Source organism: Nostoc sp. LEGE 12454 (assembly GCF_056620565.1).
The window spans coordinates 1-57,671 of record NZ_JBWQXL010000023.1 but is presented as its reverse complement, the minus strand read 5'-3'; the positions used below and the strand labels follow the sequence as shown (position 1 = coordinate 57,671).

Below are 57,671 nucleotides of genomic sequence, written 5' to 3'. Positions count from 1 at the left end.
TGCTGGCGATCGCAGAAATCGCTATGAGATTATTGATGGAGAACTATTTGTAACTAAAGCGCCTAACTGGGATCATCAGACGAGCTGCGTCAATATTGCTACAGTTCTTAAGATTTGGTCAGATGAAACTGGTCTGGGTAAAGCTGCGATCGCACCTGGAATTATTTTCTCAGATTCTGACAATGTGATTCCTGATGTAGTGTGGGCAAGTCATGAACGCTTACAAAACTTGCTAGATGAGGCTGGACATCTCACGGGCGCACCAGAGTTAGTAGTAGAAGTTTTATCACCCGGCGAAAAAAACGAAAAACGCGACAAAGAAACAAAGCTAAAGCTGTACTCGGTGCAAGGAGTTCAAGAATATTGGATTTGCGATTCTGTACAAAAGAAAGTTGAGGTTTATCGACGCGAACAGGCTGCATTAAAGTTAGCAGCTACCTTATTCAATCAAGATGAACTGAAAAGTCCTTTGTTACCTGGTTTTAATTGCTTAGTAAGTAAACTTTTTTAGCTGGGCATGGGCATGGAGACGATCTAAATTCCCTATGTCCTATGCCTAATTTGCAATTAGCTAAACTTGTGCTAATACTGGCTGATTCGCGGATGCATTCACTGAATCAGATTCAGACTCTGTACAGTAGATTTCGCAGGAGTTATTCGGACTTTCAATCAGTTTTACTTTGTAAAGTTTAGCTCCCAATTCTTGAATAGGCGATCGCAGTAAATTACTAATGTAAAGTGCGATATTTTCAGCAGTCGGCACAACTTCGGCAAAGTAGGGAATATCTTTGTTTAAAAAGGTGTGATCGAATGGCTCTAACACATAATCTTCTACCACTTGATTCAGGGCACCTAAATCAATAATCATGCCAGTACGCGGGTCAATTTTTCCTTTGACAGTGACTTCTAGATGGTAGTTGTGTCCGTGACCGTTGGGACGAGCGCACTTACCATAAACAAGCGTGTTTTGTTCGTTACTGAGTTTAGGATGAGCTAGCCGATGGGCGGCGCTAAAGTGAGTACTGATGGTGAGGTAGGCTTCCATTGCGTTTCCCATATAATCTGCCCAAAGTTCAGGATGTTCAAATAACTGCACGCGGACTAGAGGTAAATGAGGTGCTAGCCGCTGCCAGATAATCCGTGCAATATTCTCAGTGGTAGGCAGAGTTTGTTGAAATTCTGCCCAGACATCATTGAGATAAGAGAAGTCCAATTGACTGGTAACTTCCCGTTTAATTACGTGTTTCACATCAGACAAGTTCAAAACCATGCCATATTCATCCAATTCCCCGGCTAGGGAGATGAATAAGACATAGTTATGCCCGTGTCCTGGAAATCTAGAACCAGCACCAAATTTCTCAATATTCTCGGCTTCACTCAGTTCTGGCAACCAATAACGATGACTTGCTGCAAACTGGGCGCGGCGATTAACAATGCATTGCATGAGTACACTATGAGCAGAATTTAAAATTTCTTAATCTTTTTCTGTTTACAGCATAAACTAATTCCTAAGTTATGTGTCATTAGTCATGAGTCATTTGTCATTTGTCCTTTGACATCCAGCAATATTGACCCATACTCAATAACTATGTAACAGACGCTTGTGCTTCACAGTGCAATCTCGTAGCTATGCGGAATAGTTCATGACCTGTGTGTAAATAACGCTCATCGTAGTTCAAAGGAAAGTAACCTAATTCATCGAGTCCATCTCCTACTTGATCGAGGCTGTAGTAGAGGTGAGCCGCCGTTCTTGCGAGACTGGGGGGATTTGGCAGGGAGCGAAAAGTAGTTTGTGCCTGCTTGAGGTCATCTCGACAGGTTTTTAAGTATTCCTGAAATTCATCTAATAACTCATCATCAAAGGGATCGGCGGCTAATTGCTCCATTTGTTCTTCTAAAGAATAAAGGATCGTACAAAGCAAGCGATTTACTGGTTGGTAAACTTGGCGCAGCCATTCTTCAACTTGCTCGTCAACATCCCGTCCAGTTTTTCGTCTTGTCTGGTAATGATTTTGCGCTGATGCTGTACGCTGTTGGCGATCGCTATTTAATTTTTGGGAGTCATCTTGCAGTTCTTGGTCATAATTGCGGCGATTTTGGTTGTCGCCTAAAACTTCATAAGCTGCATTGATGCGAATAATTTGCTCGCGATCGGCTGTTTCCTGATTACTGTCAGGATGAAACAACTTAACCAAGCGGCGATAAGCTTGCTTAATCTCCGCAAGGCTTGCACTTGGACTAACTTTGAGAGTTTCGTAATGGTTAGAAACGTGCTTAGAATTGACCATTAATTCAATGTATCGTTAACTGACGCTAGCGGCTAACCTTGCCTCTAAGTCTTGGAACAACGGTGTACTCAAATACCTCTCACCAAAACTGGGCTGAATCATTACAATTAAACGTCCCTGATTTTCTTGACGTTGGGCAACGCGAATTGCTGCACATAAAGCTGCTCCACTGGAAATGCCAGATAGTAGCCCTTCTTCTTTTGCCAAACGCCGACTATAAGCGATCGCTTCTTCATCAGTGACGGTAATCACCTCATCAATCAATTTTATCTTGAGAACTTGGGGAATAAACCCAGCACCAATTCCCTGGATTTTGTGGGGCCCTGGTCGTCCCCCAGATAAAACTGGGCTATTGGCTGGTTCAACTGCGATCGCCTTGGAATTAGGCTTGCGTGCTTTAATCACTTCTGCTACACCAGTGATCGTACCACCTGTACCCACTCCTGCCACAATAATATCGACTTGTCCATCGGTATCTTCCCAGATTTCAAGCGCTGTAGTTTCCCGATGCACTTTTGCATTAGCTGGATTGCGGAACTGCTGCAACATATAGGTATTTGGTGTAGTATTAACTATTTGCTGCGCTCGTTGAATTGCCCCACTCATACCTTCCATTCCTGGTGTTAGTTCCAGTTCTGCTCCGTAAGCTCGCAACATTGCCCGACGCTCTCCACTCATCGTCTCTGGCATTGTCAAAATTAATCGATAACCCTTTGCTGCTGCTGCCATTGCTAGGGCAATACCAGTGTTTCCAGAAGTGGGTTCTACCAATACTGTCTTCCCAGGAGTAATTAGCCCCTCGTCTTCAGCAGCGTTAATCATACTTACCCCAATCCGATCTTTAACTGATGCCGATGGGTTCATACTTTCCAGTTTCACTACAATTTCTGCAACACATCCTTCTGTTTGCGGAATGCGGTTCAACTGCACTAGGGGTGTACGACCGACAAGTTCTGTAATGTTACGAGCTATGTGCATAAATTAGTCCTTAATTATTAATTATTTGTTATTGGTCATTAGTCATCAACAAATGACAAATGACAAATGACAAATGATTCTTGACTAAATGTAGTACATGATATCCAATTGCCGCCGCGAATCTCGTTTTTCACAAAGATCCTGGAGCGTATATTTTTGGAAGACGGAATTTGCCGCGCGACTTGCTTCTTGCCAAATTTCTTCTATAACTGAACTGTCTATGCTTTTGGAATTAACGTTTTCTTCACCAGCCCGCGCCTCTAGGCCTTCTAAACATTCCAAAATCTCAAAAAGGATGATTTTTCGGGGTTCTCGCGTTAACAGATAGCCACCTTTTGACCCCCGCTGACTTTTAACTATACCGCCACGCCTCAAGGTTGCTAGTAGCTGTTCCAGATAGCGATCGGGTATGTTTTGTTGTGCTGCAATTTGTCGAATTTGCAGCGGTTCGCCACTTTCGTAATGAGCGGCCATCTCTAACAAGGCGAGAATTGCGTATTCCGATTTACAGGATAGTTCCACAAGCAGCAATAAGTTAGGGGTAAAAATTAGAAGTTAGAAGTTAGGAGTCATTAAATTTGGATTTGAAACTTTCCTACGGAACGCTACGCGTAGCTTGCTTCCCCGGAGGGGTACGGCGTGAGCGCTCAGTTGAACGCTTTTTCCTTCAATCTCAAATCAAAAATTCAAAATCTCAAATTGGTAGGTTAAAATCCTACGCAATATGTAGTTTTATACCGCCAACTTCTACTAAAAAAGCTCACTCAGAAAAAGCTGCTCGCGGCGTAAGTTACTTGCAGAGTGGGCATTACTCTGGTTTCTTCATATCAAACCCGCCATAACTCATAACTTCTAACTCCTAACTTTTCTATTATACTCCGGCTAACTACTGGGGTTTATCCATTATTATTACCGAAAACAAAAAACCCCACCTAATGGCGGGGAGAAATAAAATTCAAATTTTTCAGCAAATAATCAACACTCTAGAAGGTGAAAGTAGTTCTGAGCGTACCGATAATAGCATCATCGTTATCGCTATTTTGACCGGGAGAGGTCAACCAGATTACACCAGGGGTTACAGAGATGTTATCCGACACACGATACTTGTAGAAGCCTTCAAAGTGGTAGGGTATATCATTGTTGCCACCAAAACCTGGGCGGTTAAAGGAATAGGGTTCTGCACCAGCAAAAACACCTAAAACGTTACCTTTCTTACCGAAATCAGGTAAGGCTACCCCTAAACCGTAGCTCCAAGCTTGATAATCATCATCTGCACCTGCACCTGTAACATCGTGGTAAGAGACGAATCCACTAACGGACAGTTTGTCGCTAGGTCTAAACGCAGCCGACACACCGTAGGAGTTGCTGTTAGATCGGGTTACACCTGCTGCATTACCTAAAAAGTTAGCTTGTCCAGTACCTACATCAAAAGCTCCAGTTGCTCCGTCTGTACCAGAGTCAAATAAAGCACCACTGGCACTATATCCGTGGACGTACGTAGCAGCTAAAGCCAAGCGATCGCCAACACTAAAGTTCAACTGCCCTAAAGCAGCATAATCACCGTTGGTCAAACCTTGACTAAGACCAGGATTATTAGCTTGTGATGCTAAGTAACCCGCAGTGATTGAGCTATTTCCCAAGATGCCGCCACCTTTGCCAAGGGGTACATTGAGTGCTATACCAGCACCGCCACCAATCCGATAGATGGGACTTTCAGAAGCAAAGGTAGATAAAGCGCCGTTACCACCGTCGTCAGTGTTGTCAAAAAAGTAAGGATTGTTGACAGCAGCATACTGACTATGCCGTCCGCCACTAGCTGCGAGGTAAACTTGAGCTGGTCCGATGGGAGCTTCATAAGTCAAGCGGTCAATTCTGACACTGTTATTACCATTGCCTATACCAACTTGATATGTTTGTGTGCCTTCAGCAGTACCGATCGGATTATTAACGTCATCCCTTATTGAAAAGGCTTGTGCATTACCTGCTGCCAGACGTGTATGCAAAACATCTCTACCAGTGAAGCTGGTTTGCAAGTCTAAACGTACCCGATCTTGGAAGACAGTATTGTTAGCGTCACCAGTGTTACCTCCAAATACATCACTAACGGCGAAAACGGCTTCACCGACTAGTTTTGTGGTAGTAGAGAACTGATTCGCTTCCAATTCAGCAGTCCGCGCTTCTAAAGAATCTACACGACCGCGTAGGGTTGCCAATTCTGCGGAAAATTCTTCTTGTAGCCGCTGCAAGGTAGCTAAATCTTGTTTTGTCACCAAGTCAGCTGTTGCTGTGGCAATCAATTCGTTAACCCGATCCAAACAGGCATTCAAACCTGCGGCAAATTCATAACGGGTCAAAGCACGATTACCGCGATATGTGGAATTCGGATAACCTGCAATACAACCATAGCGCTCAACCAAGGACTGCAATGCTTGGAATGCCCAGTCAGTAGGTTGTACATCGGAAAATTGAGAAACCGATGTTACTTGAGACTGAGAATTACCTTGGTTGCCTTCGTTGCTGTAGCGATTAACTTGATCTATGGTTGTTTGAGCCAATATTTCTGGCTGTTGGGCAACTTCAATTACACCTAGTTGTTTCGCTGGTGATACTTTAGTGGTTGTGCTTGGGGCCGCCATTGCTGTTGCCGAAACTAACAATGTTGCTCCCAAAACTGCTGGGCTAACCACTAAGGATTTCCATAATAGATTAGACATTTTTCCTTTACTCCTCACACCTTGTTTAGATAATTGGTTTCGTTACACCTAATTCTCGAAAATGCGACATCTCATTGAAACCTATGGATGAGGCATAATTGTCTCTACTACAATTCTAGTTTTTGCAAAGCTAATAAACGATTAACTTTGGGTTAAAAACTGATGTGATTAACTTATGCAAAAACATATCTTTATATCATAACATTATAAAACATCCGATCTAGATGGCAATATTGGAGCGATCGCCTTAATAACTGTCACACATACTTATCTAAATATCTAAGCAGGGAGTAGAGTTTGGGTCATTCGCTCTTTACGCAGGTGAAATTGCTGAAAGCTTTAGACACTTAGAAGTTTGTGAGCAAAAATCGCTTCTTCCACTTACCCCTAATATAAATCTCACGCCAGTTAGAACACATTGACTCGGCTATACAAACCGTATATCGCAGTGACTTCCTGTCGTCTGTTGCAAGATATTAGAAGAAATCACTTAGTTGATCTGGGAAATCACCCGTGCTACATCAAAGTCTGGCTGCGTCAATCCGCCTGCATCATGTGTTGTAAGTGTAATCTTCACTATATTGTAGGAAATCTCTATATTTGGATGATGTCCGGCTGACTCAGCCGGCTCAACCAGCTTATTAACAAACTTAATTGCTTCAATAAAATCTTTAAATGTACGGGTAATCTCCAACTTGGAGTCTTTAACAGTCCAATCTGACAAAACCTTTGCCTGTTTTTGAATTTCCGCTTCGGTGAGTAGTTGTGTCATATCAGTCAAGAAATTCCTACTTAATATGTTTGTTACAACATTTTGCATCTGACAAAGGCAAACCCCTTTTATTCTCCACACAGAAAATATAAGAGCATAAATTAAGCCACAATGCGTATGTCTAGATTTCAATCAGACTTAGTAGATAGACACGATTTCTCACATTTGCTCATACTTCAAGCTTTAATACAAGAGATTTATTCTTTTTAATAAAACTTAAATAGCTTGCCTTTATCGCGACAGCCATCGCTATCTATCTTTTAAAAGCAACCATTGATAAAACAAAAATCACCCCTAAAAAACTATCCGCCCTGATTTAGATCGGACGATCTAAGTCAGGGCGGTCTAGCGGGTCTTCAGGTTGCAACCAGACTGCCGGAAGGAACTCCGAGCTTGCCTAGCTAATTGAGCTAACTTAGTATCTCAGAGATAACTAAGGCTAACTTTTAGAGAACAGCCCCGGCGCGCAGCCGGCTAACTGCAACCTGATGACCCATGCATTTACTACTTTCTATCATGGGCATCACCTCCTTATTGCCTAAGCGGTCTTAGTTTTAAAAGGGCAGAGTATTTACTCTGGGTTCTTAACCTTCATCTAACATAACACATAAATTTAGAGATATTAACCAATATATAAAAAATCTCCCATCAAAAAGGTGGGAGATTACTTGAGATAATGAAAATTGACACTTTATTGGCTGATTACAAGGAGATTATTTTATCTGGGTGTGTCAATTTTCGCCAACCACAACCTTAATTCAGGTCATGGTCAAATTTGAATTCTTAGAGAGCGTTACCGCGAGGTAGAACTTCTTCAGGGAATACAAATTGTTCGTGGGGTTGATCTTGAGGAGCCATCCAAGCGCGGATACCCTCGTTCAGCAAAATGTTTTTGGTATAGAAGGTTTCAAACTCAGGGTCTTCCGCCGCCCGCAATTCTTGGGAGACGAAATCATAAGCCCGCAGGTTGAGTGCTAAACCGACGATGCCGACGGCACTCATCCACAAGCCTGTGACTGGCACGAACAACATAAAGAAGTGCAACCAGCGCTTGTTAGAGAAAGCAATCCCGAAAATCTGTGACCAGAAACGGTTTGCTGTCACCATTGAGTAGGTTTCTTCCGACTGGGTTGGATTGAAGGCGCGGAAGGTGTTAGCACCATCACCGTCTTCAAACAAGGTATTTTCGACTGTGGCACCGTGAATGGCGCACAATAAAGCACCACCCAATACACCCGCAACACCCATCATGTGGAAGGGGTTGAGTGTCCAGTTGTGGAACCCTTGCAGGAATAGCAGGAATCGGAAAATTGCTGCGACGCCAAAGCTGGGTGCAAAGAACCAGCTTGATTGTCCCAAGGGGTACATCAGAAATACGCTGACGAATACTGCAATGGGAGCGGAGAAGGCGAGGGCGTTGTAAGGACGAATACCTACTAGACGGGCAATTTCAAATTGGCGCAACATGAAGCCAATCAAACCGAAGGCTCCGTGTAGGGCAACGAATGGCCACAAACCACCCAGTTGGAACCAACGGGTGAGGTCGCCTTGGGCTTCTGGTCCCCACAACAGCAATAGGGAATGTCCCATGCTGTCGGCGGGGGTGGATACTGCCACTGTCAGGAAGTTACACCCTTCTAAGTAGGAGGAGGCTAATCCGTGGGTGTACCAAGAGGTTACGAAGGTGGTGCCGGTCAGCCAACCGCCTAGTGCTAGGAAGGCGCAGGGGAATAGTAATATCCCTGACCAACCTACGAATACGAAGCGATCGCGCTTGAGCCAGTCGTCTAGAACGTCAAACCACCCTCTACTGGGGGCGCGTCCAACTGCGATGGTCATTAAAGCAAATCTCCAAATGTTTATAAGTACAGGTTGTATCTGTATTATAGATGGCGATATAAAAGCCTTCCATAAGCAGAAAGTTAACCAGGTTGTTAACCAAGTTTACAATTTTTTACACACCTTTAATTATATTAGGTGTAAATTGCTAATTTTTCTAGGGGTTTTCTCATAAAATTTATTTTTTGATTCAGACGAGGTGATAAATGGGGAGTAGGGAATCAGGAGTAGAGAGGCAGAGGAACAGAGAGGCAGCACTTCGGCTACGCTCAGTGACCGAGGGCAGAGGAGCAGAGAGGCAGAGGAGCAATGGATGGAAGAAATAACTAATGCCCAATGCCCACTTGCCCTGAGCGGAGTCGTTCGCGTAGCGTCTGGCAGAGAAGCGATGCCCAATCCTCATTTCCCTAGAATCACTCAGCTGACGCTAAAATGAGTCCACAGTTAAATTTGATTATTGCTAAATGTTTACCATCGATTTAAGCATCAGAAACACTGCTTTCCCAATCTCAGTACAACGTAAGTCAGCAGAGGATGCTGAAGCTGTCTATCAGCTAATTTTGGCAGCAATCCGTTCTGGGAACCCTGACATTGTAGAACTCAAGTGCGAAGGCAAGACAGAGAAAAAAATTGCTGTCCGCGCTAGTGAAATTTCTGGGGTGCAGATTGTTCAGAAAGATGGTACAACCCCTGGTGGCGGCAGACCACCTGGCTTTTTCGCTGTAGCTGCTGAGTAACCAAGGTTGACAAATGGCTCAAGTGGGCATTGAGGTCAAGGATTTAAATTTCAGTTGGCCTAATGGAGAGAAAGTTATCAAATCTTGCTCTTTAGAAGTGCCCAAGGGTGAGTTTTGGATGCTCTTGGGTACAAATGGCAGCGGAAAATCTACTTTACTGAGACTGCTGGCGGGGTTATTAGCTCCTGAATCTGGCGAAATTCGGGTTTTGCAACCCGTTGGCTTTGTCTTCCAAAATCCAGATCATCAACTGGTTATGCCAACTGTTGGTGCTGATGTGGCTTTTGGATTGGTGGAAGAAAAGTTGCCACCTGCTGCTACCAGAGCCAGGGTTGAGGAGGCATTAGGGGCGGTGAATTTGCTTACATTGCAACGACGCCCTATTTATGCACTCTCTGGGGGACAAAAACAGCGAGTCGCGATCGCAGGTGCGATCGCCCGTCGCTGTGAAGTCTTATTATTAGATGAACCCACTGCCTTACTAGATCCAGATAGCCAATTGGATTTAGTTGCTGGTGTCCGCCGCCTTGTCAAAAGTCGAGGTATTACAGCCCTTTGGGTGACACATCGATTAGATGAGCTAAATTATTGTGACGGCGCTTTCTTGCTAGAAAAAGGCTCTTTGGTTGATAGTGGTGAAGCCGAACGTCTCAAACAACGTCTGATGGAGGTACACAGCGAAGCCTCTTAATTCAGTGCTGTTAGCGATAGCGGGGCGTTTAGCCCGTGCTGAGTGATGAGTTAATAAGTAAAATTCATTGTACTTAGCACTCCTGAATACTACTAAAAAAGAACTGTAACGCGCCTTTTAAACAAGGGCGCGTTTTAAGTTGGTGCGTCTATCTGAAGTTTGAGTTTTGTGAGGCTGCCGTATTTTTTATTCTGTGTAACATAGTGTTACAGACTATGCATCAATTATTATAAAACTTATGAATGAATTTTGTTAACTCTAGAAAATTGTGATTAAAAACCATGCCCCGTTCCTTACTCCAAGCCGTTTTGTTAGTGGACGGCTACAATATCATAGGCGCTTGGCCTTGCCTTAAAAAAACGCGTGATAGCGTTGGATTAGAGGCCGCACGGGGCGAACTTGTGGAAGCAATGACTGGTTATAGTGCGTTTCAAGGTTACACAACTCAGATAGTTTTTGATGCCCAATATCAAAACACCTCTAGTAATAAAGAAATTATTACTGAGCTTTTATCTGTTTATTACACTGATTTTGGGCAAACCGCAGATACTTATATTGAAAAATCCTGCGCTTCTTTTCGCCACCAAATAGCCCAATCTTTGATTTCTCGTGTGATTGTTGCTACATCAGATCGGGCACAGCAGTTGATGATACAAGGATATGGGGCTGAATGGTTGTCAGCACAACAACTTTGTGGGGAAGTGGAAGCCACTGTCTGCCGGATGCGACAAAAGTATCATACGCGCAAACAATCTAAGAGTCGGTTTTTAGCTAATGCCATTGATGCTAAAGCGCGGCAGCGTCTGGCTGAATTACGAATGGGATTGTAATAGATATTTAGTATCTAAGAGTCTCTGCTTAAGTTCCTGAATAGATTTTGGCTGAAAAATTTCTATAAATTAACTATCTAAAAAAAATATTGGCGAAAGTACTTGCCAAATACTATTTTTAGCCCTAAGATTATAAATCGTGAGTGGTCCTCAGTAGCTCAGTGGTAGAGCGATCGACTGTTAATCGATTGGTCGCTGGTTCGAATCCAGCCTGGGGAGTTTAAAAATTTTAGATTTTAGATTCTAGATTACCCATCAGAGACTTATGGTCGCTTGACTATGCTGTGACGTTTCTGAATGATGGGTCTTTTGGTGCTTGTCCTAAACAAGTGCTGGAGTTTCAGCAACATTTGCGATCGCATCAAGTGTCTGTTTTGCACTTTTAGCAGTATTGGCGTATTTGTCAAATAAATATTTTTATCAGATACCACGTTTAAGGGAAGAGACGCGATGAATCGCCGTCTCTACAAATCGGTCTTTCGTAGAGACGGTGATTGATCGCGTCTTTGCGATCTGCAAAGAGATTATGGGGCTAGTGCTATTCTTTTAGGTGATTGCACTTAAATTGCTGAAACTAGGATAACGCTTTACATGACTTCTGGAGCGCTGCCTGCCAATCCTTTTGTGGCTGCGGGGATGATTGAAGATCCCAGGCTGTTTGTCGGTCGTAAAGATGAATTACACGCGATCGCATCTCGGATGAAGGGCGATCAGCCTACAAGTATAAATATAGTTGGTGACAAGCACATTGGTAAATCTTCGTTGCTGCATTATTTCGTTCTGACTTGGCAGCAGCGAGTATTAAACAACAGTAGTTATGTGGTAATTTACCTACCGTTACGGGGTGTGGATTGCCAAACTGAAACGGGTTTCTATGAGGCTGTAGCTGAAGGTTTACTGAGTCATGTTCAGGGATGGCAACAACGCAGTCTGCAAAATTGTTGGAAGACTAAACCGCTTAATCGTCAAGCATTTTCAGATGCGGTTAAGGAATGGAAACAGCAAGGAAAGCTACCTGTTCTCTGTCTGGATGATTTTGAAAGCCTTTTGAAATATCCCGATAAATTTGATAATGGATTTTATGACAATTTGCGATCGCTGATGGATAGCAATGCCTTGATGCTAGTGGTGGCTTCCCGTAAACCACTGGATGTTTATGCTAACGAGCATCGGTTTGTCTCTAGTTTTTTCAATATTGGTCACACGATTTCTTTGAATGAACTAACTACAGATGAGGCTATTGAACTGTCGCGCTTACCAACTCTCTCTACAAATGGTGCAGCTTTGAGTGTAGATGAACAGAATCATGCCCAGCAATGGGGCGATCGTCATCCTTACAAGTTGCAATTGGCTGGTTACTATTTGTGGGAAGCACGTCAACAAGGCAAGGCAATCAAGTGGGCGAAACAGCAGTTTGAACAACAGCTTGCAAATCCTAAATCTAAAGCAAAAGGACAACGATGGCAATTATGGCTGCGTTGGTTAGTTTGGGATTTGCCAGTGCGTCTAGGGAAAATACCCAAATTCATCGGTGCAACGGTAGGTGATATAGGCAACTGGATTACTGGTTTAGTCATCCTGCTTTTACCAGTTTTGGTTTGGGTGGGTGTGCTGCACTGGAATGAAGTTTGGGATTTTGTGCGTGACAAGCTGGGGATAAAGTAGCAATGAGTAACAGGCCGCTAACATCAGGCTTTTGGAATTATGTGGCTGAATGCACGCGCCTCTTGTATTGGGCTTACTTCAAACCTTTTACCTTTGAACGTTGGCTGCGTGATATTCATCCAGAATTGAAGCCAACAAATAACCCTTTTGATGAACAGGCTGAGTTTCGTACTAACTTCCGTCTACGTCACTATGGTGGGCAAGTTTGGTGGCTAACTGCTGTAGTCCCAATGTTTGCTGTGTTGCTAGTAGCGCAAGTTTACACTCTGGTTAGTGGTGAATCATTTAACTGGTTATTAAGCTGTATTTTTTTAGTTGGCTGGTTTATAGGAAGGGTTATAGACCGTAGCGGTAATAAAAATAGGTTAGTTCTTGTCCTTGTTGCTGTCTTTAGCATTTTTCTTGCAATTCAATTTTTATCAGGTGTGGCGTTCGACGTGGTGCTAGGCTTGGCGTTCGGCGTGGCGCTAGGCGTGGCGGTAGGCGTGGCGGTAGGCGTGGCGGTAGGCATAGCGTTTGGTGTGGCGTTCGGTATGGAGGGAGGCGTAGAAGGAAACGTTGCGTTCTTCAGCGTGGGGGGAAACATTGCGTTCGGCGTGGGGGGAAACGTTGCGTTCGGCGTGGCGTTCGGTGTGGCGTTCGGACTGGAGGGAAACGTGGCGTTCGGCGTGGCGCTAGGCATGATGTTCGGTATGGCGTTCGGCATGGTGGTGTTCCGTGTGGCGGTAGGTGTCGAGGGAAGCGTGGCGTTCGGCGTGGCGTTCGGCGTGGTGTGGATTTTGGGTGTGTTGCGGGTTTACTTCTGGTTGCCAGAATTACTATGGATACTCACCCTGTTCTTGTTGTCTCCAAATGAAAAACGGGTAAATTGTTTGCGATATCTGCCCCCTCGCTTTGATGAATTGATTATTTTGCCTCTGCCTTTCATGGATGTGATGATTGTAGAAGCTTATGAAAAGAATCCAAATGTTGCTCTTGAGACTATTAATTATCTAATTACATCCACCAATCAGCAAAAAGTTGCAGCACAGGCAATTTCTAGTATTGCTATAGATATTCTCAATCGTTGTCAGAGGTTTAGCGATATTGTGGAGATTGCCAACCAACTAGCGTGGATTCCCTCACTAGCACCAAAGGAACTTGGCACTGTGCTGCCCCAATTTTTGGATATTAGCCAGAATGTACGGGCATCACAGGAAGCAACTTCACTTTATCGTCAATATGAGTTACTGAACGTTCCCATCACTGCATTACGCCAACTGGTGCAAAGTATAGCTTTGACAAAAGATGCTCGCGTTGCTGTTTCTTTTGGCAACACTGCACAAAGCTGGCTAACTATATTAGAAACGGCGCAGCGCACTTTAAACGAACAGGCACAGCAATCAAAAGAAATTCCGCAAGTTTATATTGCTGGTAATTCACTAGACCCTGAAACAGCGAAGAATCGTTTCAAAGGGCGAATTGATATATTTCGAGAAATTGAATCTTTAACACTTTCTGAGCAGATGCCAGTGTTGTTACTCTATGGAGGGCGGAGGACAGGGAAAACTTCAGCACTGAAATATCTACCTTACAGAATACAAGCAAATATTGTACCTTTGCTTGTAGACATACAAGGAGTAGCAGCAGCTACAACCTTAAAAGGATTGGCTGAAAATTTAGCTCAACAGATTATCGAAGCTGCACGGCGATTACCCCGTAAAGTATATTTGCCTAATCCAGATGCCAGTAAACTAGCTGAAGATCCATTTCCTGCACTGCAAACTTGGTTAGCAGAAATAGAACGCAACAACTTTGGTAAGAAATTTCTCCTCTGTTTAGATGAATATGAACGCCTAGGTGAGGTAGTGAAAGCAACAAGCAGCCGTGCGCCACTCAATTTTATCCGTAACCTGCTGCAACATCAACGCAAGTGGATTTTACTTTTTAGTGGTTCACACGAATTATCTGAACTTGATGATTACTGGAGTGACTATCTAATTAACACCCGTGCTTTGCGAATGGCCTACCTGCACGAGTCAGAAGCCCGCGATTTGATTCTACAGCCAATAGAGAACTTCCGCGATATCTATGAACCAACAGCTGTAGATGAAATTATCCAAGTTACTCGCTGTCAACCTTATCTCGTTCAGTTGGTATGTTATGAGGTGGTGGAGTTGCTAAACCGTGATATCAGAAGAAACAGGCGAGAAGCAGATAGAGCAAAAGCTACTGCACAGGATGTTAAAGAAGTTATACCTGTTGTGCTTGAGCGAGGCGATCAGTATTTTCGGGAATTATGGAGGAGTTTAGCAGATAGCGATCGCTCTCTCCTGCGCCGGATAATCCACGGGGAAACTCCCACACCGCAAGACAAAGGTGTTATTCGCAAACTAACGCGAAAAGAAATCTTGACTCCAGAAGGCAATGCTTTTCAAGTGCCTTTAGTACAAAAGTATATAGAACAGTTGCTAGAAGAAGAGTAATATAACAACCCTATAGTGGTTCTCGCTTGGGTGCAGTACATTTTTGACCTCTCTCCAAACCTCTCTCCTTTTAGGAGAGAGGCTTTGAATCTTACTCCCCTTCCCTTGAAGGGAAGGGGCTGGGGGTTAGGTCTGTATTCCATGCAATTGGGAACCGCTATATTCAAAATTTTCATCGTGATGTGGCAACCGACATCGCTACAGTCGTGACGGAAGTTGCTACAGCTTGCGCAAAACACGTAAACGTTAAAGCGGAAGTTGCTACAGCTTGAGCAAAACACGGAAACGTCAAAGCGGAAGTTGCTACAGCTTGAGCAAAACACGGAAACGTTAAAACAGAAGTTGCTACAGCTTGAGCAAAACACGGAAACGTCAAAGCGGAAGCTGCTACAGCTTGCGCGAAAGACGGAAACGTCAAAGCGGAAGTTACTACAGGGAAAGCAGAAGTTGCTACAGACACGACCGATGTCGCTACCGTTGCAGCTTTGAGCTGTAGTAGCTTTTTATAGCAGTTGAAATATAGTTTAGAACATAAACCGATCGGAAAACGCCGACATCAAGACACTTGCAAGCCTGTTGCCTATTGCCTGTTCCCTGCTATAAATTAAACTTAACTATGAAATATCACAGTCAGTAAAGGCAGGAACGCCAACAAAAAGCCATGCCAGGATTGCAATTGAGCTTCTGGGGTTGGTTCTGGTGGTGCTAATAGAGCTTCTACTCTTTGTTCTAAACGATCTGCACCAGAGGAACCTAATGCAGCACAGCAAATTTCCGATAAAACGGGGCCGCTACTAACTACTAATAAAAGTGACTCTGCTAGCACCAGAGGGTCTACCTGCAATGCTGCATAACCGTCGGCACGAAGTTCGCGCAAAGCTAACAGTTCTTCCCACAAAGGCTCTGTATTCGGCAGCCAAGCGGTGCAGGAACGCACCCAACCCAGCCAGAAAAACCAGAATGTATCCCTGTAATAGTGATGCCCTTGCTCATGGGCTAAGACGCTTTCTAAATGAGCCTGTGAGAGAGTTTGCACTAATCCTTGGCTAACCACTAATTCTGGTTGCCAAAAACCGATTTGACCTGCAAACAACGCGCCTGTTTGCAGCAGTCTGGCTCGTTTGTCGCCAACATTCACTAAAGGGCAGTTACGCGCAGATTCTACTGACTGCCAACCCTGAAAGGCAAGTTTAATGCATGAAATGGCAAAAAATGCTAAATAAATTAATGCTAGTAAATAGCTAATTGAGCCTGTATACATCCCGCCCATTTGTCCTTGAGGCCCCATGAACAGCACAGCGATCGCAGTCATGAAAATTAGCAAGGGCGGGAAGAGAAACAAAAATAGCGATCGCTGCCATCGCAGATTCCAATTGCCTTGGGGTTGATTCCGAGCGGATCTTAACCACCAGGCAACTGCCAAAGCATTCAAAATCATTATCAGATGCATCATTGTTCCTCCCTGGCTTGGCGTGCAGATTGAATACGTTTGGCGATCGCTGCTATTTGCTCGCTAGCTGCTTCATCCAGACTATCAGCAAAGGCAGCAACAACATCAGGGTTTCCCACTGCTAGAAATCGCTGTAACTGTTCGTGAGCTTTGATGACTTCTGATTGTTGCTTACTCAACATTGGCCGCCAATAGAATGCCCGCTCCTTTTTGTCGCAGGCCAGCCAACCTTTATCAGTGAGGCGACGTAAAACGGTGGTGACAGAAGTATACGCTAATTCGCGGTTGGGATCGGCGAGGATGCGATCGTGTACATCCTTGACTGTGGCTGAACCAAGTTCCCAAATGATATTTAAAATTTCCGCTTCCAACGGGCCTAAAGATAGTTGTTTAGGGCGGTAGTCGGGTAAAGGTGCCATAGCGATTTCAATGGGGAGTGGGGAGTGGGAGAGACGCGATTAATTGCGTCTGTACTGGGGAGTAGGGAATAAGTAAATATTTGTCCCTTTGGGCTGTAACCTTATAACTGTAACTTTTTCCCCATTTAGAAGGTTTGTTCTTGTTTTAGATTACAAGATAGTGCAGCAAGTCTGAAAGTCTAAAAGCATAAAATGCGCTTTTTGAGTATTTATTAAGGATGGAAAAGAGGCAGAGGTGCAAAGGAGCATTGGGCATTGAGCATGGAGAAGAGACAAAGTAGACAAGATAGAGATTTGTTTAATAATTCCTCTTGTCTCTCCTGCCCCGACTCCATCTAAATAACATGGTGCAAAAAAACTAAAATATATAACGAAAAGTAAAGTTGCTCAAAAAGCTCTTTCCTCCTGCCTCCTGCCCTCTGCCTCCTGCCTTGTGATAACGACAATTTTCAACACCGATCTACTTATGTATTGAATAAGATACATTTTGTATTTTGATGGTAAGAAATTTTCCTGGAGCAATTGTGACTATAGTTAGTGACACCAACTAGGTAGAATGTTATTTTCGGCAGTAGTATTAAAACAGGTGTATCCAGCCCGTGAAGTTATTCGTATACCACACTCCTGAATTGACTCCAACGGATAAAGCGCCAGAATGTGCGATCGCAGTCGATGTCTTGCGAGCCACTAGCACAATTGCGACTGTCTTGGCATCTGGAGGCGAAGCTGTACAAGTATTCAGCGATTTAGATCAATTAATTGAAGTTAGCGAAAAATGGCCCCCTGAAAAACGTCTGCGGGCTGGAGAACGCGGTGGCGCGAAAGTAGCTGGTTTTGAGTTGGGTAACTCTCCCCTCGACTGCACGCCAGAATTAGTGCAAGGGCGGCGTTTGTTTATCAGTACCACAAATGGCACTCGTGCTTTACAACGGGTACAAGACTCCCCAAATGTCTTAGCAGCAGCCTTGATTAACCGGGCTGCGGTGGTGCAATTTCTCTTAGATAAGCAACCAGAGACAGTGTGGATTGTCGGTTCAGGTTGGGAAGGCAGTTATTCCTTAGAGGATACAGTTTGTGCGGGTGCGATCGCTCATAGTATTTTGCAACAAACCAAGCTGTCACCTGAAGAACTCGCTGGTAACGATGAAGTAATTAGTGCGATCGCTCTTTACTCTCAATGGCAAGATAACTTATTAGGATTACTTCACCAAGCTAGTCACGGTCAACGATTATTGCGTCTTGACTGTCACGAAGATTTAAAATATTGTTCCCAAACTGATATTTTAGATGTCTTGCCCATACAACATGAAACAGGAGTATTAAAAAGTCAAAAGAAATAGAGAGTAGGAGCAGAGGAGCAGGGGAGCAGGGGAGCAGAGGAGAATAATCAATGCCCAATGCCCTATGCCCCATGCTCAATTTTCAAATCTGCAAGCATTTGCCGAAGTCTTTGTCGCCAATGGGAAGGATAAGTCCCTAGAATTGCGGAAATTTTTCCACAAGCAAGGACGGAATAAGCAGGGCGACGGGCTGGTGTCGGATATTCGGCAGTTGTAATGGGGACAATACGTTCAACTTTCAAAGGGAAGCCTAGTTGTTGGGCTTCTTCAAAAATAGCGACGGCAAAATCATACCAGCTAGCAACGCCGCTATTAGTGTAGTGATAAGTGCCGCTAATTTCTGGGGTTAACTGGGGAATCGTCTGGGCTATAACTGCGGCTATATCTTGCGCCCAAGTCGGGCTACCAATTTGATCGGCGACAACACGCAGTTCTTGACGTTCTGTACCTAGTCGCAGCATGGTTTTGACAAAGTTACTTTTGCCAAAGGTTCCATAAACCCAAGCAGTGCGGAGAATGAGATGATGGGCGCAAGCTTCCCGAATAGCTTCTTCTCCGGCGAGTTTGGTTTTACCATAGACACTCAAGGGATTAGTCGCATCGGTTTCCTGGTAAGGGCTACAGCCATTGCCATCAAAAACGTAATCAGTAGAAATATGAAGTAGAAAAGCTCCTAATTTTTGGCTCTCTTGAGCAAGAATTAGGGGTGCAGTAGCATTAATAGCAGTAGCAAGTTCGGGTTCGCTTTCGGCTTTATCTACAGCAGTGTAAGCAGCAGCGTTAATGATGATTTGCGGTTGATTGGATCTGATAACGTTGCAAAGGGTATCGGGTTGAGCAAGGTCTACTGTTGGGCGTGCTACTGAGATAACATCGCCGTAGGATGTGAGGATTTGTTGTAGTTCCTTACCAACTTGACCATTGCTACCAATGAGCAGAATTGATTTACTCATGCTGATTGCTTAATCAAATACTTCAGCAGTTCTCAAAGGTTTACCCGCTTGGTCTTTAGCTGATAAAATCGGTGGCGCATTTAAGGGCCAATCTATGGCTAAATCTGGATCGTTCCATAGAATTGTGCGATCGCTTTGGGGCGCATAATAATCTGTAGTTTTGTAGAGAACTTCAGCTATTTCTGAAAGTACGAGGAAACCATGAGCAAAGCCTAACGGTATCCACAGTATGCGTTTGTTCTCAGCACTGAGTTCAGAACCCACCCATTTACCAAAGGTAGGAGAGCTTTTTCTAATATCTACAGCTACGTCAAAAATAGTACCGACAACAGCACGGATGAGTTTTCCTTGAGGTTGTTGGATTTGATAGTGCAATCCACGTAGAATGTTTTGTTTAGAGCAAGAGTGGTTATCTTGGACGAAGTTCGTAACAATCCCTATCTCTTGAGCAAATTTTTGCTGGTTGTAAGCTTCAAAAAAGAAACCGCGATCGTCTGCAAATACTTGGGGTTCAATTTGCAGAACTTCAGGAATCTTGGTATTTACAATGCTCATTAATATTATTTATCGAATGTGACGCAGTGTTGTGATTATTAGATGAATTTCGCATTCATATTTTACAAGCACTGTGTTCCAACTTTGACTGTGGCTTGTCCTATTTTTAACAAGTAAATCACGTTAATTCAATTTGACAGTCATCACCAATCATAAATCGCAAGGCTTTAGGGCGACGGGGTGCAAGACTCAATTGTGCCCTTTGTCCAATCACACTATCAATAATGCGCTGATGGATTCCGGCAATTTTAGCACCTTCTAAAATAACACTGTGTTCTAAATCGGTATCAATAAGAGTGACGTTGTTGGCAATGCTACTATAAGGGCCAATAAAGCAGTTTTCTAAATAACAATTGCTACCAATGACTACTGGCCCCCGAATTGTGCAGTTAATTACTTGAGATTTTGCACCAATTTGCACTCGTCCAATAATCTGACTTTGAGAATCGATTTCGCCCACAACTGATGCTGTCAGATAGGTATCGAGAATCAATCGGTTAGCTTCTAATAAGTCATCTTTTTTACCAGTATCTAGCCACCAACCTTGAAGATTGTGGGCTACAACCTGCTTTTTTTGATTGATTAGGTATTGAATGGCATCAGTTATTTCCAGCTCGCCTCTGGTAGAAGGTTGGATATTGGCGATCGCATCAAAAATAAGGTGAGAAAAGAAATAAACTCCTACCAATGCCAGATTTGAAGGAGGAACTTTGGGTTTTTCAATTAGCCGTAATACCCGTCCTGTTTCATCTACCTGAGCCACACCAAAGGCGCTAGGGTTGGCAACCGAACGCAAGAGAATCAAAGCATCTGGCTGTTGTTGGCTAAATTGTTGCAAAAAGTAACGTAACTCACCTAATTGAATCAGGTTATCACCCAAGTACATGACAAAGGGAGAATCACCTAAAAAGGGACGGGCAATTTGGACTGCGTGAGCAAGTCCAAGTGGCTGGTCTTGTATGATATATGTGATGTTCGCTCCAAAGTATTCTCCATTTCCGGTTTTTCCTTGGACTTCTGCCCCCGTTTCTGGACTGATAATGATGCCAATATCAGTAATACCAGCCGCGACCATTTCTTCAATGCCATACCATAAAACGGGTTTGTTAGCAACTGGTACGAGTTGTTTTGCTCCGCTGTAGGTAAGAGGACGTAAGCGCGTACCTTTACCGCCAGAAAGAATTAGTGCTTTCATAGTGCTTTCATCAGGATTTAGGATTAATTACAAGTCATTAGTCAAGATAATCTGAAAACTTGACAAAATCCCAAATGATTGGATTAAAGTTATGGTGTTAGTATGGTGTTACTTTGGATGTACCCTAATTTAGCTGAAAGGATTAACAGAATTTGAGCAGTTTAGGCTCCTTACGTCTGGCAATAATTAGCAATCCCCGATCGGGTAACACTTGGCTACGAAAAATGCTGGCAGCCAGTTATGAAATGGCTGAACTGGCGGTGCATCATCCGGCTGACATTTGCTGGCACTCGCTACCAGCAAGATTAGTGCTTCAGATTCATTGGCACAGAAGTGATGATTTAGTTTCATTGCTAGCCGAGCAAGGATTTCGTGTGGTAGCTCTTGCCCGCCATCCCTTGGATGTATTGATTTCTATTCTGCATTTTGCCAGCTACGAACCAGAAACTGCCAAGTGGCTAAAAGGGGACGGGGGAACAGAGATATCCATCCTTGAGAAAACCCCACTTAGCCCAGAGTTTATCAACTATGCCACTGGAAATAGAGCAGCAGCACTTCTCTCGATTAGCCCGGAATGGTGGAGGCGAGAAGACACGTTGAAAGTTCGTTACGAAAATCTGGTGAATGATGCGGTCAAGGAACTTTCCCAGTTTAACGAACAACTGGGGCTGACCCCAGTCAAGCCTATATTAGATGTGGTTTCGTCGCATTCCATCGATCGCCTCCGCACCATGAGTACAAACAATCACTTCTGGCAAGGAAAGTATGCTCTCTGGAAGAAGCTTCTTATAGCACCCGTTGCTCAAGAGATTGCTCTTGCCCATCAAAGCGTGTTAGCTAAACTTGAGTATGTGTGTAATGCCGATCTGACTCTAACCGAAGAGCAAGCGATCGCTAACTGGAATGCTATTGCAGTTAAAGAAAGCTTACCTCGCAGTCTCTCTATTTTTTAGAAATCAGCCATTATAGGTACTGTTTGATAACTTCGGCGGTAGCAAGTCCTGTTTTTGCCCAGCTGAACTGGCTGGCGCGGTTGAGGCCAAGGGTACGTAGATGCGATCGCAATTCTGAATTAGTTGCGATCGCCTGCATTGCCTCTGTAATTTCTCCGGCGTTGTAGGGATTGACTAGAATCGCCGCATCACCAGCCACTTCAGGTAAGGAGGAGAGATTGGAGGTAATGACGGGAGTACCGCAAGCCATTGCTTCGAGGACAGGTAAACCAAAACCTTCCCAAAGACTGGGGAAAACCAGAGCGATCGCTTCATTGATGATTTTTGGCAATTCGCTGTAAGGAACATAGTCAAGGAACTTCACCTGATCAGTTACACCCAATTCTGCAATTTGCACTTTTAAAGTCGGGGTGTAACGCGGATCAATTGGCCCTACTAACCATAGTTCATAGTCTTTGCAGTTAGGTAACGCCGCAAAAGCACTGATGAGTCGCTGGATGTTTTTGTAAGGATCTTGGCGGCCAATATAGAGAAAGTAGTTGCGGGTAGGTAGATTGAGAGGAAGGAAGTGAGTGCGATCGTGCGCTAAAGGAATCGCAGTAATTTTGCTGGCGGGAATTTGGTAAAAATCGGTGATATCTTTAGCCGTAGTCTGGGAGATGCAAATAATGTGTTGTGCTTGCTTAAGAACTTGGGGAGTGTAGTAGCGGTGATAGGCTGTGAGTGGTGAGAAGCGTTTGGCAAAACGCAACGGGATCATATCAAAAGATGTGACAACAAAACGACAACTACTATAAAGGGGTGCTTCTGGTAGCGGAGAGAATAAAAGACTTGATTTAAGGTTTTTATATATTTGTGGTAGTTTAACTTGTGTCCAGAGTAGACGGTTAAAATGGCCTTTAGTACCGTGGTTTGGGGTTAAGTTTGACGGTATTGGATAGCAGTCAAAATCGAGATATTTTTGCGCTACTAATAGAGTGGGTTGCAAAGATTTTAAATAAGAAAAAATGTTTTGAGCATAGTTGCCTATACCCGTTGGTTGAGACAAGAGAATAGATAAGTTAATAATTAATTGACTAGAGGAAACATTATTGACTATATTCATTTAGTATTTTTTTGGCTATACAAATAATAGAATACTACAGCAACTTAGGAACCGTAGCTTCGTTACATAGCTTTTCTGATGATCATACCAAAGGATGTGGAAGCGAAGCGATCAATTAATAGTTTTAAATGCGCTTCTTGTGGTATATCATGTACTTGACTATAGTATGGAGGAATATCAATAAATTTATCTAAAACACAAGAACCAATATTAAAATCTAGGGGTACTACTTGATGTCCTGCCGCAGTTAGCTTTTTAGCAATTTGTTCAAAATCTTTTTTTCTAAAAAGTACTGTTCCGTTGTTGTCAATAGTTTCTTCTTCTTCTAAATAATTAAATTCTGTCGTTTGTATACTTATTCCTCCAGGAACTAGAGTTTTTAAAGAATTTTCGATAAATAAAAGTCCATTTTTAATGCTACCTAGATGTTCTAATGCACAAGCAGACCAGCAGAAATCATATTTACCTTCCAAGTAAGCAGGAATGGCATTCATATCGACATACTTTAGACTCACATTTTTAGTAAATAGTTCTTTTGTACATAACTCAGGACGGAATATCTTTTCTAAAGAAGACATATTTTGTTTAGTTTCTATCCACCCCTGTGCAGCTGATGCTGTTGGATCTAAATCTGTAGCTGTAATCGCAATATCATAAGCAGCAAGAATACTTGGCAGAGGTTCTTCCCCACAACCAAAACCTAAACCTTTACGTCCAGGAGTAAGTAAATCATATTCATATAATGCTTGTAAAATATAGCAAAATTCCCACAATTTTCGATGGTAAGCTACAGGAATTTTCATTTCTTGACACCAGTAGAAAAACCAATCTGATTCAATATCATTTTGTTGACAAGCTTTTGATTGTAAGTTAATTTTTTGGGGTGATAAATTAGTAGGTATTGTCAACTGCTTGCGCAAATTACGAGCATATTCATAGCCGAAAGTTTTAATGTTCAAGCTTATAGCATCTGCTGTTAAAAGTAGTCTTGAATTTAAAAAAGTAAGGTTAGGCTGCTGTTCATTTGTTGTTATCACTGGATTTAGAACTTCCTGACTTTCTATATTCGAGACTTTCTGACTTTCTGCATTCAGAACTTCCTGACTTTCTGCATTTAGGACTTCCTGGCTTTCTATATTCAGCATTGCTTTACTTTTATAAGAAACGCCATATTTTTTTTTCAATACTCTTGATAAATTCAATATAGCTTTTACGATTTGCGCTATTTTATCTAACATAATTTTCGGCTCGCTTTTTAGTTTGTTGTGTAAAGCTTAATTACTTAATTTTGGTCTTTTAACAGAATTATTACTAACAATAAACAGGTTTGTTAGTAATTTATTTAACAAACAATAGGGGAATATCTCTCTTTTGTAAATCTGCGTCTGGTGTTAATCTGATGAAATTTCATATTCATAGCATTCATACTAAAAATTGACCGTGAAGTTAATAATGTCAGTTTGAGAGATTTCAGATTTGCAATAATATTTAAAGCTTAGGTTGTTATATCTGTGGCTTTCTTAGACTAGACAAAAAAGATAGATTGACCAACAAATTTTTAAGCTTTTATTTAAACTGAATTTAATTATACAAACAAGAGAGAAATTCTTCAGCAGATTCTTGCCATGAGAATGGTATATATTCATTTCTGATGCGCTCTACCAAATTATTGTAGTAAATCTCTGAATCAAGTAGTTCTTTTAAAGCTTCATACAGTTCTGTTGGTTGAGTAGGAGAGAAATATCTACAAAAATCACCTCCTACTTCAGGCAAAGAACCACCATTGCTGGCAATTACAGGTTTACAGTGTTGAAGTGCTTCTACCACAGGTAATCCAAATCCTTCATAAAAGGAGGCTTGAACTAAACAGTAACAGTTTTGATAGAGAAAATCTAGTTGAGCATCACTCACTGAACCTAGTATTTGTATGAGCTTGCCATACATTTTATTAGATTCTATCAAGTTATCAGTTTCTAAGTCCCAACCTTTATTACCGGCAAAAATTAAAAATACATCATCATGACTAGAATTTATCAATAAATCAAAGGCTGCAATAATAGTTTTAATATTTTTATGAGGCACTAAGCTTCCAACTACTAAAATATATTTTTTATTAAGTAATTGTTGCAACTTTATATCAAGATTATTATTTTGTTCACTTAGTAACAAATCCTGTTTATAATAGTTACTACCCAAACGAAAGCTAATAATAATTTGTGAATTATTATTAGCTAATATTCCTTGAATTTTTGCATTACTATAATCTTCAGCACTCTTCTTAGAGATACATAATACCTTATCAAATAAAGTCGAATAATCACTGTAGAATTTTGTAAAAGCTTTTGTAAATCTCTTAGAAGAAAATTCTGGAAATTTTATTGGAATGAGGTCATAGCATATAACTACAATAGTAACTTTATGCCTTTTTAAAAGTTGTAAAAATCGGTAGTAAGTTTTAGGTAAATCCCAATTAGCATCAGCTATTACATAAATATCTCCTGACTGGATTATAGAATCTTCAAATTCAAGGAAAATTTTTTTGTTTTCTGAATTTGAATCAAACCAATCAATTAAATTTAATCTATAAAAAAAATTGATAAATTTGTTTTTCAGCTTCAAAACTAGAGCTTGAAATTTTATATTTATTTTATTTAAGGCAAAATATTTGTTAACATCGAGCAAATAGTCGTCTTGCTGTTGATTAAGATTAGTCACCCTCCGCATAAAACTACCATCAAACATAACCGATACTATTTCTATATCTGTGCGGTTTGAGCTTATTTGCAATAATTCAGAAGTTAATTCTCGAACTACTCGATGGATTCCGGTATTTTTATATGTATGTTTTGCAGTGTGAGTACAATCTATAAATATATTCATCCTAAAACCTATTTGAAACTATTTTTATGCAAATTTTTACTAAGTTTTTTACTTAAAAAATTTACCTAAGAAAAGCCATAACTAAAAAACTTAGTAGTTACATTCTTAGGTAAGCTATTTTACTTTTTCTTAGTTACAAGTTAATGGTTATTTATGATTAAGAAACTAAATGAGCTAACTGCTTAATTTCTTAAGGTCATAATCAACCATTAACTCGACCAATTGACTAAAAGAGTGCTGAGGCTGCCAACCTATTCCATTTTTAATTTTATCAATGCAACCAACTAACTGCACTGATTCATCAGCGCGATAAAAAGCGGGGTCAACCGAGACATAATCTTGCCAATTAAGCCCAACGCAGTCAAAAGCACACTCAACAAGTTCTTTAACAGAGTACGTTTCACCACTGGCAATGAGGTAGTCATCGGGTTGTTCCTGCTGCAACATCAACCACATAGCGTAGACAGCATCTTTGGCGTAGCACCAATCACGACGGGCATCTAGGTTGCCTAATTTTAATTCATTTGCCAAACCTAATTTAATTTGGGCAACTGCGTGCGTGATTTTGCGGAATACAAATTCTGTCCCACGTCGAGGTGATTCGTGAGTATAAGTAATACCACAACAGTTGTAAAGGTTGTATTTCTGCCGATAGTTGACAGTCATCCAATGAGCATAAGCTTTGGCAACACCATAAGGATTCCGGGGACGAAAGGCAGTGCGTTCAGTTTGGGGCGATTCGTCAGGTTGACCAAAAACTTCACTACTGGATGCTTGATAGAATCTCGCATCAGGTTTGCAGCGACGAATGGATTCTAAGAGGCGGGAGACACCGAGAGCTGTATATTCAGCAGTCAGAGCAGGTTGTGTCCAAGAGAGTGGAACGTAGCTTTGAGAGGCAAGATTGTATATTTCGTCTGGTTGGCATTCGCTCACTACATCCATGAGGGATGATTGATCGAGGAGATCGCCAGATACTATTTGAATGTCGCCATAAAGGTGGGTGATACGCTCTAGATTACTGGTGCTAGAACGGCGGACTAGACCAAAGACTTGGTAGCCTTTTGCTATGAGTAGTTCGGCAAGATATGAACCATCCTGTCCGGTTAACCCGGTAATTAGGGCTTTTTTTGTTGTCATGCTCACTTTTTTTTACAATATATTTCTTTTCTGGAAATACTGAATTATAGCATTGTTACTTTTGGTTTAATACCGACTAATACTGGATATACCCCTAACGATAAAACTCGAAACTCTAGTATAGATGTTGTATCTATAATAAACTTCAGTTTTGTTTTTTCTTTCTTTAAGATATCTCTTAAAGTAAGTTCTTTTTTGGCTAGAACTAGCGCACCAGAATTAGTAGAAACATCTGCGATCGCTACAACTAAATTTAGATTCTTTTTATATATTTCATTATCCTCACCAGAAGCAAAGATTTCAAATTCAACTAAATATTTACCTTTGCAATAAGAATCGTAAGGACCAAAGATTGCAAATCCTTGTCCATCATCAGGATTTACAATCACAAAATACTCTTGCTTGATTTCGATTATTGAACCAATGCCATGAAAAATTACCTCATTTTTAATTTTTTGGTTTTCCAGATAAAACTTCTGCATTTGCTTCATTAGGGTTTTATCTGCAAGATCAATTTCTTGAACTTTTTGAGATGTTACCCACCAAACAAAGCAATTTTGCGGATCTTGATTAATTGCTTTCTCAGTATCTTCTTGATAGAAATTTATGTCGAAACAAGGTTCAATATATCTGCCAAATAAATTAGGTGGGATTCCTAACAAGTCTTTTGAAATCAAACCGGATGAATCTTGAATTTTAAAACCTGATTTTGGCAAAAGCTCACATACTTGTTGAAAACTTAGTTCATGTAAGTGTTCTGGCTGTTTCCATCCATATCTATTAGTAACAGTATAATTAAGACTATCAAGTACAAAAATTCCATTTGGTTTAAGTACTCTATTGACTTCTAATAAGAAACTTAGTTGTGATTTCCAAGATAGATGTTGAATAAATTGGCCAGCAAACACTAAGTCAAAACTTTGTGACTCTATTAACTTTAGATCGCCACCATCATGTTGAATCCAAGTTACATTATTTGGTAAATCTAGTGGCTTTGAATTTAAATCTATACCAGTGTGATTTTCAATAGAGTAAGGATAAAATTTATCGAACCACTCGAAGTACCAATTTCCAGCACATCCAATACTTAATATTTCTTTAGATTGTGGTATTTTTGCAAGGCAAATAGAACGACATTCGTGTAAAAAATCACTAAAGTTGAGTGTTTTTCTTAAAGGAGCCTGTATTAGTATCGCAGTATTGTTGAAATCAAAATTGTCAACTACTTGCTTTTCTTCTTGATGTGAATCATCAATAGCTCTAGCAAAAGTAGTAAGTACTTTTTTAGACGCATTAGGTATAAATTTAGCTAATTCACGTCCTACATAGTCTGCAAGTTTTTTACTTTTTGCTTGAGGTGAAGAAAGGATTTGCTGGATAAACTCTCCATATAAATTGGCACACTTATCTGGACAATGTTCCTTAGCAATATACTTGTATGCATTTTCGCTCAGAGATTTTCTGTAGTCTGAGTTTTGAGTTAGTAAAATAAGAGATTTCAATATCTCTTCTACTTCATCACTTTGTCCAGAATGGGGTATTTTGAACACCACATCATTGGGGAAATCAGAGAAGGAACCGATATCTGTAACAATAGTAGGTTTACCAACAGACAAAATTCGCAGAAGTGATGCAGAACTTTCTCCGTTAAAAGGAAATCTTAAGTTGAGGCATATATCTGATACTTCTATGTAACGGTAAAAATCTGGCATATTGACATAGCCAGTAACTTTTACTCGATCTTGTAAACTTAGTTTTTTAATTTCATTTTCTATATTAATTGTACCAAGGTAATCAGTACCACCCACAAATACTAAGTAAGCATTAGGTTGAGTTACAAGATACTTCTTAAATGCATAAATAATTTCTAGGGGACGTTTAGTTTTATTGATAAATCCAAAGGTTGATATTATAAGTTTATCGTCTGGAAGACCCAACTCTTTATATTCATCTCTTAGTGATTTTTCTTTAACAACATACTTTGGCACTATCTGAGGTATATGAACAATATGGCTATTATCATTACTAAATTCTTTAATAGCACAGTTATAAGCCCATTTGCTGTGTAATATAACTCCTAGAGAGCGCGTAAAAATTCTTCTATTTACATAAAGACCTACTTCTGATAATTTCTCATTAATATCTAAATCTTTTGTTTTTAAAAGGTTTAAAATTTGTAATGTTTTATCTTTTCCATAACAGTGTTCTAATTCATTAGAAAATTTAATCCCAAGTTCTGGACAACGAGCTTCCATATAATTAATTAGGCCTCCCAAGTAATAGTCATGTAACACGGATATTCCAGAATATCTCATTAATTGGGAGTACATATAAGAATGGTAACTACTATTCCCTATCTGATAAATAATACCTTCATATACTTGAGACTTTAGCTTTTCTTCAAATTCACTATGAGAAAATAAGTTATTACTGATATTAATATCGGGTAAATAACTATCATCATGGTATAAATCAAGGTTAATATATTTTCCCAATGATGGTAACAAGTCCCGACTATAGTCTGCTATACCAGATTTAGCTGGTGGGAATGGGCTAAAAAAAGCAATTTGTGGTTTTTGATTAACTGAAATAGATACTTTATTTAATAGCTGATGCTCTTGAAACACATCAAGTATATTTTTAGCAACAGATTGCCAAGAAAATTTTGCTGATTGCTGAAGTGCATCCTCTGAGATTTTTGTTCTAAGGTTCTCATCAGATAGAACTTTTTGCATGATGCCAGCCATATCAGAAGGTGAGTATGGATCGAACAGTAATTCATCAGAACCTAAAATTTCTGGCAAAGATGAGCTATTACTTGCAATCGATGGTGCGCCACATGAAATAGCTTCTAGTAGCGGTAAACCAAAGCCTTCATAAAAAGAAGGAAAAACGAATAAAGAGCAGGTTGAGTATAAAGCTCTTAATTCTTCATCTGTAACATAATTTGTTAATATTATAGATTTATTAATTCCTAATTTTGACGCAAAGCTAGTTATTTCTTTACTAAAATGCTCAGAAACTTTGCAGGCAACTACTAATTGGTAACATTCTTGCAAATTCTTGGGTAAGGCAGAAAAAGCAGTGACTAACCCTTCAATGTTCTTCCGCCAATCTTCGCCTCCAGTATAAAGAATAAATTTTTTGTAGATACCAAACTTGCTTGCAAAAGTTTCGAGCCAAGCTTGATGTTCATGAGCAGGAATGGGAGTAAAAAAAGCAGAAACACCACCCGAAACGTTTAAAACTCTTTCAGGGGGTATATCGAGGAATTTAATTACATCTTGGCGTGTAGCTTCCGAGATTGCAAATATAAAATCAGCATTTTGTATATTTTTTAAGCGCTTCATATAGAGCGAGCGCATATTTGACTCATTTAAATATCTATCAGAAAAGATGAGAGGTATTAAATCATAGCAAATGACAAAAACTTTTTTAGGAAAATCGCTATAGTCAGGTATTGTGGAGTCTAAACCCTCCATCGGACTAAGTATAAATACTGTATCAACATCTTCTGCCATTAAAACAGTTTTTAATAGTAGTTCATTGATGTCGCAACTACCAATGTAAGGGTAATCTACAGAATTATATTTAAAGTAATTATCATCCAGTTCTGGAACTGGTAGATTACTATTCGTATATAACTGGTAACTGAGAGTATTTTGCTGTTTAAATAGAGCTTCTATTACAGATTGGGTATAACGACCAATACCTCTATTTCTAGAATTATTTGTTTGCAGAGCTTGAAGATCAATGGCTATTTTCATGCTGCGTAAATTTGAGATTTAATTTTTTATACAAGGTTTTTTTTACATACCAACATAGCTACTGCGCCAGGAAGGTAATTATCTGGATTATGTTCTTTTTCAGATGCTTCTAATTCATTTTCAGTGATAACCCAAGTAAAATCATCCTTACGTACTCCATAGGATATTTGAACTATCCTGAAATCCTGAATTAGTTTTTGTAGTGATTCTTGGTTATATATTCGATGTACTGGTGTTAAAGCTTTTTTACCATAGGGAACTGTAAGAATAAAACTACCTTCTGGTTTCAAAAGTAAACTAATCTGTTGAACAGCTTTAACATCATAATTTTCACCCGTTTTATCTCCATACCATCCTAAGCCAATATGTTCCAAAGTTGATAAAGCAATAACACAATCAAAACTAGCTGGCGCTAATACAGGGTTGCAGATATCAGTTTTAACAAACTTCAAGTTGGGATGAAATAAAGCTATGGGGCGAATGTCTATCGCTGTAACTGAATAATTAAAACTCGCTAACTCATACGAAAGGAGACTCTCGGCAGCCCCGACATCCAAGACTGTTATACTGCTTGATTCATACAAACGGGCAAGAGATTGTAAAACAAAGGTCTTCTCGAATATTCTCTCATTAGTTCCTGCCCAATAAGCTTCGCCATTTTCGCGATAACCCACAATTATTGGTTCATTGAACCATAAACCACTAGCAATTTTAGATTCTTCATTAGAAGAGGCTTGGTTCGTTACACTGTTGTCGGCTTGTAATTCAGTAGAAATTTGCTCTATTTTCTGCTCAAGTTGAGAAAGCTGTTCTATTTTCTGCTCAAGTTGAGAAAGCTGTTCTACTTTCTGTTCAAGTTGAGGTAATTGATCTATTTTCTGTTCAAGTTGAGGTAATTGGTCTATCTTCTGCTTAAGCTGAGAAAGTTGGTCTATCTTCTGCTTAAGCTGAGAAAGTTGGTCTATTTTCTGCTCAAGCTGAAAAAACTTCTTATTTACTTCTTTATCCCTTGTAGAATATTCATCACTTTTTTGGATTAAATTGTATAAAAGTTGTCTAACAGCAGAATTATAATAAACTTGTCTTTTAAAGATAGGCCATGCTATTTTCTTTAAAATATTTTTTAGCCATTTACGAATAGTATTTGTATATATCTCATTAAAAAATAATAAATAGTTTCCATCAATTTCTGTAACATAACTATTATTTAATAGTTGATGAGGTAGATTTATTGTTTTGCTTGATTCGTTTTCCTCATTTCCAGCCGGACGAGCAAATCTAACGGATTGTTGATAAACATCACTAATACGCTCTAGTATTTTTTCGTAATCCATCTGATTCTCCTGAAATTTATCATCAATCATTTTTCCCAAAAGAATACATTTTTGTTTAAAGCCTGACTATAATTTTTGCCTAAGTTTATCTAATCATATAGTCGTCCAATTCGCATAGTTTATCAGATAATTTTCTTTAAGGCATAATTACCACTGATGGGTAAATAATTAATATTAGATAATTCACATTAAATTTTACTTACTGATTTTAAATAATAGTCGGCAGTTTCATCCGCGTTTCCCATAAAACGTACTTTTCCTTGATCTAACCAAATTCCTCTAACACAAGACTGTTTTATAAATTTTAAATCATGAGAAACTACTAATACAGTAGCGTTATGATTCCAAAATTGTTCAATTCTTCGCTTACACTTGTTTTTAAAACTTTCATCGCCTACCGACAATACTTCATCCAATATCAAAATGTCCGGTTGTATATCGGTGGCGATCGCAAACCCTAATCGCGCTACCATTCCAGAAGATAATCCCTTCACTGGTACTAATGCATAATCTTCTAACTCTGCAAACTCTAATATTGAAAGCGTTCTTTTCCGCATTTCTGCTCGAGAATATCCCAGTAATACGCCATACAACAAAATATTATCCATCACAGAAATTTCTGCATCAAACCCCGCTCCAAGTTCAATCAATGGAGCAATTTGACCGCGTACTCGCACTAATCCGCTGGTAGGTTGCAAAATCCCAGAAATTATCTTTAATAGTGTTGATTTACCAGAGCCATTTGCCCCTATAATACCTATTTTTTCACCTCTTTCAACAACTAAATCAATTTCATTTAGCACCTGTTTCTTCGCAGGCTGGTGATATTTACCTTCCAAAACAGATAAGAGTGTTTTCTTTAGGTCATAAGAAAACTCTTCTTGCGTCCGTCGCCACAGCGAAACTCGATCTAGGCGAATTACTTCCATTTATTTACAGCAAATCCATAAATTGATGCCGCCACAGGTGAAAACAAACCCATCCCAGTGACAAAATAATTATGCCACTCAGCAATGCTCCCCAAATTAAACTTAAATCTGGTAGCACTCCCGATAGTGTAATCTGACGGATACTTTCAATAATTGGTGATAAAGGATTTAACCCTAAAAATGCTTTTACTGTTTTTGGAACAATGTCTGGCGGATAAAATACAGGACTACTGATCCAAATTACAAATATAATTAACTCATAAAAATAAGGTAAATCTCTAAAAAATACATATAAAGCGCTGACTAAAAAACCAACTCCCATACAGACTAAAACCAGCGCTAAAAATGGAAACAGCAATGCCACCACGTTTACTAAACTTTTGGATTTAACAAAAGTTATAATTCCTAACAAGGGCAACACTCCGACGGCAAACTGAAATACATTTGCTGCAATCATTGATATTGGGAAAATACTGACTGGCAGACGAATTTTATTTAAAAGTGAGCCGTTACCTACTACACTACTCAGTGCCTGAGAAGTGGAAGCTGAAAAAAAGTTGATTACCACCAGCCCTGTAAATGCTGCTAATACATAGTTTGGTATTGAGTTATTGTAATATGACGAAAATGTTGTCCCAAAAATTGCAGTGTATAGCCCGGTCATAATCAACGGGTTCAAGAGTGACCAATAAACCCCCAGAAATGAACCCCGGTAACGCACTTTAAGATTTCGCGCTACCAAGACGTGCAGCAATTCCCAGTAGCGCCACACTTGCAACCAAGTTGAATTACTTTTAATCGAAAGCTTCATCCTTACACACCGCTACAGATCATAGCTAAATTATTTGCAGATTTTATACTATTGGTGGCTACTTTACCGCATTACTTTAACAATAAAAACTTTATTTTAAAAAGCATTGTTAAACACAAGTTACTATAGGACTCATATCTGATTTTTGAACAAGATTTCAGATAAAACCCTTATAAAACAAGCTTTTCAGTCTCAGTATGTTTTCAGAAATCAAATCGAAGTCCTAATAGTTACCATTTTTATACTCTTAATCACATCCTATCCGGGCAAGACCAATGAATTTATCAATTGGTTCCTAGAACTAGCTACCCGCAAATAATTTGGCTGTTTGTACCATAGAATTGCTTTATAGTCAAGAAAAATGCTTTTATTCAGATGTCTGTTCATGGGGCGATCAAAGCGCTCCTCTATCTAGCGAAGTTGTGCGATCGCAGCCGTTCTTGTGACAACCGCAATTGTACTTTCGGTGTCTATTGTTGCCCTAAAATAGCAATTTTCTCTGTTAGAAGTACGCGATCGCTTTTGGGTGTCTTTGACCAAAAAAAGACAAACATTGAGTATGTACCTGTTTGGTTGTCGATTTAATTTTAAGCTGTGAAGTCAGGAGTTAGGAGTTATGCTTTCTCATCTCTCCCCCATTTACCCTGAATTTGTGAGAGCAGAGTCACGGTTTCCGCTACACTGAGACTTGGTTTATCTGAATTGTAATCAGGCATGGAAATCGGACAAAAGGTCAAAGTCTTTCGTTTGCGCGATCGCGTTTCTGCCCCAGTTGTAAAAAAACTCGGACAAGTGGGTACCATTCAAGGCTATAAAGTCACCGATGGTGCTGGAATCGGTGTAGTAGTGCTGTTTGACGACAATACTTCTACTTGGTTTTTTGAAGATGAAATCAAACCTGTGTAGTAGTAAAAAACTCAGATCCGGGTTTTTCTTTGACTCTGAAGTTGAAAGCACAGGTTGAGAGTCTTTGTTGAGTGCTAAGTTGGAGTTGAAAAGATCGGCGGTGAAAATAGGAATCAACTAATGGCTCTAATATTGACATTTTTGGGCAAAGGCGGCACCGCTCGTACCAAAATTGCGATCGCCGCCGCCAAATTATTGGCAAGTCAAGGCAAACGCGTACTCCTGGCAGGACAAGCAGAACCAACATTGCAAATCCTGCTAGGTACTCCCATTGCTGCCGATCCCCAGGAAATCGCTCCCAATTTACAAGTAGTCCAGTTCCAAGCATCTGTACTGCTAGAACGAAACTGGGACGAAGTGAAGAAACTTGAGGCGCAATATCTCCGCACGCCCATCTTCAAAGACGTTTTTGGTCAAGAACTGGTAGTCTTGCCGGGGATGGACAACGCCCTGGCACTGAATGCTATCCGCGAATATGATGCCAGTGGCAAATATGATGCGATCGTCTACGATGGCACGGGCGACTCTTTAACGTTGCGAATGTTGGGTTTGCCAGAATCTCTGAGTTGGTATGTCCGGCGATTTCGGCAATTGTTTGTCAACTCCGACTTGGGGAAGACGATTACTGAATCGCCTTTGATTCAACCGCTGATTAGCAGTTTTTTCAATATCAACTGGACAGCAGATAACTTTGCCGCTCCCACTAACCAAGTCAATAATTTCTTAGAAAAGGGGAGAGCCGCTCTGGCCGATCCCAAACGTCTTGCTGCTTTCTTAGTGACTACAGGAGATCCGATTGAGGTAGCAAATGCTCGTTATTTATGGGGTAGCGCTCAACAAATCGGTTTAACTGTCGGTGGTGTTTTGCTTGTGTCTACTGAGACAAATATCAATCTGCCAGAGGAATTTATACCCTTACCTGTGAGCGTCGTTCCCAACTCGCCCACGGGTGATTGGCAACCACTGATAGACGCTCTACCCAACTTTGAAGCACAAGCTTTACAGGCTCCCAAACCTATTGAAATAGACATCCCCAATCGTCAAGTACGCTTATTCTTGCCAGGATTTGACAAAAAGCAGGTCAAGCTTACCCAATATGGGCCAGAAGTCACGGTAGAAGCAGGAGATCAGCGGCGCAATATTCCTTTACCCTCAGCTCTGAGTGGCAGACCCGTTGCTGGAGCAAAGTTTCAAAATAATTATTTGATAATTTCGTTTTAATTTATGGGAGTAGGGCATGGAACATGGGGAATAGGGAATAGGGAATAGGGAAAAAACTTAATCACCAATGCCCAATGACGGCAGTTGCTCCACTTGGGGAGACCCGAAGACCGCACTGCCTCCCCAATGACGGCAGTTGCTCCACTTGGGAAGACCCCAAGACCGCACTGCCTCCCCAATGCCCTATTCCCAATGCCCAATTAATCAGTAAATCTTATGTCAGAATCAACTCCCATTCCCCCAGACCCTAACCCATCTGAAGCACTAGACTCAGTGGCCAATAATCTCAATGAGCAAGTGCTGACATCTGCCGATCGCAGTGCGAAAACTAGGCAAATGTTGGGGATGAAAGGTGCAGCGTCTGGGGAAACTTCAATTTGGAAAATTCGTTTGCAGCTCATGAAGCCCATCACCTGGATTCCCCTAATTTGGGGTGTAATCTGTGGTGCGGCTTCTTCCGGTAACTATACTTGGACGCTGGAAAATGTGTTGAAGGTAGCAGCCTGTATGTTACTGGCTGGGCCATTGATGACAGGTTACACCCAAATTCTCAATGATTACTACGATCGCGAAATCGATGCCATCAATGAACCTTATCGCCCGATTCCCTCTGGCGCAATTCCCTTACCCCAGGTAATTATTCAGATTTGGGTATTACTGATTGCTGGTATTGCTTTGGCATTTGCGCTAGATGTCTGGTCTGGTCATGAATTCCCAACAATTACAGCGATCGCGATTATCGGTTCTTTCATCGCTTATATTTATTCTGCGCCTCCCCTGAAACTCAAGCAAAACGGCTGGCTAGGTAGCTACGCCTTGGGTGCAAGCTACATTACTCTACCTTGGTCTACAGGACACGCTTTATTTGGTGAACTGAATTCCACAATTGTGATTTTGACAATGTTCTACAGCTTGGCTGGATTGGGTATTGCCATTGTCAATGACTTCAAGAGTGTAGAAGGCGATCGCCAGCTAGGATTAAATTCACTACCTGTAATGTTTGGCATCACTACTGCGGCATGGATTTGTGTAGCGACAATTGATATATTTCAAGGATTTATCGCAGCTTATCTCGTCAGCATCCATGAGAATTTGTATGCGGCAATACTAGTACTGTTAATCATCCCGCAAATCACCTTGCAGGATATGTATTTCCTACGTGACCCCGTGAAAAATGATGTTAAGTACCAAGCCAGTGCTCAACCTTTCCTTGTGCTAGGAATGCTGGTAACAGGTTTAGCACTGGGTCATGCTGGCGTTTAACTTATACTTCTATAGTAAGAAGTTAAGAGTTAGGAGTTAGGAGTTAATATACTTCTAGCTGCTAATTTATATCAGGAAATGCTGTGTTGGAACTGATATCTTTTCTCATTCATGGGATTCAACCTTTGTTAGTCCCGATTTGTTTTGTCGTTGCTTGGACTGTAACTATTCTCGTTGTTTTGAGTCTGTGGACGGCGGCGCGAGATAGTGTAACTACTGCCAAGCAAATGCATCAAATCCCCTGCACTGGTTGCCAATTTTTTACCGACAATTACCGTCTTAAATGTACTGTACGCCCATCTATTGCCAATACAGAAGAAGCGATCGATTGTCGTGACTATCAACCCAAGACTAATCCTTATCTATATTAATGAGGAAGTGGGGACTGGGGGAGATGAGGGAGACAACAGCAAAAGGGCAATAACCCATGCCCAATGACAAATGACAAATGACAAATGACAAATGACTATTAACCAATCTCTAACAATATCTTCAAAACACCCCGACTCTGAGCGTGTTCAAAAGCTGCAAGCCCTTGATTGAGGGGGTAGGTGGCATGAATCAGGGATTGCACGTCAACTTGTCCTGTGGCTAATAGCTGGAGGGCTGGGGCAAAGGGGCCACAACGGGAGCCGATGAGGGTGATTTCATCCACTACTAAGGAGGAAGCATCTAGGCTGAGGTTGCCAGCATAAGTACTTTTCAGTACAAGCGTACCACGGGGACGGAGAGCGCGGCGGGCGATCGCAAATCCTTCTGGGTTGCCAGTGCATTCTACTGAGATATCGAAATATCCATCTGTAACAGCGTCAGCTAGACTCGTTTTTATCCCCCGTGCTTCTAAGTTTGCCAGTTTGTCTTGATGACGCCCCACAGCTAAGAGTTCACAGCCAGTTAGAGCTAGTGTCTGAGCTACTAACTGCCCTAGTTTGCCATCTCCAACCACTAGCACCCGATCGTTTGGATGCAATCGCACTTGCTGCTGAATTTCCAAAGCTGCTGCTAAAGGTTCAGTAAATGTTGCTACTTCTGTCGGCACATTATCAGGTACGGGATGCAGGTTCTCCACCGGCAAACAGAGATATTCACTAAAGGCTCCGTTGCGGTTGACAATACCCAGAACTGTACGATTTTCGCAGTGAGTTGGTTGTCCACTACGACAAAACCGACAATGCCCACACACAGCGTTTATTTCTCCAACTACGCGCTGGTTCACTAAGTGTTCTGGCCCTTGTTCGACAATGCCGACAAATTCATGCCCCAAAATACCAGTGTAAGGATAGTAGCCTCTGAGTAGTTCCAGGTCAGTGTTACAGATACCTGCACGCAAGACGCGTACTAAGGCTTCTCCTGGTGGCGGTTCAGGAACGGGAATATCTGTGCGTAATTGCAACTGGTTATTTTCGAGCCAAAGTCCTTTCATTTCTCTTCACGTCCTTTGCCTAATTATGTTGTCAATACCACTTTGAAAAATGTTTACAAATATAGGGGCATACATCCGTAACCCCATACCTACACCTATGTCTCTGTAGAAGGTATTTCTTTAATTTTGGTTACATCAACTTTGCTTAACCAAGTAACTAAATCGTCTGAACCAAGTGCAATCTCACTTCCCAAGGTTTTGATATAGAGAAGTCCGTCACTGATAATTAAATCTCTAATTGGATACCATGAATCTCGTGTTCTAATCAGAAGTTCCAACGGAATCCCTGCCCTGGAATTATACTTACAATATTTCCACCAGGCTCGCCAGAGAATGACACATTTAGTACAATTCATCTGATAGCCTTTGGGAACTTCGCAGTATTGATACTGATAGAAACCCCGACTATCTACTTCTCCTTTGAGGATATAACTATATTCTGCTAATGCCTGATTTATCAATTCCCATTGGGTTGATTTTGGAGAAATCGAGAATTCAGATCGGGTATTAGATAGTTGAGCAGTGGCAATTACGCCTTCAGATTTTGCTGTCAGTTGGTTGATTTTATACACTGTTTGCGCTGTCAAAACAGGATTTGACAACAAAACGTCTTTTTTCTGAATAGAGTTTTGTACAAACTCTCGAATTAAATCTAGATTAGACAACATAAAATTTTTTATACTAAATTAACCAGTGTGATGAAAGCCACAACACTACTTAAATTAATAACTACACCGGTCTTGCGCTTAAATCAGGAATCTTACCAGCTTTATTTATACTCAATTCTTTGTTTAACTAGGGTTTTGTTAAGTTTAATGTCATCCATGCAATACTCCGACAGGCTGATTGACAAAAGCGCTATTTGAAGATATAGGTTTACAAATTAAATTTTTACGCCTTCGAGAAAAGGTTGAAATACCGAAACTAATTCGGGACGACTAACTACAAGGGTCGGAAAAGAGCGATCGCTATAATCTTCTCCCGGTGACAACGGAAATGGTTCTGACTTCAGCGATGACCAGACCCCACCAGCAGCCTGGACAATTACCCAAGCCCCCGCTAAGTCCCAAACTTTTGGTGTTGCCTCAATCCCACCGAGAGTAGCCCCAGTGGCAACTGTCAAAAAATTATAGCTAGCTACACCCAACATCCGAATTTTGCAGGGAAAGCCGTTTTTGATAGCTGCGGTGCTACGGGAACAGAGGTTAAAAAAGTGATTATTGCTGGGACTATCTACACTGGTATGGATGGGGTAGTTGTTGAGAAATGCTCCTATTGGAGGTGTTAACCCAGATGAACCTGCCCAGAAACCATGAAAAGCCTGATTCAAAGTTGGTGCGTAAATATACCCAAAGATGGGCGTACCTCGATACAGTAAACCCAGAGATATTGTCCAAATGGGAATGCCGCGTGTGAAGTTGGTTGTACCGTCTAGAGGGTCAATTACCCAGCACCACTCCGTACCGGGAAATGACTGATCGCTCTCTTCGCTCAAAATGCCGTAACCAGAAAAATTAGAAGCGATCGCATCTCGAATTTCTCGATCTGCCCATTTATCGGCTTGCGTCACCAAACTACCATCAGCTTTTTGGTCAGCCTGTACTTTCCCAAAATCTTGTATTAATTGCTTGCCTACTCTGGTAGTGGTAGTTTGGGCAAAATCAAGAATTGTTGTCCAAAAATCATTCATTGGTTATTAGTCATTTGTCATTTGTCATTTGTCATTGGTCATTGGTCATTTGTCATTTGTCCCATGCCCAATGCCCAATGCCCAATGCCCTATACAGTTTAGTCTAAATCGCTTTCCAAAACTGAAGCGATCGCTTGCTTGGTACTTGTTTGAAATTCTGTGATGTTCACCCGATTCAAAAACCAAATCGACAGCACCATTCCCACGGCTTCTAGAACGAATACCAGTCCATAAGCTAGTTCTAAGCTAGGTAGCAGCTTCCGTCCAATATCCAAAACTGTACCTCCGATTACCACCGCGATTCCTCTAGAGATGGACTGCGCTAATCCCCATGCCCCAATAAATGTACCTGCGGCTTCTGCTGCGGTGAGATCCAACATCAAGCTAATTGCGGCTGTAGTTAAGAAACCTGTGGCTAAACCGAACAATACTAAACCTAATTTGAGAACTGCTGCATTAGCTGTGAATCCTGATATACCTAGCAATATTGCACAGAATGCTACCAACATACAGCCGAAACGTGCAGTTCTACGCTTACCTAAACGCGGGACAATATAAAAGCCCGTAACCCCGTAGGCAATTAGTAGACCAGTTCCATAAAAAATATTTAATTTGGTACTTTCCGCTAGGGGCATTTTAAACACTTGACCCGCATAAGGTTCCAAAATCGGGTCTTGCATAAACAAACTGATAGTCATCACCAGTAAAAAGGTAAAAAATATACCTGTTTGCGGGCTAGCTGTCAAAATTTTCCAAGCATTGCCTAGAGTAATGCTGTCTTCTCGGTTCACCAGCGTGGAACGGGTTAAGTATTGGGAGTATTTTTTCTCTACACCGAGTGTTGCTGCGATCGCTAAACCAAATACAATTGCTGGGACGATAGTAAACAATCTGTTGATTGCTGGCTGCAAGGTTTCTACAGTTGCTTCTGGCGTTAACTGTTTCAGCAAGCTGGCACTAATAATTGCCCCAACAATAATCCCCACCATTAGCATCGACCAAACCACACCGACTACTTTAGAACGGTTATCTTCTTCAGATATATCCACTAACAAAGCAGCAAAGGCAGTACCGCTAGCACAAATTCCTAGACCGTATATAGCGAAAACTAAAGCCAAAAGTGCTGTCCAGCCGATTGTTTGGGTTGTCCATACCCAAGTACCTGCACTATTTCCAGCAACATTCATCTGCCACATTACTTGTACAGCTAAAAATGCTGCGATCGCAAATATTGCTGCGCCTACCCAAACATAAGCTGTGCGGTGGTATCCCCATAACGGCTTGGCATCGGAAATCTGGCCAAACCAGACACGGGAAGGAGCAACAAATAAAGGCAGTGCTAGAACTACTGATACCAGCGTCGCCGGAATTGCTATTTCTTGAATCATGACTCTGTTGAGTACCCCCAGAGTCAAAATAGACATCATGCTCAACCCCATCTGAAATAAACCCAGCCGGAACATGGTCAGCAGGTTTACCCTCGGCACAGATAGGGATTTTGTTTTGGTATCAAATACTTCACCGCTTGCCATAGCTACTTTTTCGTATAGTTTATTAGGATTTAATCTCTCTCTTTAGATAAAGATAAACCCTACTTGCTCGAAATCAGCTAAGGAAAAGTGGAAGTTGCGATGGCTTCTCTTCGAGACGCTACGCGAACGCCCACCACAGGCATCGCACTTATTTGGCAAGCAGTTATAGACCTTGATTAGCGCCTAGTTAGGATTAATCTTTATGGCTTGGTGGTAATCCGCGATGTCTACGACGGGCTACGCCTACGGATAACGAGAGAATTTTAGGATGAAATAGTGAAACGAGACTCCATTTACTATCAAATTTTTAAGCGCTTTCCTGGGTTACTCTTTGAACTGATTGATAATCCTCCTTTGCAAGGGCAAAACTATCGATTTGAATCACTTGAAGTCAAAGAAACTGCTTTTCGCATCGATGGTGTGTTTTTACCTCCAGAGGATGCAACATCCAAAGCGATTTTTTTTGCTGAAGTTCAATTCCAAAAAGATGAAGCCCTCTACCATCGGTTCTTTACCGAGTCGTTGATGTACCTGAACCGGAATCGTTTTCAGTACGATGACTGGTTCTGTGTGGTAATTTTTTCATCACGCTCTTTGGAACCAAGCGATCAAAAAACTCATCGAATATTTCTCAATAGCGATCAAGTGCAGCGAATCTATTTAGATGAGTTAGGCGCGACTAATCAGCAGCCAATAGGCATCAACTTGATGCAGTTGACTCTAGCATCGGATGAAGTGATGGCAGAGCAAGCAAAGCAATTGATTGAGCGGGTAAAATTAGAGGAAACGGACACACTGCCGAAAAACGAAATACTAGACATCATAACCACAATCGCCGTTTATAAGTTTTCGACCTTGAGTAGAGAGGAAGTTGAAGCTATGCTGGGATTGACTTTGGAGCAAACAAGGGTTTATCAGGAAGCGAAAGCTGAGGGTCGAGAAGAACAGAAAGCTGAAATGTTGAAACTTACTGTACCTCTGTTACTAAAAACAGGGATGAGTGTGGAACAGATTGCTCAACACCTCAATGTTGATATAGAAGCTGTCCAGATCGCCGCACAGTCAAGTATATAGAATGGACATTTCATGTCTGTTATCATAATTTTGGCAAAATAAGGAAAACTTAATTAAAATCCTCAATTCCCCCTTTATGGTTTCCAGAGCGATCGCGCCAAAATATGACAGATTAAGATGTTCATGACTTCATCGGAGTTAGGACTTGGTAGGATGGGACTCCAGTCTTTAAAGTTTGCATAGCCCTTCTACACTCACTCCCCCGAAAAATTGTTATGCTGCGTCCTGGACAACTAAGTTTTCACTTGAGTTGGGGAATACTAAAACTATGTATTACTTTTTATATTTTCCAAGAAATCATTAAGCTAATGAATAACGAACTAGTAGATCGACCTGACCCAAATTGCGAGTGCTTACTGTTTTTAAAGAACGGGACAAAGGGTCTGAGCAACTAGACGAGTTAATAAGTAACTTTTAGAAATAAATTAATTTTAATCTTTAGTATTCAGCAAAATTAATCAACAAATTTAAAACATTTTATCAACGTACTATTCTACATGGGCACGCTTAACTCGCCAGCTTTTACTTATTACTTTGGCTTTTCAATCACCTGCTGTAATCGCATCTTTGAGAAATTATTCCCTTTCCAGAAGACAATTGACATAACAATTATCGAAACATGGATGCAGTAATTACTGCTGATTGATTTAAAGACTGTTGAGTATTCCAAGCAGCTTGACTTAAGCTATCCATTGGGGTTGATGTAGGGTAAAATATATTTGGTGAATAACCAAGTTGCATATACACACCTAACAGAAAATCTGGATCAATTATTGGTAATCCATTCGTTTGAATATTAGTATTTCTTGTAATAACTAACAGTATTTGATTTTGATAAAAAACAACAGGTGGTTTGCCACAGTAAGGATTATAAGGACTGTGGCCTCCATGAATACCTCCGTATAAACCATGCGGGTTGCGAATACTATAGGTGTCATGCAAACTGCCATAAATCCCATAAAGATTGCTAATGGAGTTCGTATCATGTCGGTCACTTGATAGCAATCCTAAAAATTGTCCGTCAGCAGAAGACCATAACTGAGCTATGCCATTAGCAGCAGCAAGAAATTGTGGAATAGACATAGTTTTTTGTGATCCAAGCTTCAAACACTTCTCTAGCTTCACTAACTATTACTGCTAACCGCATCAGTAGCAATAATGATATTTATTCAAAATATTGTGAAGAAAGAAGTGCGACACTCTAAAACATCCTATCAAGTAGCTGTGTAACCTGTCGCTGTGTTGATAGCGTAAATCATTAGTAGCATTGAGCTTTGGAGAAACTCTGACTATAAGTGCAGATCGTCCAGGGTTAACCCCTTAATCAATCACGCTATTCAATTCTCGTTTCTTAACTAGGTGCAACAGCTTAAGAGCAGTACGACTAGGATGCTTCTGACCGATTTCCTACTTTTGAACCGTTGATAAATTTGTATTCAAAATCGTAGCAAATACTGCCTGGCTGACATGAAAAGATTTTAAAGTAAACCTAAGAGTAATACTTACTAGAGTTATGGTATTGCGCTGGAACTTTATCAAACGCAATCAAGTAATATAAAAATATCTATGTGAAAATGTGGTTTTAACTACGCTATTTCATTGAATTAGTAAGATAAACTTGCCGTATGTATGTCATCAAACTACTTAGCTTCATCTAGTAATCAAAAAGGCATAAGCAATGAGTCAAGAACCAGTCAAAGTAATATTATGGGAAGAAAATCAAAAAGATTTTCTAAAAAAGTTCTACGATCTCCAATTTACTCCCAGAGTAGGAGAGGAAGTTTACCTAAAAAAAGAGAAATGGAAAGTAACCAGAGTTGAGCATGATGTAGAAATTAGTGAGATTAATGTCTATATGCAATTAATCAAAAAAGTCAAACAGGAGAAATCATCTAATTCATAATTACAAGTAAATACACTCAACTATAGCAATCCTATTTGATTTGTGAGAATTGCAGCTCGCAGATCCCCGACTTCGTAAAAGTTGTCGGGGATCTTGTTTATGCGCGTTTGATTCAGGGTTTAAATCGCGATCGCACCGTGAAGATCCTTAAAAAGATTAGATCGACTTCCCCACACCTAATCTTGTCTGTAACGATACACTATAAAAGTAAAGAAATGTAAATAAACTAAATTTTGCAACCGTGGAAAACATCACATTGGGGCAAAATGGCCCAGTTGTTACACCTTTGTGCTTAGGCACTTGGGCTTGGGGTGATAAGCTGTTTTGGAATTATGGCGATCGCTACGGCCCAGAACAGTTACAAGAAGCATTTACCGCAGCCTTAGAAGCTGGTATTACGTTCTTTGATACTGCCGAAATCTACGGAATGGGAAAGAGCGAGGAATTTTTAGGGCAATTTCTGCAACACACACAACAATCTGTACAAATCGCCACAAAATTTGGCCCCGTACCGTGGCGATTTACAGCCCAATCTGTCTCGGATGCTTTAACAGCCAGCCTCAAACGCCTACAACTTGAGCGAATCGCCCTGTATCAAGTGCATTGGCCTTTTGCCTTCTTTTTAAGCCAAAAAACTTTGATGAATGCCTTAGCGGATGAAGTGAAGCGGGGCAGAATTGCGGCAGTCGGTGTGAGTAATTACTCAGCAGAGCAAATGCGAGACGCGCATCAAATATTGGCGGATCGAGGAGTGCCTTTGGCTGTGAACCAAGTACGCTATTCTTTACTCAGTCGCCAAATTGAAAGCAAGGGGATTCTGGCAACTGCGCGTGAGTTGGGTGTGACTATCTTGGCTTATAGTCCTCTAGCACAGGGCTTACTTACAGGCAAGTACAGTATTGATAGTACTGAAACCCCCACTGGTGCAAGGAAAGTAGATCCGCGATTTAAGAAAGAAGGTCTGCAAAAAATTGCCCCAGTTATATCTTTGCTACGCAATTTTGGAGAAAAATACGATCGCACTCCTGCTCAACTTGCTCTCAACTGGTTAATTGCTCAGGGGAACGTTATTCCCATTGCTGGGGTGAAGACAGCCGAACAGGTACGTCAGAATGCTGGTGCTTTGGGCTGGAGATTGAGCGACGATGAAATTGGAGAGTTAGAACAAGTTAGTCGTCCTTGGCTGTAGTATTTTTGATTTTTCTAAAAAAGCCAAAAAGTCAAGAGTATAAAGTCAAAATCTTAACTCTTGACTCTTAACTCTCAACTCTCAACTTTGCTAATTTTTAGATTTGGATTTTGGATTAAAGGAAAAATTTAAAATCCAAAATTAATTAACCCTAGACTAAGAAGCTGATTCCCTAGCTGTAGGTGAACCTATCTTTTTACTAGGAGATGCAGAAGAATCCTGTCCACTTGTCCGCAGTTTGGGCTTGGGAGAAGAATGTCTTTCTTCACCATTGCTGTTATCTGATTTCCAGGCAGCACGGGGGCGATCGCTAGAAGATTCGCGACGTTTGCCGAGTCTGGGTTTGGGAGCAGAGGATTCCTCTTGGGGAATTTCCACATCTGAACTCAACCAAGCGGGACGAGTTTGATCGTAAGCGATTTGCAGTGCAGCTGCGGCGATCGCTTGAGCATCATATTCTTCAATCAGTTCGCTAACAATTGGCAAGAATGAAGCCAAACGTTCGCCTGTCAAAGCTTCCCGTACCTGCTCTTGCAATTTCAGGATGTGTCGCGCTTCAATCTGGGCGCGTGTAGGAATCGTCAGCAATTGCCAGCTTTGGCGATTATGACGTTCAAATGTTTGCTGCTTGCGCCGCTCAAATGGTTGTACTAAAGAAATTGCTGTTCCTTCTTTACCAGCACGACCTGTACGACCAATGCGATGGACGTAAGTTTCTACGCTATCGGGTAAGTCGAAGTTGATTACATGGGAGAGTTGATCGACATCTAATCCTCGTGCTGCAATATCGGTTGCTACCACCCAACGAACTTGACGGTTACGGAATCTAACTAATAACCGTTCCCGTGCTTGTTGGGACAAGTCACCGTGGTATTCATCGACGCTGTGACCAGCACCTTGTAACTGACTGGTAAGTTCTGCGGCTGTACGTCTGGTGCGGACAAAGATTAAAGCTGTTTCTGGATCTTCCATTTCCAGAATTGGCTGTAAAGCTTTGGCTTTTGTCCAATGGCGGGGGATCAAGTAAGCTACTTGATTAATCTTGTTGGGAGCGGCTTTTGGTTGTTCAACGGTGACAGTTGCAGGCGATCGCAAGAATTTGTTCACCAACATCCGAATCGATGGTGGCATTGTTGCTGAGAATAAAGCTGTTTGGCGATCCACGGGTGCTTGTGAGAGGATTTTTATCACATCGTCGATAAAGCCCATGCTCAACATTTCATCAGCTTCATCCAACACAAACCACTTCACTTGATCGAGCTTTAAACAGCCGCGATCGAGTAAATCGATCACGCGTCCGGGAGTACCCACGACCATGTGAACGCCACGTTTGAGTTGCAACATTTGACGGTCAATTGATTGACCACCGTAGATTGCTAACACCCGCAATCCTTCATTACCGATGAACTGCGCGATCGCATCGTGAACTTGCATCGCTAATTCACGAGTTGGTGTTAAAACTATGGCTTGTACGGCTCTTTGATTAATATCTAGCCGTTCTAAAATTGGCAGTGAAAATGCTGCCGTTTTGCCTGTTCCAGTTTGAGATTGACCTACCACATCACGACCGGCTAGCAATTGGGGAATTGCTTGCACTTGAATGTTAGTTGGTTCGGTAAAACCAATTTTTTCTAGTTGTTCGACACGTTCTTGGGAAATGCCTAATTCTTGAAATGAAAGAGTCATTAATTCGTCCTAAATTTTATGTAAGGATTTTTGGATTAGTCATTTAGTCATTAGTTATTAGTCATTAGTCATTAGTCATTAGTCATTAGTTATTGGCTAGTTAGTCAGCCAAGGGCGATAGCAAAGCCTCAACTTTTAGAGAAGCTATGCCCACGAGTGAGTCCCCGAATTTCAGGTAAACCCTCATGAAAACTGCCATTAATGCAGTGTCGATATTGGGATAAGGGTAAATCTGTAAGGGTCATTTAACAAAAGACAAAGGACAAAAGACAAAAGACAATTTAGTTATTGACTACTTGACCATAGAGGTCGTATGTATCAGCGTGGTGAATCGCTATTGGCACGATGGTTCCTAACTTTGCCTGGCCTTTGACATACACCAGACCATCAACCTCTGGGGAAAATCTACCTGAACGACCTATTAATTCACCACTTTCAGGATTTTCTTGCTCAATCAGGACATCGACGATTTTGCCTACTTCCTGTTGATTTTTCTTTTGAGAAATCGGTTGCTGGAGTTCCATCAGTTGGTATCGGCGATCGTCCATCACTTCTTGAGCCAACTGATTTGGTAGCTTGTAAGCTGGGGTTCCTTCCTCAGAGGAAAAGGTGAAGACACCAACATGATCGAATTCATGCCGTTGAACGAACTCTAGTAGATGCTCAAAATGCTCTTGTGTTTCTCCTGGGAAACCAACAATAAATGTTGTCCGCAGTACGGCTGTTGGTAGCGCCGTTTTGATGCGATCTATAATCCCATCATTTACGCGCCCTTGCCAAGGGCGGTTCATGGCGCGGAGAATCTCTGGATGAGAATGCTGCAAAGGCAAATCCAGATAAGGCAGGACATTGGGTGTTTCTTGGATCGCCGCTATCACATCTGGGGTCAGTCCCGTGGGATAAGCGTAGTGCATTCTGATCCACGGTATATTTACTTTCCCCAAAGCGCGAAGTAATTCGGCTAATTTTGGCTGACCGTAAATATCTAGACCGTAGTTAGTAGTGATTTGGGAAATTAGAATAATTTCCTTTACCCCTTGACTAACTAACTGCTCCGCTTCGGCGACGATAGATTCAATAGTACGCGATCGCTGGTTTCCTCGAAGATGAGGGATTATACAAAATGCACAACGATAATCACATCCTTCCGCAACCCGGAGGTAAGCAACGCCCTCCGTTGTAGTACGATAGCGCGGTGTAGTTTCATCGGCAATGTAGGTTGGTTCTATACTAACCTGTTTGACCCGCTCGCCAAGTTCAACACGCTCAATTACATTTACAATTTTGTGATAATCGCCTGTACCCACAACGGCTACTGCTTCAGGCAACTCTTCCAAAAGTTGTTCTTGGAAGTGTTGCGCCATACAGCCAGTAATTACGATCTTTTTATTTGCCTCTGCCAGTTCTACTAAAGTTCTGACAGATTCTTGCCGGGCCGCTTCAATAAAACTACAAGTATTAACAATAACGTAATCTGCTAACTCTTCATTTGTATCTACACCATAGCCCGCTTCTACGAGCATTCCCAGCATGTGTTCTGTATCAATTCGATTTTTCTCGCAGCCCAGGTGAGAAATGGCAATTGTTGGCTTGTCACCCATATTTTGAAAATATCTTCATTTTTTTCTTGTAGTCAACATTCTGGCGCTAATTTCGCTTTTTTCCGATCGCTATCCTTCTAATAACAGTACGATGGCAGATTCCCACTGTCAGCAACTGTCCGTGGACTTATGACCCTATCAATAATAAAAATAGAGGTCATGTTATGATATTTTTATCAATCTGTTCCCCAGGGTAAATTGAAGTGTCTTTGGGTACATTTGACACTTGTAATCTTTTTTAACAATTCGCCTATTGGTATTTTACATTACCACAGCGTGTGCGTTGTTAACCTACCCATCGGGAAGCCGCCCAAAGGGCTTGTTGTGAGAAGTCGCTACCCTCAGGGAAATCGACGAAAGCGACTACGCCTATAAAGCAGTAATGCTACCCTGGCGATTGGCAAGTCCTACGACGGTGCGCGGACAAGACGCCTAAACCACGGAAAGCTGCCTTGCGTCTAGTGAGTGGCAAACTCCTCTTGTAGCCAGGTTTTATCTTAACATATCTTATGGGAGGTTTCACGCCAATTTCCATCTGAGGAAAGAGGCAATAAACCGACTATCATAAAACACATTTGACTAGTTAATGAAAAGTCAAGAGTCAAGGGTCAAAAGGAGCCAGTCACGTGCGGGATTTTCCCCGTTGAAGAGCCACCCTTATATAGAGGTTCCCGACCTTTGGGGGAGTGGTGTTGAACTGGCGTTCAATAGTCAAAAAATTCTGGACTCTGGACTCCGCGAGGCGGATTAAAGACGTGGACTTATATCAGATATTTAAAACTCGCTCACCAATTATTGGCGTGGTTCACCTGCTACCACTGCCTACCTCACCCCGTTGGGGAGGTAGCCTCAAAGCGGTGATTGACCGTGCCGAACAAGAAGCCGCAGCCTTAGCAAGTGGAGGGGTTGACGGTCTGATTGTCGAGAATTTTTTCGACGCGCCGTTTACCAAAAACCAAGTCGATCCGGTGGTTGTGAGTGCCATGACCATTGTGGTGCAGCGAATACAGAATTTGGTGACTTTGCCTATAGGCTTAAATGTTTTGCGAAACGATGCCAAAAGTGCAATAGCGATCGCTAGCTGCGTACAGGCGCAATTTATCCGCGTCAACGTTCTCACAGGGGTGATGGCAACCGACCAAGGATTAATTGAGGGAGAAGCCCATCAACTACTCCGCTATCGACGGGAGTTGGGCTGTGATGTTAAAATCCTGGCCGATGTGTTGGTGAAACACGCCCGTCCTTTGAGTTCTCCAAATCTCACAGTCGCTGTGAAAGACACCATTGAAAGGGGTTTAGCAGACGGAGTTATTTTGTCTGGTTGGGCTACTGGTAGCCCTCCTAACTTAGAAGATTTGGAATTAGCTTGTGGCGCAGCAAATGGCACGCCAGTGTTTATCGGTAGTGGGGCCAATTGGGAAAATATTGATACATTGATGCAGGCAGCAGATGGTGTAATAGTTTCTAGTTCACTGAAACGTCACGGACGCATTGAGCAACCAATTGACCCAATTCGCGTCAGCCAATTTGTGGAAGTTGCACGTCGCAATTGGAACTCCAAAGGTGAAAGCAAATCAGCAGAACAAGTAAAGTTACATTCTTAGGGAGTGGGGAAAGAAAGTTAGGAGTTAGAAGTTAGGAGTTATGAGTTTTAAATTAATTGTTCCTAACTCCTCATTCTTAACTCCTCACTCCTCACTCTTAACTTCTAACTTTTACTAATCCCCATTCCCCAATAGTTATGATTCGCCGTCGTTCTACTCCTTGGATTCATAAATGGTCACGTCCGTTGATTGCCGCGATCGCTGGATGTGGTGCCCTAATAACAGGTTATCTCACCATAGAAAAGTTAACTGGAGGCAGTGCCGCTTGTGTGGCACAGGCTGGTGCTAAGGGCTGTAATGATGTGCTTTCCAGTCCTTGGGCAACGGTTTTTGGACAGCCATTAGCTTTGTTTGGGTTTTTGGCATACACCAGTATGGTGATATTGGCTTTGGCTCCCTTGGTATTCAACTCAGGGGAAAACAATAACCGCAAACAATTGGAAAATTGGACGTGGTGGCTGCTGCTGGTGGGTGCGATCGCTATGTCTGTATTTAGCGGCTACTTAATGTATGTGCTGACATCTCAAATCAAAGCGATTTGTCTTTATTGTATCGGTTCAGCTTTGTTCTCTGTGAGTCTTTTGGTACTAACGATTATCGGTCGGACTTGGGAGGATATTGGACAAATCTTGTTTACCGCCCTGATTGTCGGGATGGTAACGCTGATTGGTACTTTAGGCGTTTATGCTGGCGTGAATCAATCAGATGTGACACCTGGAACTCCTGGACAACCTACAAAAATTACCTTTAATTCTAAAGGAGACCCTAACCCAGCGTTCGGTTGGGAAGTTACCACTACTTCTGGTGAGGCAGAAATAGCATTAGCAAGCCATCTGGCAAAGGTAGGTGCAAAGGAATACAGTGCTTATTGGTGTCCTCACTGTCACGAACAAAAGCTGCTTTTTGGTAAAGAAGCTGAGGAAATAATCAATAATGGTATTAAGGTAGAGTGTGCCCCTGATGGACTCAAAGCTCAACCAGAACTGTGTAAATCCGCAAAAATTGAAGGTTTTCCTACTTGGATCGTTAATGGTAAAAGCTATAGCGGAGTTCAAAACTTAGAGGAACTAGCAAAAGTTTCTGGTTACACTGGCCCTCGGAACTTCAAGTATTTTAAGTAAAGTACCTACACCGATCTTCAGTAGTTCACACCCCATAGTCAACTGGATGAATACAGTAAAATCTGTTTCCAGTTGGCTTTTTTGTTTTTGGTAACAGATAATAGGTCTTATCCAATGCCCAACTACTAATTTTACTGCGGCTTCGATCTGCAAATACTTAAGCTCAAGTAAATTAGCTAAATATATTTTCATTAAGTTAATGTATATTTTAATTTCTTTTTATAACACTTGAGAGCCACCTTGGGATGTAATCATGTCAAACTCTAACCGAGAGGTGTAGCTGTTGGAAGTTAACGTAATTCTCAGTAAAATACCTAATCGATCGCAAATGTAAGTTTAATTGAGTAGGCTCTACTAGAGAAGGCTTTGAGAGTTAAATTTACTGAACTCACTTTCAATATTTTTTCATCTGTGTTGATAGGCACAAGAGTCCCAGTTGCTCTTTAGTCAGATAATTGACCTCAATATATGGTAATCCATCACAAATACCACGATATTTTGAAGAACCTTGCTGAGTTGAAAAAATTTTGAGAAATTCTATTTAGCTCTTACTTGAGCTATGTTAGTCCGATAGTTAATAGCTATAAGAAATAGAGAATATTTCTGCCTACTAGGTAATGGCAATGAATCAGCAGCTAGGCAAGCGTTTTGTGAAGTTAACCTATGGACTGAAACAATCGCTTAGTCGAGGACACAGAGAATTGATTACTGCGGCCAGCATTGCAGTCTGCGTCCTGCTTTTGCACTCCTTTGGATTATTGCAATCTTTGGAGTTGGCGGCTTTGGATCAATTTTTTCGCTTACGTCCAAATGAACCGCCAGAAGACCGGATTACGATCGTAGGGATTGATGAAGCCGATTTAAAGGAAGTAGGTTCGTGGCCGATTCCAGATGCGAAGATTGCCGAGTTGTTACAAAAATTGAACGTCCACAAACCCCGTGCTATTGGCTTAGATATCTACCGAGATTTGCCAGTAGAGCCTGGTAATCAAGAACTTCGCAATGCTTATAAGTCAATGCCCAACTTAATTGGTATTGAACTACTATTAAAAAACAAAAACTTTAGTGTTCCGCCTCCACTGGGACTGAATCAGGATCAAGTGGGCATTAATAACCTGCTGTACGATCTTGATGGTAAAGTGCGTCGCAGTTTGTTGTATTCGCAGGTTAAAAATCAAGTACACGAAAGTTTTGCCTTGAAGTTGGCTTTATTGTATTTAAAGTCAAAGGGAATTACTCCCACCAAAGCAAAAAGTAACCCTAAGTATTTGCAATTGGGTAAGGCAGCATTTACTCGTTTTGAGGCTAATGATGGTGCTTATGTGGGAGCTGATGATGGAGGCTACCAAATTTTAAGCAATTTTCCCAAGCCCAAATGTCAAAGTTCGTCTGGAGAATTTTGTAGTTTTCGCCAGGTCTCGATGAGAGATGTACTGGCAGATAAAGTTAAAGCAAACTTAATCAAAGATCGGATTATACTTATTGGCTCCACTGCACCTAGTCTCCAAGATTTTGCATTTATTCCCTACTCCAGCAGTGTAATGGGTATGGCAAAGAGTGTACCTGGTATTCAATTGCAGGCTTATTTTATTAGTGAGTTAATCTCTGCTGCTGTTGATGGAAGACCATTACTCAAAGTTTGGCCTGACTTGGTGGAATACTTGTGGGTTTTTGTCTGGTCTTATCTGGGAGCCGTGATGATATGGCGGATACGACACGCAACTAGGAGTCTCTTCTCGATCATAGTTTGTTGCTTTGTATTGTCCGTGAGTGCATACCTTGCTTTTTTCTTATACGGTTGGTGGATACCACTCATTCCCTCACTGGTTTGCTTTGGCACTTCAGCTATTTGGATGACTAGTCATATTGCTCACATGCAGGAAGAGTGGAAACGTTCCAAAGAATTTTTGCATCACGTTATCAACACGATCCCCGATCCAATTTTTGTGAAAAATGAACAACATCAGTGGATTGTTTTAAATGAGGCGTATTGTCGATTTATCGGTTATCCAAATAAGTTATTAATTGAAAAGTCAGACTATGACTTTTTCCCAAAACATGAAGCTGATGTATTTCGACAACAAGACGATCTTGTTTTTCGGACCCAGCAACCCCAAGAACATGAAGAAGAATTTACAAATGCCGATGGTCAGACTCATCAAATTGCCACTAAGCGATCGCTCCACAAAGACTCAGCTGGCAATTTCTTTTTAGTTGGTGTGATCCGAGATATTACTCAGCGCAAGTTGATGGAAGAACAGCTGAAGCGTACTGCTGCTGAACTATCCCGGTCTAACAATGAATTAAAACTCAAAGAAGACCACTTACGTTATTTAGCGTATCACGACCCCCTCACCGGTTTATCCAATCGCAAATTTTTTGCCGAACAACTTTACGAGTCCTTACATTGGGCGCAACACAACAACTTGTTGCTGGGACTGCTGTTTATCGATCTAGATGGCTTTAAGCAAGTCAATGATACTTTGGGACATGAGACGGGCGATCGCTTGCTAATGACTATTGCTGAAAGACTCAGCAACTCTTTACGCGCTAGTGATACAGTTTCTCGTTTGGGTGGCGATGAATTTACTGTGATTTTACGGGCAATTCCTAATGTCCAAATAGCTGCTAAAGTCGCCGAAAAAATTTTAAGCAGTATTACCAAGCCAATTGTTTTGGACGGCTATACAATCCGAGTCTCTGCCAGTATTGGCATTAGTGTTTACCCATACAACAGTCAAGACAGTGAAACTTTGATGAAACAAGCTGATACAGCAATGTACCGTGCCAAGCGCCTGGGTAAAAATCGCTACGAGTTTGCTTAATTAGTTAAGAGTTTAATCTCCAGGCTTTTTTCCTATAGTTATAATTTTTACCTTCAAATTAGGAATTTAAACTGGAGATACCTCTAAGACACTGTATTGAAAAAGTATAGCCTATATCCCGCGAGACAAATTCTTAGCCAAGATGTAGACCTGGTAAGGATTTTTGGCTTTAAGATTAAACTTCATAACTGATGTCAGAAAGTAATTAGTCATCAGAGATAATTAGGAAAATAAATTTTAAATGTATTTTTATTTACAATAAAAATTATACTTATACGTATTCGTTGATTACGCTGTTGAATAGGTTTAAAAATCCTTTTAATACGATAAATATGTTGTTTTATCTTTACAGTTCTTTACCCACAAAATTTAAACTATACAATCAAATAAGTATTATTCCATTTTTTTTTGAACTTCTGATTAAGCAAACATAGTGTTTACACTTAAAAGTATTAAGATATTATTAATAAATAGTAAATTAGGCAAAATGCTCACAGTAAATCATTGACATATCTAACCTGAGACTGATGTAAAAATGGCTTATTAAGAATACCACTTAAGTATAAAGACTTTTTTATATCGGCAGTTTAAGGTTAATCGACAAGCGAATACCACAATGATTTCTACACTACCAGCAATAATTTCATAAAGTTAAAATCCTTTTTTCAAAAAGCCCAGTAAATATACGGTAGTAAATAAAAAATACGTTTTGGAATAAAAATTAGTAAATTTACTGAAAGACATGAAGACTAACTTCCGAATCACAAAGTTTATGATATTCTGCATAGGTGCTTATATACTGATCCCAAAAATTGCTGCTTGCACAGGTATATTCAGTACTGCAAGTGCTAATTCTTTTGGTCCTACTACCAGTAGCACCTTAATCGCCCGTAAGGCCAATTCTCAAAATCTACAAGACATATACATTCCACCAAATTATGGTGGTCCCGACAGTCATAATGGTAGCGGTACCCGTTGATGGCAATTTTAGATTTTAGATTTTGGTAGAGCAGCGCGATGAGTTAACTACCGTCTTGGACACCACATCTTTTACTTAGCGGCTCATTACAAGATGTTGTGCTTAGGGTTGCGAAAACCGTCAGGCTCTTTAAGGTAGTTTGTTCAAGACAACAGTGGAGATTTCCACCAATGATTTGTTTGTATAAATGTGTGGATTTGCCAATTTGAGTCTGGTTGAGGATAATCTAAACGGAAGTGTCCGCCTCGGCTTTCGGTTCTAAAAGCAGCACTTTTGAGAATTAAATCAGCTACATCTATTAAATTGCGAGTTTCTGCCCAAAGTCCCAATTGCCGTTCAACATCTGGTAGGTCAAAACTAGCGGGTTCTGCTGGACGTAAAGCAAGCAAGAATTGAGTTAAAGATAAGGCAGCGAAATCTTGCTGCCAAGATTCAATAGTAGCGATCGCAGTTTCCAGCCTTGATTGCTCCCGACAAATACCAGCACTTTCCCACACTAGACGCGGTAACTTCTCCCTGAGTGTTTCTAGCTGTGCTTGTTGGATATGCCACTCACTAGCATCAGGACTAAATTTCCGTAATGGCAGCACTGGTGTTTCTGAGGACAACCCAATATTTTCTAACTTAATATTAGCCATCTGGGCCCCAAACACAATACATTCCAACAGGGAATTACTGGCAAGGCGATTTGCCCCATGCACGCCAGTACTAGCGGTTTCACCCACTGCATACAAACCAGGGATATTTGTGCGATTCATCAGATCCGCAACAATTCCACCCATCCAGTAATGGGCAGCTGGCGCTACAGGAATTGGTTCGTGGAAGACATCAACACCCCAATGCTGACAAACTTTGATAATGTTGGGAAAGCGGTGACGAATTTTGTCAGCGGGGATGGGGCGCATATCCAACCACACATGAGCAGTAGCCAAATCAAGGGCTGTACGTTGTAAATGGCTGAAAATTGCTCTACTGACCACATCTCTAGGTGCAAGTTCACCCGCAGGGTGGTAGTCAAAGGCAAAACGTCGCCCTTCATTATCGATGAGATGTGCTCCTTCACCGCGTACAGCTTCGCTGATCAAGAAACGATCGGCACCAGGTTTAGTGAGAGCAGTGGGGTGAAATTGGACAAATTCTAAATCGCGAAGGATAGCCCCAGCCCTAGCTGCGATCGCTACCCCATCACCGGTACTCACTGCCGGGTTAGTGGTTTGGGCAAATACCTGACCACCGCCACCGGTTGCTAGTACCACAGCACCAGCTCTTATCCAGGTGATTTTACCTTGATAAAACAGGCTAATTCCCTGACAGGAACCAGTTTCGGGTTCAATCCACAAACTCAAAGCCAAAGCTTGCTGAATGACTTGAATATTTTGGCGACGTAATACTTGAGCGGTGAGGGTAGTAGTAACTTCCCTACCTGTAGTGTCAGCAGCGTGGAGAACACGGCGGCGAGAATGGGCGGCTTCCAAAGTTAAAGCTAAGGCTTGACCATGACGGTCAAAAGCTACTCCCAAGTTAACTAGGGATTGAATACAGCTAGGGGCATGTTGGGCGAGAAATTCGACAGCGGTGCGATCGCATAAACCTGCACCCGCCTGGATCGTATCTTCAATGTGCAGCGTGGGAGAATCTTCTGGGGCGATCGCTGCGGCAATGCCACCTTGTGCCCAATCACTGGCGGATAAAGCAACGGTTTCTTTGGTAATCAAACCGACTCGCAAGGATTCTGGCAGACATAGCGCTGTGTATAGTCCAGCGGCACCAGCGCCGACTACTAAGACATCAAATTGGCTAGGAATATCTATCTGAGACAAGGTAATGGGTAGGGGGAGCAGGCG

General features: G+C 41.4%; 47 protein-coding genes and 1 tRNA gene (1 of these 48 running past the window's edge). 20 read left to right on the top strand and 28 right to left on the bottom strand.

Annotated features, from left to right (window positions below; genetic code table 11):
* Nucleotides 1–511 carry the 3' portion of a Uma2 family endonuclease gene (locus AC1F2U_RS22150; RefSeq protein ID WP_480263026.1) on the top strand. It extends 47 nt beyond the left edge of the window, so 511 of the gene's 558 nt are visible here — the last part of the coding sequence; the start codon falls outside the window, past its left edge; it ends in the stop codon at nt 509–511.
* Nucleotides 512–571: 60 nt separating this feature from the next.
* Here AC1F2U_RS22150 and AC1F2U_RS22145 read toward each other — a convergent pair whose 3' ends face one another.
* The 7 genes from AC1F2U_RS22145 to psbD form a co-directional block, all read right to left on the bottom strand.
* Nucleotides 572–1,444 carry a 6-carboxytetrahydropterin synthase gene (locus tag AC1F2U_RS22145; RefSeq protein ID WP_480263025.1) on the bottom strand — a complete coding sequence of 291 codons (873 nt, stop codon included), beginning with the start codon at nt 1,442–1,444 and terminating at the stop codon, nt 572–574.
* A 142-nt stretch (nt 1,445–1,586) separates the two neighbouring features.
* Nucleotides 1,587–2,288, bottom strand: a complete 702-nt coding sequence (locus tag AC1F2U_RS22140) for a J domain-containing protein (protein WP_480263024.1) — start codon at nt 2,286–2,288, stop codon at nt 1,587–1,589.
* A 15-nt stretch (nt 2,289–2,303) separates the two neighbouring features.
* The gene (gene cysK / locus AC1F2U_RS22135) at nt 2,304–3,266 is read right to left on the bottom strand and encodes a cysteine synthase A (RefSeq protein WP_480263023.1); all 963 of its coding nucleotides are present in this window, start codon (nt 3,264–3,266) and stop codon (nt 2,304–2,306) included.
* An 84-nt stretch (nt 3,267–3,350) separates the two neighbouring features.
* A complete protein-coding gene (locus AC1F2U_RS22130) occupies nt 3,351–3,788 on the bottom strand; it encodes an RrF2 family transcriptional regulator (RefSeq protein WP_448272120.1) in 438 nt (145 codons plus the stop codon).
* 461 nt (nt 3,789–4,249) lie between these two features.
* Nucleotides 4,250–5,980: an iron uptake porin gene (locus AC1F2U_RS22125; protein WP_480263022.1), complete on the bottom strand. Its 1,731-nt coding sequence runs from the start codon at nt 5,978–5,980 to the stop codon at nt 4,250–4,252.
* Nucleotides 5,981–6,470: 490 nt separating this feature from the next.
* The gene (locus AC1F2U_RS22120; protein ID WP_480263021.1) at nt 6,471–6,752 is read right to left on the bottom strand and encodes a 4a-hydroxytetrahydrobiopterin dehydratase; all 282 of its coding nucleotides are present in this window, start codon (nt 6,750–6,752) and stop codon (nt 6,471–6,473) included.
* Nucleotides 6,753–7,535: 783 nt separating this feature from the next.
* A complete protein-coding gene (gene psbD, locus AC1F2U_RS22115) occupies nt 7,536–8,591 on the bottom strand; it encodes a photosystem II D2 protein (photosystem q(a) protein) (RefSeq protein ID WP_322694081.1) in 1,056 nt (351 codons plus the stop codon).
* 464 nt (nt 8,592–9,055) lie between these two features.
* On the opposite strand from psbD, the gene AC1F2U_RS22110 reads away from it, so the two are divergent.
* The 6 genes from AC1F2U_RS22110 to AC1F2U_RS22085 all read left to right on the top strand — a co-directional run bounded on the left by AC1F2U_RS22110 (nt 9,056) and on the right by AC1F2U_RS22085 (nt 14,979).
* On the top strand, nt 9,056–9,328 hold the full coding sequence (locus tag AC1F2U_RS22110) for a UPF0367 protein family (protein WP_012410874.1): 273 nt from the start codon (nt 9,056–9,058) through the stop codon (nt 9,326–9,328).
* A gap of 13 nt (nt 9,329–9,341) precedes the next feature.
* The gene (locus AC1F2U_RS22105) at nt 9,342–10,019 is read left to right on the top strand and encodes an ABC transporter ATP-binding protein (protein ID WP_094352150.1); all 678 of its coding nucleotides are present in this window, start codon (nt 9,342–9,344) and stop codon (nt 10,017–10,019) included.
* 281 nt (nt 10,020–10,300) lie between these two features.
* The gene (locus tag AC1F2U_RS22100; RefSeq protein ID WP_445629349.1) at nt 10,301–10,849 is read left to right on the top strand and encodes an NYN domain-containing protein; all 549 of its coding nucleotides are present in this window, start codon (nt 10,301–10,303) and stop codon (nt 10,847–10,849) included.
* Nucleotides 10,850–10,996: 147 nt separating this feature from the next.
* A tRNA-Asn gene (locus AC1F2U_RS22095) sits at nt 10,997–11,068 on the top strand.
* Nucleotides 11,069–11,440: 372 nt separating this feature from the next.
* Nucleotides 11,441–12,514: an AAA family ATPase gene (locus AC1F2U_RS22090; protein WP_480263020.1), complete on the top strand. Its 1,074-nt coding sequence runs from the start codon at nt 11,441–11,443 to the stop codon at nt 12,512–12,514.
* Between the two features lie 2 nt (nt 12,515–12,516).
* Nucleotides 12,517–14,979: an AAA family ATPase gene (locus AC1F2U_RS22085; RefSeq protein WP_480263019.1), complete on the top strand. Its 2,463-nt coding sequence runs from the start codon at nt 12,517–12,519 to the stop codon at nt 14,977–14,979.
* Nucleotides 14,980–15,589: 610 nt separating this feature from the next.
* Here AC1F2U_RS22085 and AC1F2U_RS22080 read toward each other — a convergent pair.
* Both AC1F2U_RS22080 and AC1F2U_RS22075 read right to left on the bottom strand, forming a co-directional pair.
* Nucleotides 15,590–16,429, bottom strand: a complete 840-nt coding sequence (locus AC1F2U_RS22080) for a M56 family metallopeptidase (protein WP_480263058.1) — start codon at nt 16,427–16,429, stop codon at nt 15,590–15,592.
* A complete protein-coding gene (locus tag AC1F2U_RS22075) occupies nt 16,429–16,848 on the bottom strand; it encodes a BlaI/MecI/CopY family transcriptional regulator (RefSeq protein WP_292721488.1) in 420 nt (139 codons plus the stop codon). Before AC1F2U_RS22075 ends, AC1F2U_RS22080 begins: the two co-directional genes overlap by 1 nt.
* Nucleotides 16,849–17,447: 599 nt before the next feature.
* Here AC1F2U_RS22075 and AC1F2U_RS22070 point away from each other — a divergent pair.
* Nucleotides 17,448–18,188, top strand: coding sequence for a 2-phosphosulfolactate phosphatase family protein (locus tag AC1F2U_RS22070; RefSeq protein ID WP_480263018.1), 741 nt, complete (start codon nt 17,448–17,450; stop codon nt 18,186–18,188).
* A 62-nt stretch (nt 18,189–18,250) separates the two neighbouring features.
* Here the strand turns inward: AC1F2U_RS22070 and rfbD are convergent, their stop codons facing one another.
* The 3 genes from rfbD to AC1F2U_RS22055 all read right to left on the bottom strand — a co-directional run bounded on the left by rfbD (nt 18,251) and on the right by AC1F2U_RS22055 (nt 20,891).
* Entirely contained in the window at nt 18,251–19,141 is an 891-nt protein-coding gene (gene rfbD / locus AC1F2U_RS22065; RefSeq protein ID WP_480263017.1) for a dTDP-4-dehydrorhamnose reductase, read from the bottom strand.
* A gap of 9 nt (nt 19,142–19,150) precedes the next feature.
* Nucleotides 19,151–19,696: a dTDP-4-dehydrorhamnose 3,5-epimerase gene (rfbC, locus tag AC1F2U_RS22060; protein ID WP_480263016.1), complete on the bottom strand. Its 546-nt coding sequence runs from the start codon at nt 19,694–19,696 to the stop codon at nt 19,151–19,153.
* Between the two features lie 118 nt (nt 19,697–19,814).
* Complete coding sequence (locus AC1F2U_RS22055) at nt 19,815–20,891, bottom strand: glucose-1-phosphate thymidylyltransferase (protein WP_480263015.1); 1,077 nt, start codon at nt 20,889–20,891, stop codon at nt 19,815–19,817.
* 152 nt (nt 20,892–21,043) lie between these two features.
* Between AC1F2U_RS22055 and AC1F2U_RS22050 the strand changes: the two genes are divergently transcribed.
* Nucleotides 21,044–21,844 (top strand): sulfotransferase domain-containing protein, encoded by an 801-nt coding sequence (locus AC1F2U_RS22050; RefSeq protein ID WP_480263014.1) that lies wholly within the window; start codon nt 21,044–21,046, stop codon nt 21,842–21,844.
* A gap of 10 nt (nt 21,845–21,854) precedes the next feature.
* On the opposite strand, the gene AC1F2U_RS22045 is transcribed toward AC1F2U_RS22050, so the two are convergent.
* The 8 genes from AC1F2U_RS22045 to AC1F2U_RS22010 form a co-directional block, all read right to left on the bottom strand.
* The gene (locus AC1F2U_RS22045; RefSeq protein ID WP_480263013.1) at nt 21,855–22,949 is read right to left on the bottom strand and encodes a glycosyltransferase family 4 protein; all 1,095 of its coding nucleotides are present in this window, start codon (nt 22,947–22,949) and stop codon (nt 21,855–21,857) included.
* Between the two features lie 62 nt (nt 22,950–23,011).
* Nucleotides 23,012–24,187 (bottom strand): class I SAM-dependent methyltransferase, encoded by a 1,176-nt coding sequence (locus AC1F2U_RS22040; RefSeq protein ID WP_480263012.1) that lies wholly within the window; start codon nt 24,185–24,187, stop codon nt 23,012–23,014.
* Nucleotides 24,188–24,530: 343 nt separating this feature from the next.
* The gene (locus AC1F2U_RS22035; protein WP_480263011.1) at nt 24,531–25,829 is read right to left on the bottom strand and encodes a glycosyltransferase family 4 protein; all 1,299 of its coding nucleotides are present in this window, start codon (nt 25,827–25,829) and stop codon (nt 24,531–24,533) included.
* A 174-nt stretch (nt 25,830–26,003) separates the two neighbouring features.
* Nucleotides 26,004–26,969 carry a GDP-mannose 4,6-dehydratase gene (locus AC1F2U_RS22030; RefSeq protein ID WP_480263010.1) on the bottom strand — a complete coding sequence of 322 codons (966 nt, stop codon included), beginning with the start codon at nt 26,967–26,969 and terminating at the stop codon, nt 26,004–26,006.
* A gap of 44 nt (nt 26,970–27,013) precedes the next feature.
* The gene (locus AC1F2U_RS22025; protein ID WP_480263009.1) at nt 27,014–30,736 is read right to left on the bottom strand and encodes a glycosyltransferase; all 3,723 of its coding nucleotides are present in this window, start codon (nt 30,734–30,736) and stop codon (nt 27,014–27,016) included.
* Nucleotides 30,737–30,762: 26 nt separating this feature from the next.
* The gene (locus AC1F2U_RS22020; protein WP_480263008.1) at nt 30,763–32,100 is read right to left on the bottom strand and encodes a class I SAM-dependent methyltransferase; all 1,338 of its coding nucleotides are present in this window, start codon (nt 32,098–32,100) and stop codon (nt 30,763–30,765) included.
* 158 nt (nt 32,101–32,258) lie between these two features.
* Nucleotides 32,259–32,999 (bottom strand): ABC transporter ATP-binding protein, encoded by a 741-nt coding sequence (locus AC1F2U_RS22015; RefSeq protein ID WP_480263007.1) that lies wholly within the window; start codon nt 32,997–32,999, stop codon nt 32,259–32,261.
* A 4-nt stretch (nt 33,000–33,003) separates the two neighbouring features.
* A complete protein-coding gene (locus AC1F2U_RS22010) occupies nt 33,004–33,810 on the bottom strand; it encodes an ABC transporter permease (protein WP_480263006.1) in 807 nt (268 codons plus the stop codon).
* 375 nt (nt 33,811–34,185) lie between these two features.
* On the opposite strand from AC1F2U_RS22010, the gene AC1F2U_RS22005 reads away from it, so the two are divergent.
* The 5 genes from AC1F2U_RS22005 to AC1F2U_RS21985 all read left to right on the top strand — a co-directional run bounded on the left by AC1F2U_RS22005 (nt 34,186) and on the right by AC1F2U_RS21985 (nt 37,571).
* Entirely contained in the window at nt 34,186–34,395 is a 210-nt protein-coding gene (locus AC1F2U_RS22005; RefSeq protein WP_480263005.1) for a hypothetical protein, read from the top strand.
* Between the two features lie 129 nt (nt 34,396–34,524).
* On the top strand, nt 34,525–34,716 hold the full coding sequence (gene petP, locus AC1F2U_RS22000; protein ID WP_480263004.1) for a cytochrome b6f subunit PetP: 192 nt from the start codon (nt 34,525–34,527) through the stop codon (nt 34,714–34,716).
* A 120-nt stretch (nt 34,717–34,836) separates the two neighbouring features.
* A complete protein-coding gene (locus tag AC1F2U_RS21995; protein ID WP_480263003.1) occupies nt 34,837–35,937 on the top strand; it encodes a Get3/ArsA fold putative tail anchor-mediating ATPase NosAFP in 1,101 nt (366 codons plus the stop codon).
* A 216-nt stretch (nt 35,938–36,153) separates the two neighbouring features.
* On the top strand, nt 36,154–37,200 hold the full coding sequence (gene chlG, locus AC1F2U_RS21990; RefSeq protein WP_480263002.1) for a chlorophyll synthase ChlG: 1,047 nt from the start codon (nt 36,154–36,156) through the stop codon (nt 37,198–37,200).
* Between the two features lie 83 nt (nt 37,201–37,283).
* On the top strand, nt 37,284–37,571 hold the full coding sequence (locus AC1F2U_RS21985) for a hypothetical protein (protein WP_480263001.1): 288 nt from the start codon (nt 37,284–37,286) through the stop codon (nt 37,569–37,571).
* A gap of 98 nt (nt 37,572–37,669) precedes the next feature.
* Here the strand turns inward: AC1F2U_RS21985 and AC1F2U_RS21980 are convergent, their stop codons facing one another.
* The 4 genes from AC1F2U_RS21980 to AC1F2U_RS21965 form a co-directional block, all read right to left on the bottom strand.
* A complete protein-coding gene (locus tag AC1F2U_RS21980; RefSeq protein ID WP_480263000.1) occupies nt 37,670–38,623 on the bottom strand; it encodes an MDR/zinc-dependent alcohol dehydrogenase-like family protein in 954 nt (317 codons plus the stop codon).
* Between the two features lie 95 nt (nt 38,624–38,718).
* Nucleotides 38,719–39,291, bottom strand: a complete 573-nt coding sequence (locus tag AC1F2U_RS21975; protein WP_480262999.1) for a hypothetical protein — start codon at nt 39,289–39,291, stop codon at nt 38,719–38,721.
* 215 nt (nt 39,292–39,506) lie between these two features.
* Nucleotides 39,507–40,313 (bottom strand): inositol monophosphatase family protein, encoded by an 807-nt coding sequence (locus tag AC1F2U_RS21970; protein WP_480262998.1) that lies wholly within the window; start codon nt 40,311–40,313, stop codon nt 39,507–39,509.
* Nucleotides 40,314–40,411: 98 nt separating this feature from the next.
* Nucleotides 40,412–41,845, bottom strand: coding sequence for a BCD family MFS transporter (locus AC1F2U_RS21965; protein WP_480262997.1), 1,434 nt, complete (start codon nt 41,843–41,845; stop codon nt 40,412–40,414).
* A 276-nt stretch (nt 41,846–42,121) separates the two neighbouring features.
* Here AC1F2U_RS21965 and AC1F2U_RS21960 point away from each other — a divergent pair, with 276 nt between their 5' ends.
* Entirely contained in the window at nt 42,122–42,919 is a 798-nt protein-coding gene (locus tag AC1F2U_RS21960; protein ID WP_480262996.1) for an Rpn family recombination-promoting nuclease/putative transposase, read from the top strand.
* A 609-nt stretch (nt 42,920–43,528) separates the two neighbouring features.
* Here AC1F2U_RS21960 and AC1F2U_RS21955 read toward each other — a convergent pair.
* Entirely contained in the window at nt 43,529–44,002 is a 474-nt protein-coding gene (locus tag AC1F2U_RS21955; protein ID WP_480262995.1) for a hypothetical protein, read from the bottom strand.
* Nucleotides 44,003–44,597: 595 nt separating this feature from the next.
* On the opposite strand from AC1F2U_RS21955, the gene AC1F2U_RS21950 reads away from it, so the two are divergent.
* Together AC1F2U_RS21950 and AC1F2U_RS21945 are read left to right on the top strand one after the other, a co-directional pair.
* Nucleotides 44,598–44,822: a hypothetical protein gene (locus AC1F2U_RS21950; protein WP_480262994.1), complete on the top strand. Its 225-nt coding sequence runs from the start codon at nt 44,598–44,600 to the stop codon at nt 44,820–44,822.
* A 241-nt stretch (nt 44,823–45,063) separates the two neighbouring features.
* Entirely contained in the window at nt 45,064–46,011 is a 948-nt protein-coding gene (locus tag AC1F2U_RS21945; protein ID WP_480262993.1) for an aldo/keto reductase, read from the top strand.
* Between the two features lie 156 nt (nt 46,012–46,167).
* On the opposite strand, the gene AC1F2U_RS21940 is transcribed toward AC1F2U_RS21945, so the two are convergent.
* A complete protein-coding gene (locus tag AC1F2U_RS21940; protein ID WP_480262992.1) occupies nt 46,168–47,697 on the bottom strand; it encodes a DEAD/DEAH box helicase in 1,530 nt (509 codons plus the stop codon).
* A 281-nt stretch (nt 47,698–47,978) separates the two neighbouring features.
* Complete coding sequence (gene rimO / locus AC1F2U_RS21935) at nt 47,979–49,298, bottom strand: 30S ribosomal protein S12 methylthiotransferase RimO (RefSeq protein ID WP_480262991.1); 1,320 nt, start codon at nt 49,296–49,298, stop codon at nt 47,979–47,981.
* A 755-nt stretch (nt 49,299–50,053) separates the two neighbouring features.
* On the opposite strand from rimO, the gene btpA reads away from it, so the two are divergent.
* The 3 genes from btpA (at nt 50,054) to AC1F2U_RS21920 (ending at nt 54,848) form a co-directional block, all read left to right on the top strand.
* Nucleotides 50,054–50,902, top strand: a complete 849-nt coding sequence (gene btpA, locus AC1F2U_RS21930; RefSeq protein WP_322670041.1) for a photosystem I biogenesis protein BtpA — start codon at nt 50,054–50,056, stop codon at nt 50,900–50,902.
* 137 nt (nt 50,903–51,039) lie between these two features.
* Entirely contained in the window at nt 51,040–52,023 is a 984-nt protein-coding gene (locus AC1F2U_RS21925; protein WP_480262990.1) for a vitamin K epoxide reductase family protein, read from the top strand.
* A 623-nt stretch (nt 52,024–52,646) separates the two neighbouring features.
* On the top strand, nt 52,647–54,848 hold the full coding sequence (locus AC1F2U_RS21920; RefSeq protein WP_480262989.1) for a CHASE2 domain-containing protein: 2,202 nt from the start codon (nt 52,647–52,649) through the stop codon (nt 54,846–54,848).
* Nucleotides 54,849–55,970: 1,122 nt separating this feature from the next.
* On the opposite strand, the gene nadB is transcribed toward AC1F2U_RS21920, so the two are convergent.
* Nucleotides 55,971–57,647 carry an L-aspartate oxidase gene (gene nadB / locus AC1F2U_RS21915; protein ID WP_480263057.1) on the bottom strand — a complete coding sequence of 559 codons (1,677 nt, stop codon included), beginning with the start codon at nt 57,645–57,647 and terminating at the stop codon, nt 55,971–55,973.
* Between the last annotated feature and the right edge of the window lie 24 nt (nt 57,648–57,671).

Bases quoted from the DNA above. Each gene is read 5' to 3' on its own strand.
- AC1F2U_RS21925 (WP_480262990.1), top strand. From the start codon at position 51,040: ATGATTCGCCGTCGTTCTACTCCTTGGATTCATAAATGGTCACGTCCG.
- AC1F2U_RS22085 (WP_480263019.1), top strand. From the start codon at position 12,517: ATGAGTAACAGGCCGCTAACATCAGGCTTTTGGAATTATGTGGCTGAA.
- AC1F2U_RS22035 (WP_480263011.1), bottom strand. From the start codon at position 25,829: ATGAATATATTTATAGATTGTACTCACACTGCAAAACATACATATAAA.
- AC1F2U_RS21965 (WP_480262997.1), bottom strand. From the start codon at position 41,845: ATGGCAAGCGGTGAAGTATTTGATACCAAAACAAAATCCCTATCTGTG.
- AC1F2U_RS22005 (WP_480263005.1), top strand. From the start codon at position 34,186: ATGTCTGTTCATGGGGCGATCAAAGCGCTCCTCTATCTAGCGAAGTTG.
- rfbD (WP_480263017.1), bottom strand. From the start codon at position 19,141: ATGAGTAAATCAATTCTGCTCATTGGTAGCAATGGTCAAGTTGGTAAG.
- AC1F2U_RS22110 (WP_012410874.1), top strand. From the start codon at position 9,056: ATGTTTACCATCGATTTAAGCATCAGAAACACTGCTTTCCCAATCTCA.
- AC1F2U_RS22020 (WP_480263008.1), bottom strand. From the start codon at position 32,100: ATGATTGATGATAAATTTCAGGAGAATCAGATGGATTACGAAAAAATA.
- AC1F2U_RS21970 (WP_480262998.1), bottom strand. From the start codon at position 40,313: ATGAATGATTTTTGGACAACAATTCTTGATTTTGCCCAAACTACCACT.
- AC1F2U_RS22090 (WP_480263020.1), top strand. From the start codon at position 11,441: ATGACTTCTGGAGCGCTGCCTGCCAATCCTTTTGTGGCTGCGGGGATG.
- AC1F2U_RS21995 (WP_480263003.1), top strand. From the start codon at position 34,837: ATGGCTCTAATATTGACATTTTTGGGCAAAGGCGGCACCGCTCGTACC.
- AC1F2U_RS22025 (WP_480263009.1), bottom strand. From the start codon at position 30,736: ATGAAAATAGCCATTGATCTTCAAGCTCTGCAAACAAATAATTCTAGA.
- AC1F2U_RS22105 (WP_094352150.1), top strand. From the start codon at position 9,342: ATGGCTCAAGTGGGCATTGAGGTCAAGGATTTAAATTTCAGTTGGCCT.
- AC1F2U_RS22030 (WP_480263010.1), bottom strand. From the start codon at position 26,969: ATGACAACAAAAAAAGCCCTAATTACCGGGTTAACCGGACAGGATGGT.
- AC1F2U_RS22145 (WP_480263025.1), bottom strand. From the start codon at position 1,444: ATGCAATGCATTGTTAATCGCCGCGCCCAGTTTGCAGCAAGTCATCGT.
- psbD (WP_322694081.1), bottom strand. From the start codon at position 8,591: ATGACCATCGCAGTTGGACGCGCCCCCAGTAGAGGGTGGTTTGACGTT.
- AC1F2U_RS22055 (WP_480263015.1), bottom strand. From the start codon at position 20,891: ATGAAAGCACTAATTCTTTCTGGCGGTAAAGGTACGCGCTTACGTCCT.
- AC1F2U_RS22080 (WP_480263058.1), bottom strand. From the start codon at position 16,429: ATGCATCTGATAATGATTTTGAATGCTTTGGCAGTTGCCTGGTGGTTA.
- chlG (WP_480263002.1), top strand. From the start codon at position 36,154: ATGTCAGAATCAACTCCCATTCCCCCAGACCCTAACCCATCTGAAGCA.
- AC1F2U_RS21940 (WP_480262992.1), bottom strand. From the start codon at position 47,697: ATGACTCTTTCATTTCAAGAATTAGGCATTTCCCAAGAACGTGTCGAA.
- AC1F2U_RS22045 (WP_480263013.1), bottom strand. From the start codon at position 22,949: ATGAATATAGTCAATAATGTTTCCTCTAGTCAATTAATTATTAACTTA.
- petP (WP_480263004.1), top strand. From the start codon at position 34,525: ATGGAAATCGGACAAAAGGTCAAAGTCTTTCGTTTGCGCGATCGCGTT.
- AC1F2U_RS22010 (WP_480263006.1), bottom strand. From the start codon at position 33,810: ATGAAGCTTTCGATTAAAAGTAATTCAACTTGGTTGCAAGTGTGGCGC.
- rimO (WP_480262991.1), bottom strand. From the start codon at position 49,298: ATGGGTGACAAGCCAACAATTGCCATTTCTCACCTGGGCTGCGAGAAA.
- AC1F2U_RS22015 (WP_480263007.1), bottom strand. From the start codon at position 32,999: ATGGAAGTAATTCGCCTAGATCGAGTTTCGCTGTGGCGACGGACGCAA.
- cysK (WP_480263023.1), bottom strand. From the start codon at position 3,266: ATGCACATAGCTCGTAACATTACAGAACTTGTCGGTCGTACACCCCTA.
- rfbC (WP_480263016.1), bottom strand. From the start codon at position 19,696: ATGAGCATTGTAAATACCAAGATTCCTGAAGTTCTGCAAATTGAACCC.
- AC1F2U_RS21975 (WP_480262999.1), bottom strand. From the start codon at position 39,291: ATGTTGTCTAATCTAGATTTAATTCGAGAGTTTGTACAAAACTCTATT.
- AC1F2U_RS21950 (WP_480262994.1), top strand. From the start codon at position 44,598: ATGAGTCAAGAACCAGTCAAAGTAATATTATGGGAAGAAAATCAAAAA.
- AC1F2U_RS22075 (WP_292721488.1), bottom strand. From the start codon at position 16,848: ATGGCACCTTTACCCGACTACCGCCCTAAACAACTATCTTTAGGCCCG.
- AC1F2U_RS21980 (WP_480263000.1), bottom strand. From the start codon at position 38,623: ATGAAAGGACTTTGGCTCGAAAATAACCAGTTGCAATTACGCACAGAT.
- AC1F2U_RS22040 (WP_480263012.1), bottom strand. From the start codon at position 24,187: ATGTTAGATAAAATAGCGCAAATCGTAAAAGCTATATTGAATTTATCA.
- AC1F2U_RS22140 (WP_480263024.1), bottom strand. From the start codon at position 2,288: ATGGTCAATTCTAAGCACGTTTCTAACCATTACGAAACTCTCAAAGTT.
- AC1F2U_RS21955 (WP_480262995.1), bottom strand. From the start codon at position 44,002: ATGTCTATTCCACAATTTCTTGCTGCTGCTAATGGCATAGCTCAGTTA.
- AC1F2U_RS22100 (WP_445629349.1), top strand. From the start codon at position 10,301: ATGCCCCGTTCCTTACTCCAAGCCGTTTTGTTAGTGGACGGCTACAAT.
- AC1F2U_RS21920 (WP_480262989.1), top strand. From the start codon at position 52,647: ATGAATCAGCAGCTAGGCAAGCGTTTTGTGAAGTTAACCTATGGACTG.
- AC1F2U_RS22125 (WP_480263022.1), bottom strand. From the start codon at position 5,980: ATGTCTAATCTATTATGGAAATCCTTAGTGGTTAGCCCAGCAGTTTTG.
- AC1F2U_RS22120 (WP_480263021.1), bottom strand. From the start codon at position 6,752: ATGACACAACTACTCACCGAAGCGGAAATTCAAAAACAGGCAAAGGTT.